Source organism: Nonomuraea sp. NEAU-A123, assembly GCF_018603905.1.
Taxonomy (GTDB): Bacteria; Actinomycetota; Actinomycetes; order Streptosporangiales; family Streptosporangiaceae; genus Nonomuraea.
This window is the reverse complement of record NZ_JAHFZZ010000006.1, coordinates 280,635-336,009: the sequence shown is the minus strand read 5'-3', so window position 1 is coordinate 336,009 and position 55,375 is coordinate 280,635. Positions and strand designations below refer to the sequence as shown.

58 protein-coding genes, 1 tRNA gene and 1 riboswitch (2 of these 60 only partly in view) are annotated in these 55,375 nt (G+C 69.2%); of the genes, 31 read left to right on the top strand and 28 right to left on the bottom strand.

Annotated features, from left to right (window positions below; all coding sequences use genetic code 11):
* From KLK06_RS20715 to KLK06_RS20680, 8 genes are all read left to right on the top strand, one after another.
* Positions 1 to 1,361 carry the 3' portion of a serine/threonine-protein kinase gene (locus KLK06_RS20715; protein ID WP_214637177.1) on the top strand. 1,069 nt of this gene lie to the left of the window's left edge, so only the last 1,361 of its 2,430 coding nucleotides appear in the window; its start codon lies beyond the left edge, outside the window; it ends in the stop codon at positions 1,359 to 1,361.
* A 111-nt stretch (positions 1,362 to 1,472) separates the two neighbouring features.
* Positions 1,473 to 2,960 carry a serine/threonine-protein kinase gene (locus tag KLK06_RS20710; protein ID WP_250905733.1) on the top strand — a complete coding sequence of 496 codons (1,488 nt, stop codon included), beginning with the start codon at positions 1,473 to 1,475 and terminating at the stop codon, positions 2,958 to 2,960.
* Positions 2,961 to 3,121: 161 nt separating this feature from the next.
* The gene (locus KLK06_RS20705; RefSeq protein WP_214637176.1) at positions 3,122 to 4,468 is read left to right on the top strand and encodes a hypothetical protein; all 1,347 of its coding nucleotides are present in this window, start codon (positions 3,122 to 3,124) and stop codon (positions 4,466 to 4,468) included.
* 49 nt (positions 4,469 to 4,517) lie between these two features.
* Entirely contained in the window at positions 4,518 to 5,633 is a 1,116-nt protein-coding gene (locus KLK06_RS20700) for a DUF2510 domain-containing protein (RefSeq protein WP_214637175.1), read from the top strand.
* A 70-nt stretch (positions 5,634 to 5,703) separates the two neighbouring features.
* The gene (gene orn / locus KLK06_RS20695; protein WP_214637174.1) at positions 5,704 to 6,297 is read left to right on the top strand and encodes an oligoribonuclease; all 594 of its coding nucleotides are present in this window, start codon (positions 5,704 to 5,706) and stop codon (positions 6,295 to 6,297) included.
* Between the two features lie 66 nt (positions 6,298 to 6,363).
* Positions 6,364 to 6,439, top strand: a tRNA-His gene (locus KLK06_RS20690).
* A 154-nt stretch (positions 6,440 to 6,593) separates the two neighbouring features.
* Positions 6,594 to 6,821, top strand: a complete 228-nt coding sequence (locus KLK06_RS20685; protein ID WP_214637173.1) for a response regulator transcription factor — start codon at positions 6,594 to 6,596, stop codon at positions 6,819 to 6,821.
* 544 nt (positions 6,822 to 7,365) lie between these two features.
* Entirely contained in the window at positions 7,366 to 8,139 is a 774-nt protein-coding gene (locus tag KLK06_RS20680; protein WP_308168360.1) for a helix-turn-helix transcriptional regulator, read from the top strand.
* 170 nt (positions 8,140 to 8,309) lie between these two features.
* Here the strand turns inward: KLK06_RS20680 and lat are convergent, their stop codons facing one another.
* The 4 genes from lat to KLK06_RS20660 all read right to left on the bottom strand — a co-directional run bounded on the left by lat (position 8,310) and on the right by KLK06_RS20660 (position 12,524).
* Positions 8,310 to 9,581, bottom strand: a complete 1,272-nt coding sequence (gene lat, locus KLK06_RS20675; RefSeq protein ID WP_214637172.1) for an L-lysine 6-transaminase — start codon at positions 9,579 to 9,581, stop codon at positions 8,310 to 8,312.
* A gap of 75 nt (positions 9,582 to 9,656) precedes the next feature.
* Positions 9,657 to 10,190, bottom strand: coding sequence for an HdeD family acid-resistance protein (locus KLK06_RS20670; RefSeq protein WP_214637171.1), 534 nt, complete (start codon positions 10,188 to 10,190; stop codon positions 9,657 to 9,659).
* 156 nt (positions 10,191 to 10,346) lie between these two features.
* Positions 10,347 to 10,994: a hemolysin III family protein gene (locus KLK06_RS20665; protein ID WP_214637170.1), complete on the bottom strand. Its 648-nt coding sequence runs from the start codon at positions 10,992 to 10,994 to the stop codon at positions 10,347 to 10,349.
* Between the two features lie 54 nt (positions 10,995 to 11,048).
* Entirely contained in the window at positions 11,049 to 12,524 is a 1,476-nt protein-coding gene (locus tag KLK06_RS20660) for a penicillin-binding transpeptidase domain-containing protein (RefSeq protein WP_214637169.1), read from the bottom strand.
* 96 nt (positions 12,525 to 12,620) lie between these two features.
* On the opposite strand from KLK06_RS20660, the gene KLK06_RS20655 reads away from it, so the two are divergent.
* From KLK06_RS20655 to KLK06_RS20645, 3 genes are all read left to right on the top strand, one after another.
* Complete coding sequence (locus tag KLK06_RS20655; protein WP_308168359.1) at positions 12,621 to 13,466, top strand: fused MFS/spermidine synthase; 846 nt, start codon at positions 12,621 to 12,623, stop codon at positions 13,464 to 13,466.
* Between the two features lie 143 nt (positions 13,467 to 13,609).
* Positions 13,610 to 15,025 (top strand): serine hydrolase, encoded by a 1,416-nt coding sequence (locus KLK06_RS20650; RefSeq protein ID WP_214637168.1) that lies wholly within the window; start codon positions 13,610 to 13,612, stop codon positions 15,023 to 15,025.
* A gap of 138 nt (positions 15,026 to 15,163) precedes the next feature.
* Complete coding sequence (locus KLK06_RS20645) at positions 15,164 to 16,123, top strand: pirin family protein (RefSeq protein WP_214637167.1); 960 nt, start codon at positions 15,164 to 15,166, stop codon at positions 16,121 to 16,123.
* Between the two features lie 80 nt (positions 16,124 to 16,203).
* On the opposite strand, the gene KLK06_RS20640 is transcribed toward KLK06_RS20645, so the two are convergent.
* Entirely contained in the window at positions 16,204 to 16,443 is a 240-nt protein-coding gene (locus KLK06_RS20640) for a hypothetical protein (RefSeq protein ID WP_214637166.1), read from the bottom strand.
* Between the two features lie 355 nt (positions 16,444 to 16,798).
* Between KLK06_RS20640 and KLK06_RS20635 the strand changes: the two genes are divergently transcribed.
* On the top strand, positions 16,799 to 17,353 hold the full coding sequence (locus tag KLK06_RS20635; protein ID WP_214637165.1) for a MarR family winged helix-turn-helix transcriptional regulator: 555 nt from the start codon (positions 16,799 to 16,801) through the stop codon (positions 17,351 to 17,353).
* Positions 17,350 to 17,907 carry a hypothetical protein gene (locus KLK06_RS20630; protein WP_214637164.1) on the top strand — a complete coding sequence of 186 codons (558 nt, stop codon included), beginning with the start codon at positions 17,350 to 17,352 and terminating at the stop codon, positions 17,905 to 17,907. Before KLK06_RS20635 ends, KLK06_RS20630 begins: the two co-directional genes overlap by 4 nt.
* A gap of 217 nt (positions 17,908 to 18,124) precedes the next feature.
* Here KLK06_RS20630 and KLK06_RS20625 read toward each other — a convergent pair whose 3' ends face one another.
* From KLK06_RS20625 to KLK06_RS20585, 9 genes are all read right to left on the bottom strand, one after another.
* Positions 18,125 to 18,454, bottom strand: a complete 330-nt coding sequence (locus tag KLK06_RS20625; protein ID WP_214637163.1) for a nuclear transport factor 2 family protein — start codon at positions 18,452 to 18,454, stop codon at positions 18,125 to 18,127.
* Positions 18,451 to 19,551 carry a low temperature requirement protein A gene (locus KLK06_RS20620; protein ID WP_214637162.1) on the bottom strand — a complete coding sequence of 367 codons (1,101 nt, stop codon included), beginning with the start codon at positions 19,549 to 19,551 and terminating at the stop codon, positions 18,451 to 18,453. Before KLK06_RS20620 ends, KLK06_RS20625 begins: the two co-directional genes overlap by 4 nt.
* A gap of 530 nt (positions 19,552 to 20,081) precedes the next feature.
* Entirely contained in the window at positions 20,082 to 20,870 is a 789-nt protein-coding gene (locus tag KLK06_RS20615) for a hypothetical protein (RefSeq protein ID WP_214637161.1), read from the bottom strand.
* A gap of 72 nt (positions 20,871 to 20,942) precedes the next feature.
* Positions 20,943 to 21,218, bottom strand: coding sequence for a 4a-hydroxytetrahydrobiopterin dehydratase (locus KLK06_RS20610; RefSeq protein ID WP_214637160.1), 276 nt, complete (start codon positions 21,216 to 21,218; stop codon positions 20,943 to 20,945).
* A gap of 9 nt (positions 21,219 to 21,227) precedes the next feature.
* A complete protein-coding gene (locus KLK06_RS20605) occupies positions 21,228 to 22,082 on the bottom strand; it encodes a carbohydrate ABC transporter permease (RefSeq protein WP_214637159.1) in 855 nt (284 codons plus the stop codon).
* Position 22,083: 1 nt separating this feature from the next.
* The gene (locus tag KLK06_RS20600; protein ID WP_214637158.1) at positions 22,084 to 22,998 is read right to left on the bottom strand and encodes a carbohydrate ABC transporter permease; all 915 of its coding nucleotides are present in this window, start codon (positions 22,996 to 22,998) and stop codon (positions 22,084 to 22,086) included.
* Between the two features lie 3 nt (positions 22,999 to 23,001).
* Positions 23,002 to 24,447 (bottom strand): N-acetylglucosamine/diacetylchitobiose ABC transporter substrate-binding protein, encoded by a 1,446-nt coding sequence (ngcE, locus tag KLK06_RS20595; RefSeq protein WP_214637157.1) that lies wholly within the window; start codon positions 24,445 to 24,447, stop codon positions 23,002 to 23,004.
* Positions 24,448 to 24,678: 231 nt separating this feature from the next.
* Complete coding sequence (locus KLK06_RS20590; protein ID WP_214637156.1) at positions 24,679 to 25,893, bottom strand: aminotransferase class III-fold pyridoxal phosphate-dependent enzyme; 1,215 nt, start codon at positions 25,891 to 25,893, stop codon at positions 24,679 to 24,681.
* Positions 25,894 to 25,982: 89 nt separating this feature from the next.
* Positions 25,983 to 26,984, bottom strand: a complete 1,002-nt coding sequence (locus KLK06_RS20585; RefSeq protein ID WP_214637155.1) for a carbohydrate kinase family protein — start codon at positions 26,982 to 26,984, stop codon at positions 25,983 to 25,985.
* Between the two features lie 70 nt (positions 26,985 to 27,054).
* Here KLK06_RS20585 and KLK06_RS20580 point away from each other — a divergent pair, with 70 nt between their 5' ends.
* Complete coding sequence (locus tag KLK06_RS20580; RefSeq protein ID WP_214637154.1) at positions 27,055 to 27,639, top strand: TetR/AcrR family transcriptional regulator; 585 nt, start codon at positions 27,055 to 27,057, stop codon at positions 27,637 to 27,639.
* Positions 27,640 to 27,912: 273 nt separating this feature from the next.
* Here the strand turns inward: KLK06_RS20580 and KLK06_RS20575 are convergent, their stop codons facing one another.
* Complete coding sequence (locus KLK06_RS20575; RefSeq protein WP_214637153.1) at positions 27,913 to 28,941, bottom strand: saccharopine dehydrogenase NADP-binding domain-containing protein; 1,029 nt, start codon at positions 28,939 to 28,941, stop codon at positions 27,913 to 27,915.
* Positions 28,942 to 29,050: 109 nt separating this feature from the next.
* Between KLK06_RS20575 and KLK06_RS20570 the strand changes: the two genes are divergently transcribed.
* Positions 29,051 to 29,689 carry a class II aldolase/adducin family protein gene (locus KLK06_RS20570; RefSeq protein WP_214637152.1) on the top strand — a complete coding sequence of 213 codons (639 nt, stop codon included), beginning with the start codon at positions 29,051 to 29,053 and terminating at the stop codon, positions 29,687 to 29,689.
* An 18-nt stretch (positions 29,690 to 29,707) separates the two neighbouring features.
* Here KLK06_RS20570 and KLK06_RS20565 read toward each other — a convergent pair whose 3' ends face one another.
* Entirely contained in the window at positions 29,708 to 31,276 is a 1,569-nt protein-coding gene (locus KLK06_RS20565) for a DUF885 domain-containing protein (RefSeq protein ID WP_214637151.1), read from the bottom strand.
* A gap of 23 nt (positions 31,277 to 31,299) precedes the next feature.
* Between KLK06_RS20565 and KLK06_RS20560 the strand changes: the two genes are divergently transcribed.
* On the top strand, positions 31,300 to 32,535 hold the full coding sequence (locus tag KLK06_RS20560; protein WP_214637150.1) for a DUF4032 domain-containing protein: 1,236 nt from the start codon (positions 31,300 to 31,302) through the stop codon (positions 32,533 to 32,535).
* On the opposite strand, the gene KLK06_RS20555 is transcribed toward KLK06_RS20560, so the two are convergent.
* On the bottom strand, positions 32,529 to 33,131 hold the full coding sequence (locus KLK06_RS20555) for an NAD(P)-dependent oxidoreductase (protein WP_214637149.1): 603 nt from the start codon (positions 33,129 to 33,131) through the stop codon (positions 32,529 to 32,531). The genes KLK06_RS20560 and KLK06_RS20555 overlap by 7 nt on opposite strands.
* Before the next feature lie 219 nt (positions 33,132 to 33,350).
* On the opposite strand from KLK06_RS20555, the gene KLK06_RS20550 reads away from it, so the two are divergent.
* From KLK06_RS20550 to KLK06_RS20535, 4 genes are read left to right on the top strand one after another with little or no spacing between them, the layout of a single operon-like run.
* The gene (locus tag KLK06_RS20550) at positions 33,351 to 33,728 is read left to right on the top strand and encodes a roadblock/LC7 domain-containing protein (RefSeq protein ID WP_214637148.1); all 378 of its coding nucleotides are present in this window, start codon (positions 33,351 to 33,353) and stop codon (positions 33,726 to 33,728) included.
* Positions 33,729 to 33,731: 3 nt separating this feature from the next.
* Positions 33,732 to 34,709, top strand: a complete 978-nt coding sequence (locus tag KLK06_RS20545; RefSeq protein ID WP_214637147.1) for a hypothetical protein — start codon at positions 33,732 to 33,734, stop codon at positions 34,707 to 34,709.
* A gap of 29 nt (positions 34,710 to 34,738) precedes the next feature.
* Positions 34,739 to 35,122, top strand: coding sequence for a roadblock/LC7 domain-containing protein (locus KLK06_RS20540; RefSeq protein ID WP_214637146.1), 384 nt, complete (start codon positions 34,739 to 34,741; stop codon positions 35,120 to 35,122).
* An 18-nt stretch (positions 35,123 to 35,140) separates the two neighbouring features.
* Positions 35,141 to 35,512: a hypothetical protein gene (locus tag KLK06_RS20535; RefSeq protein ID WP_214637145.1), complete on the top strand. Its 372-nt coding sequence runs from the start codon at positions 35,141 to 35,143 to the stop codon at positions 35,510 to 35,512.
* A 66-nt stretch (positions 35,513 to 35,578) separates the two neighbouring features.
* Here KLK06_RS20535 and KLK06_RS20530 read toward each other — a convergent pair whose 3' ends face one another.
* The 4 genes from KLK06_RS20530 to KLK06_RS20515 form a co-directional block, all read right to left on the bottom strand.
* The gene (locus KLK06_RS20530; RefSeq protein ID WP_308168358.1) at positions 35,579 to 36,424 is read right to left on the bottom strand and encodes an alpha/beta hydrolase; all 846 of its coding nucleotides are present in this window, start codon (positions 36,422 to 36,424) and stop codon (positions 35,579 to 35,581) included.
* A 49-nt stretch (positions 36,425 to 36,473) separates the two neighbouring features.
* Positions 36,474 to 37,190, bottom strand: a complete 717-nt coding sequence (locus KLK06_RS62375; RefSeq protein WP_308168357.1) for a hypothetical protein — start codon at positions 37,188 to 37,190, stop codon at positions 36,474 to 36,476.
* Positions 37,191 to 37,380: 190 nt separating this feature from the next.
* Positions 37,381 to 37,518: riboswitch (cyclic di-AMP (ydaO/yuaA leader) on the bottom strand.
* 165 nt (positions 37,519 to 37,683) lie between these two features.
* Positions 37,684 to 37,884, bottom strand: coding sequence for a DUF5302 domain-containing protein (locus KLK06_RS20520; protein ID WP_214637144.1), 201 nt, complete (start codon positions 37,882 to 37,884; stop codon positions 37,684 to 37,686).
* A gap of 47 nt (positions 37,885 to 37,931) precedes the next feature.
* Complete coding sequence (locus KLK06_RS20515) at positions 37,932 to 39,380, bottom strand: MDR family MFS transporter (protein ID WP_308168356.1); 1,449 nt, start codon at positions 39,378 to 39,380, stop codon at positions 37,932 to 37,934.
* A 56-nt stretch (positions 39,381 to 39,436) separates the two neighbouring features.
* Between KLK06_RS20515 and KLK06_RS20510 the strand changes: the two genes are divergently transcribed.
* Entirely contained in the window at positions 39,437 to 39,973 is a 537-nt protein-coding gene (locus KLK06_RS20510) for a PadR family transcriptional regulator (RefSeq protein WP_214637142.1), read from the top strand.
* Positions 39,974 to 40,012: 39 nt separating this feature from the next.
* Here the strand turns inward: KLK06_RS20510 and KLK06_RS20505 are convergent, their stop codons facing one another.
* The gene (locus tag KLK06_RS20505; RefSeq protein ID WP_214637141.1) at positions 40,013 to 40,870 is read right to left on the bottom strand and encodes an aldo/keto reductase; all 858 of its coding nucleotides are present in this window, start codon (positions 40,868 to 40,870) and stop codon (positions 40,013 to 40,015) included.
* Between the two features lie 55 nt (positions 40,871 to 40,925).
* Entirely contained in the window at positions 40,926 to 41,582 is a 657-nt protein-coding gene (locus KLK06_RS20500; protein WP_214637140.1) for a CDGSH iron-sulfur domain-containing protein, read from the bottom strand.
* Positions 41,583 to 41,751: 169 nt separating this feature from the next.
* Here KLK06_RS20500 and KLK06_RS20495 point away from each other — a divergent pair, with 169 nt between their 5' ends.
* Complete coding sequence (locus KLK06_RS20495; RefSeq protein ID WP_250905732.1) at positions 41,752 to 42,432, top strand: TetR/AcrR family transcriptional regulator; 681 nt, start codon at positions 41,752 to 41,754, stop codon at positions 42,430 to 42,432.
* A 28-nt stretch (positions 42,433 to 42,460) separates the two neighbouring features.
* Here KLK06_RS20495 and KLK06_RS20490 read toward each other — a convergent pair whose 3' ends face one another.
* Positions 42,461 to 42,889 (bottom strand): MarR family winged helix-turn-helix transcriptional regulator, encoded by a 429-nt coding sequence (locus KLK06_RS20490; RefSeq protein ID WP_214637139.1) that lies wholly within the window; start codon positions 42,887 to 42,889, stop codon positions 42,461 to 42,463.
* A 67-nt stretch (positions 42,890 to 42,956) separates the two neighbouring features.
* On the opposite strand from KLK06_RS20490, the gene KLK06_RS20485 reads away from it, so the two are divergent.
* Entirely contained in the window at positions 42,957 to 43,769 is an 813-nt protein-coding gene (locus tag KLK06_RS20485; protein WP_214637137.1) for an SDR family NAD(P)-dependent oxidoreductase, read from the top strand.
* Between the two features lie 2 nt (positions 43,770 to 43,771).
* Positions 43,772 to 44,158: a nuclear transport factor 2 family protein gene (locus KLK06_RS20480; protein WP_214637136.1), complete on the top strand. Its 387-nt coding sequence runs from the start codon at positions 43,772 to 43,774 to the stop codon at positions 44,156 to 44,158.
* A gap of 3 nt (positions 44,159 to 44,161) precedes the next feature.
* Here the strand turns inward: KLK06_RS20480 and KLK06_RS20475 are convergent, their stop codons facing one another.
* The 4 genes from KLK06_RS20475 to KLK06_RS59985 form a co-directional block, all read right to left on the bottom strand.
* Positions 44,162 to 44,479, bottom strand: a complete 318-nt coding sequence (locus KLK06_RS20475) for a YbaB/EbfC family nucleoid-associated protein (RefSeq protein ID WP_214637135.1) — start codon at positions 44,477 to 44,479, stop codon at positions 44,162 to 44,164.
* Between the two features lie 9 nt (positions 44,480 to 44,488).
* Complete coding sequence (locus KLK06_RS20470) at positions 44,489 to 45,367, bottom strand: hypothetical protein (protein ID WP_214637134.1); 879 nt, start codon at positions 45,365 to 45,367, stop codon at positions 44,489 to 44,491.
* Positions 45,367 to 46,068 carry a hypothetical protein gene (locus tag KLK06_RS20465; protein ID WP_214637133.1) on the bottom strand — a complete coding sequence of 234 codons (702 nt, stop codon included), beginning with the start codon at positions 46,066 to 46,068 and terminating at the stop codon, positions 45,367 to 45,369. The genes KLK06_RS20470 and KLK06_RS20465 overlap by 1 nt, the downstream gene beginning before the upstream one ends.
* A gap of 63 nt (positions 46,069 to 46,131) precedes the next feature.
* Complete coding sequence (locus KLK06_RS59985) at positions 46,132 to 49,434, bottom strand: response regulator (RefSeq protein WP_308168355.1); 3,303 nt, start codon at positions 49,432 to 49,434, stop codon at positions 46,132 to 46,134.
* Positions 49,435 to 49,602: 168 nt separating this feature from the next.
* Between KLK06_RS59985 and KLK06_RS20450 the strand changes: the two genes are divergently transcribed.
* The 7 genes from KLK06_RS20450 to KLK06_RS20420 form a co-directional block, all read left to right on the top strand.
* On the top strand, positions 49,603 to 50,289 hold the full coding sequence (locus KLK06_RS20450; RefSeq protein ID WP_214637132.1) for a response regulator: 687 nt from the start codon (positions 49,603 to 49,605) through the stop codon (positions 50,287 to 50,289).
* Positions 50,286 to 51,122 carry a glutamate ABC transporter substrate-binding protein gene (locus KLK06_RS20445; RefSeq protein WP_308168354.1) on the top strand — a complete coding sequence of 279 codons (837 nt, stop codon included), beginning with the start codon at positions 50,286 to 50,288 and terminating at the stop codon, positions 51,120 to 51,122. The genes KLK06_RS20450 and KLK06_RS20445 overlap by 4 nt, the downstream gene beginning before the upstream one ends.
* 96 nt (positions 51,123 to 51,218) lie before the next feature.
* Positions 51,219 to 51,962: an amino acid ABC transporter ATP-binding protein gene (locus tag KLK06_RS20440; RefSeq protein WP_308168353.1), complete on the top strand. Its 744-nt coding sequence runs from the start codon at positions 51,219 to 51,221 to the stop codon at positions 51,960 to 51,962.
* 9 nt (positions 51,963 to 51,971) lie between these two features.
* Positions 51,972 to 52,808: a glutamate ABC transporter substrate-binding protein gene (locus tag KLK06_RS20435; RefSeq protein ID WP_214637131.1), complete on the top strand. Its 837-nt coding sequence runs from the start codon at positions 51,972 to 51,974 to the stop codon at positions 52,806 to 52,808.
* Positions 52,809 to 52,810: 2 nt separating this feature from the next.
* The gene (locus KLK06_RS20430; RefSeq protein ID WP_214637130.1) at positions 52,811 to 53,479 is read left to right on the top strand and encodes an amino acid ABC transporter permease; all 669 of its coding nucleotides are present in this window, start codon (positions 52,811 to 52,813) and stop codon (positions 53,477 to 53,479) included.
* Positions 53,476 to 54,276 (top strand): amino acid ABC transporter permease, encoded by an 801-nt coding sequence (locus tag KLK06_RS20425; protein ID WP_214637129.1) that lies wholly within the window; start codon positions 53,476 to 53,478, stop codon positions 54,274 to 54,276. Before KLK06_RS20430 ends, KLK06_RS20425 begins: the two co-directional genes overlap by 4 nt.
* A 175-nt stretch (positions 54,277 to 54,451) precedes the next feature.
* On the top strand, positions 54,452 to 55,375 hold the 5' portion of the coding sequence (locus KLK06_RS20420; protein WP_214637127.1) for a PotD/PotF family extracellular solute-binding protein. 165 nt of this gene lie beyond the right edge of the window; the window shows 924 of its 1,089 coding nt (coding positions 1–924); its start codon is at positions 54,452 to 54,454; its stop codon lies beyond the right edge, outside the window.

Sequence of the window (55,375 nt, the reverse complement as noted above, 5' to 3'; positions counted from 1 at the left end):
AGGGACCGGCCGAGCAGGCCCCGCCGGCCACGCCGGTCGCGGTGAGTCAGGAGCCCCCTGCCGAGCTGCCCAGCGGCGGTGATCCGTCCCCGCTGGCCGTGCCGTCCCACAGCCCCGAGCCGGAGACCGCCGAGCCCGTGGCGGCCACCACGCCACCGACCACCAAGCCCGCGCCCACCCCGACGCCCAAGGTCACCAAGAGCGCCAAGCCCACGCCCAAGGTCACCAAGACTGCCAAGCCGACTCCTACCAAAACCCCCAAGCCGCCCAAGACCATCACGCCGACGCCCGTCGTCACCGTGACCACGCCTACGGTGACGCCGGCCCCGGTGACCTCGGTCGCGGGACTCACGCTCGGCGGGCTGACGGTCGACGACGACAACGTGGCCGGCTCCTCGCTCTCCGTCCTCACCACCGGCACGGGACCGGTCACCGCGACCGCCGCCTGGTCCGTGGCCGGCGCCCCCGTCCACAGCCAGACCCTGCGGCTGAACGGCGGCCGGTCCTATGACCGCTCGCTCAGCTACACCATGGACGAGCGCCCGTGCGGCAAGAGCGTCACGCTGACCGTCACCACCTCCCCCGCCGCTCCCGGCGGGGCGCGGACCGCCACGGTGAACGTGCCGCCCTGTCCCACCCGGGTGACGGGCCTGCGGGTGTCGCTCAACCTGGCCACCTCGCCGGGTCGTACGGCTCAGGCCCAGGTCAGGGTGACCACCAGCGGCACCGCCGAGGTCCCCGTGCAGGCCGCGTTCGCGCTGAACGGCGACCAGGTCGCCACCCGCTCGGCCACCCTGTCCGGCCAGACGGCCTACTCGCGGACGTTCACCCACGCCTTCAGGTCGCGCCCGTGCGACTCCACCGTCTCCGTGGTGGTCCGCGCGGGCGACCGGACGGCCACCGCCCGGACCAGGGTGACCTGCCCGCCGAGCGTACGGAAGGTGTCGATCGTGCGGGCCTCGCTCAGCCCACGCGGCACGGCCACCGCCGTCGTCTCGGTGACCACCGGCAACGACCAGCCGGTACGCCTCGGCGTCTCCTTCTCCCTCGGCGGCCGGATCGCGCACACCGAGGCCCTGACCCTGTCCGGCGAGACCTCCTACACCAGGACCGTCAGCTTCACCTTCGACAAGGTGCCGTGCGAGACGTCCTGGCTCGTGACGGCCGCCACCCGGCCCAGGGCGGACAGCGGCGGCGACAGCTCGGGCGGCACGACGGCGGCCTGCGAGGAGGAGGAGCCGCGGAAGGACCCGCCGAAGGACGACACCGAGACCGACGAGCCGAAGACCCCGGACACCCCGGACAGCCCGGCCCCCGACACCAAGTCCCCGCCGTCCGATGATTCCGGAACCATCGGCTGACCTCCAGATTCAGACTTGTCTGGAGATAACCCGTGAGAAAGCGGTTACGTCTGGTTAAGCTACGGTCCGTCTGATGAGCGTGGGGGCCCAGAGGACTTCAGAGGAGACCGCATGTACGACGATGGTCAGTGGGGGGTCCCGGGTTATACCGAGATTCGTGAGCTTGGCGCCGGATCCGCCGGCCGGGTCGTGCTGGCCCGGCGGGACCACGACGGCGTGGAGGTGGCCGTCAAGTACCTCTCCGAGGAGTTGCGGTCCGACGTCGGCTTCGTGGCCCGGTTCAGGCACGAGGCCAGGCTGCTGGGCACCATGCGCAGCCCGCACAACGCCCGCCTGATCGATTACGTCGAGAACGGCGCGGGCGCGGCCATCGTCATGGAGCTCGTCAACGGGGTCTCGCTGCGGGAACTGCTCAGGTCGGAGGGCCCCACGGGCCCGGAGGCCGCGCTGCTGGTGCTCAAGGGCTCGTTACAGGGTCTGGCCGCGGCCCACGCGATCGGCGTCGTGCACCGCGACTTCAAGCCCGAGAACGTCATGGTCCAGGGCGACGGCTCCAGCAAGCTCGTCGACTTCGGCATCGCGGTCAGGAGCGGCGAGGACGCGAGCGCCGCCGGCACCCCGCCCTACATGGCGCCCGAGCAGTGGTCGGGCGCCTCCGCCGCGCCCACGACCGACGTGTACGCCGCCACCGTCGTGTTCTTCGAGTGCCTGACCGGCGCCCGCCCCTTTCGCTCGCCCAACCTCGCGGCGCTGGCCCGTCAGCACCAGAGCTCGCCGCCGCCCATCGAGGAGGTGCCCGGGCCGCTGCGGAACCTGGTCGAGCGCGGCCTGGCCAAGAACCCCGTCGATCGCCCATCGTCGGCCGAGGCGTTCCTGACGGAGCTCGAAGCGGTCGCGGCCCGGGCGTACGGGTCCGACTGGGAGGAGCGCGGCAAGCGCCGCCTGGCGCGGCTGTCCGGCCTGCTGCTGGTGCTGTTCCCCAGCCCGCCGGAGGGTCCCGCGGAGGGGCAGACCTCGCTCGCCGAGAACCATTTCGCCGAGCCGGGCAAGGTGCTCGGCAAGCGCTCCACGAAGGTCCTCATCGGCACCGCCTGCACCGGCCTGCTGATCGGCATCGCGCTCGTCCTGGTGAAGACGACGTCCGGCGAGCCCGCTCTGCAGGCGCAGACCTCGCAGGTGACGCCCTCCGCCACGGAGCCGGCGCCGTCCGCCGCGTCCGAGGAGGAGGAGCCTTCCGAGGAGCCCACTCCGACGGCCGAGGAGACCACGCCGGAGCCGACGACCTCGACGAGTACCGCGCCGCCGCCCGTCACCACCCGCAGACCGACGCCGACGCCGACGCCCACGCCGACCCGGAGGATCACCAGGACTCCGAAGCCCAGACCGTCGAAGACCGCCCCCACGACCGCGCCGCCGACCGAGTCGGATGAGCCCGAGGTCACCAGCAAGGTCGACGACCCGCCGGGGGTGGCCACGTCCGCCACTGTGAAGCCGCCCACGACCGCGCCCGCGACCGTCAGGCCGACGCGTACCCTCAGCACCCCGGAGCCCAGTTCCGCGCCGCCGAGGACCCCTTCGGACGGGGCAAACAGCGGATAGACGGGCACACCGTCGCGGGAGGACGGCGCGGTCCTGGCGCTCGCGCTGGTGACGTCCGGCGCGCTTCCGGTCACACTTGCGATAAAGCGCCGTATGGCGGGACGACACCGGAGCAAGCGCTAGAAAGGCGTCGGGGGCAAACGGCGATGGAGCAAGCGGCGATGGACAACCCGAGACACGGTATCGCCGGCTTCCGGCTCACCGAGAACACCTGGATCACCGAGCTGGGCAACTGGATCGACGCGATCTCTCCCGACGGGCGCAGGGCTGGAGCCCTGCTGTTCGACCCGAAGATCATCGGACTGCCCGGCGTGCGTGAGCGCGTCGTGGCGACGGTGCTGACCGACCAGCGGCTCGTCCTGGGCGGGCTGACCGGGCTGATCCCCGTCGCCGACGTCGTGGCGGCGGGCGACCAGGTCTGGCTGCTCACCGCGCAGGCCGTCAGCCCGACGCTGTCGGACCTGCTGACCGCCGGGCCGATCGACGCGGGCGGCGCGGCGGCCGTACTGGCGGAGACGGCGCAGACCCTCCTGGCGCTGCACGCGGCCGGGGTCACCCACGGTTCGGTGCATCCGGGCACCGTGGTCATCACCGCCGAAGGCGCGGCGCTGCTGTCGGAACGCGGCCTGTCCGACGCCATCCGCGGGCAGATCTCCCTGCCGGAGCGGGACGCGGCGGCGTGGGCGTCGCTGGCGCGGGGGCTGGCCGCCTCGGTCATGCGGAGCGCTCCGCGGGCGGCCGCCCTCTTCGAGCGGGCCGCGGTCATCGCGACCACCCACGGCCTGGGCGCCGCCAAGTCCGTCGTGCTCTCCGAGCCCGCGGCGCTGCCGGGCGGGGCGATCAGGCACGACCGGCTGGCGCAGGCGGCCCGCGGCAGGTCGGCGTTCGCGCATCCGCCCGTGGAGGCGCAGCCGCCGCTCGACGAGGGTGACATCGTCACGTTGCTCGCCGTCCCCAACCCTCATCAGGCGCCGGTGCACTTCGGGCCGGGAGTGAGCACGCAGGCGCCGCAGGCCGGCACCACGGCCGAACGGATCTGGCGGGAGGGCCGGGACCAGGTCGGAACGGTCCAGCGCGGCGCCGGCCGGCCGTCCAGGGCGGCACGGGCGCGGCGGTGGCGGACGATCCTCGCGGCGATAGTGTTCGCGATCATCATGGGCGGGGCGATCGTCGCCTGGCTCAAGCTGAGCTCCGCCCCGGATCTGGCGATCGCGTCGATCGACGTCGTGGCGCCGAAGAAGACGCAGGGCTGCAACAGCGCCGTCCTCGTCACAGGCAAGATCGTCACGAACGGTGAGGCCGGCGAGATCACCTACGAGTGGCGCAAGAACCTGGACAAGGAGGTCGTCAAGCAGACACTCCACACGACCTCCGGCCAGACCGCCTACAGCGTGCCGCTCCGGTGGACGCTCAAGGGCAAGACCACCGTCAAGGCCACGGCCACCCTCCGGGTGCTGTCTCCCGGCCCCCTCAGGACGGACAAGGCGAGCTTCACGTATAAGTGCTGATGCCGAGCCAGCAATGCATATCAAAGCTGTTGTTACTACGCTGACGAACATGACCACGCAGACCCCCGCGGGCTGGTACCCCGACCCGTACGGATCGCCCCAACTCCGTTGGTGGGACGGCGGCCAGTGGACGGACGCCACCCACCCGCTGGAGCAGGGGACGCCACCGCAACAGCAACCGCCTTCCGGACCGCAGCAGCAGTCGAGTCCCGACTGGTCCGCCACGCCGGCGAACCCGACGCAGCAGTTCGGCCAGCCGACATACGGGCAGTCCGCGTACGGGCAACCCGCCCAGAGCCAGCCGGCGTATGCGCAGCCCACCCAGGAGCAGCCGGCGTTCGGCCAGCCCTCCTACAGCCCGCCCGGCCAGAATCGATGGGGCGACACCCCGCTGCCCGGGCCCGGTTACGGTCCGCCGCCGAAGGAGAGCAACCCGTTGCCGTGGGTGTTCGGCGGGCTGGCGGCGCTCGTGGTGGTCGGCCTGATCGTGGTGGCCGGGATCTTCTTCGTGAACCGCAACACCGACGGCACCCTCGCCGCGTCCCCGACGCCCAGTGAGACCGAGCAGTCGCCGGAGCAGGGGCAGACCACCGAGCCGCCGTCGCAGGCCCCCGCAGAGCTGCCACAGCCGCAGGACGGCCGCATCTCCGACCCGCAGGCGGGCCTGTCCTACCAGGTGCCCGACGGCTGGAAGGTGCCCGAGTCCAGCTCCATCAACGGCACCGACCCGCGCCAGCAGGCCTGGTCGAGCGGCGTGGAGGCGATCTCGCAGGAGAAGTACAACGGCAAGGACAACTGGAACGGCAACGTCTTCACCGGCCTGCTCAACCCGCTCTACCCCTACACGGGGACGAAGGGGCTGAGCAACACGGCCAAGTCGGTGTTCGTGGACTTCGCCCAGTACTACCCGATCACGCACACCAACAAGATCATCCAGGACAAGGCGCTCAAGATCGGCGGCAAGGACGCCTGGGTCCTCCAGTTCGAGCTCGACTTCTCGAAGGAGTCGAAGGCCAAAGGTTACAAGTGGAACAAGGAAAACGGCGCGATCGTGCTGATCGATCGCGGCCAGGGCCAGCCTCCGGCCCTCCTATACACGTCAGTTCCGGACAATCTGGGCACCGACGTGGTCAATCAGGTTCTCAGCTCGCTCAAGCCCGCATAACCGGTGGCACTAGGCTGATGGGGTATTCAGGCGGGCGGATGACTCCGAGCCGCTTGGGCGAGGAGATCGAATGAGTGACTTGCTGGTCTGGATCGACTGCGAGATGACCGGGCTCGACCTGGGTCGCGATGCGCTCGTCGAGGTGGCGTGCATCATCACCGACAGCGAGCTCAATCAGCTGGACGAGGGCGTCGACGTGGTCATCAAGCCGCCGCCCGAGTCGCTGGAGCAGATGTCGCAGGTGGTCCGCGAGATGCACACCGCCTCGGGCCTGCTGCCCGAGATGGCGGGCGGGGTGACGCTGGCGGAGGCGGAGTCGCTCGTGCTCGACTACATCCGCCGCCACATCCCCGAGCCGAAGAAGGCGCCGCTCTGCGGCAACTCCATCGGCACCGACCGCACGTTCATCTCGCGCGACATGCCCGCGGTGGACGGCTATCTGCATTACCGGATGATCGACGTGTCATCGATCAAGGAGCTGGTCCGCCGCTGGTACCCCCGGGTCTACTTCGCGGCCCCGGAGAAGCAGGGCGGACACCGCGCGCTGGCCGACATCACGGAGAGCATCAGGGAGCTCCGCTACTACCGGGCAGCCATCTTCGTCGGCCAGCCGGGTCCCGATTCGGCCACCGCCAGAGCGGTGGCCGAGCGTGTCACGGGCTAATTGAGTGGCGTAAAGACTCCCGAAGACCGCTACACTTTTCCTGTGCCGCCACGTCGGCGGTTCATGGTGGGTGTAGCTCAGCTGGTAGAGCGCCAGGTTGTGGTCCTGGATGTCGAGGGTTCAAGTCCCTTCACTCACCCCATGCACGCGGCCGGTCCTTCGGGACCGGCCGTTTGTCGTTTTCTACGACAACGTCCCCAAAACATGACAATGCGAGTTATGCTCGCTGTCTACCGCTTACGCCGGATGCGCGGGGGCCTCGGCGATCTGACCGTCTGCGCGCCCCCGGAGGCCGGATGAGAGTCGAAGACGCAGCGTTCGATAGCGTGTTCACGTCCTTGAGCAAGCGCGAAACCGAGGTCATGGATCTGATCGCGACTGGGCAGTCGAATGGGCAGATCGCGCAACGGCTGTTTCTCAGCGAGAAAACGGTCAAGAACCACGTCAACCGCATCTACGCCAAACTCGGCGTCGACTCGCGCGTCACGGCGATCGGCCTCTGGCAGTCGCGTCCCCCGTCCTGATCCGGCGTTCTGATCGCGGCGGATCACCGCGCACGCGGGCGTTCTCGCGCGCCGAGCCCTCTCGCGCCTCTCGCGCGAGGCCCCAGCGGGTCTCCCTGCGTGCGAGACCCTTCGTGCGGGGCCTTTTCGTGGGCCGGCCATCTTGTGTGCGGGGCACTCACCGGTTTCCCGCGCCTGCCGACCATCTGGCGCGCCGGGCCTCCGCGTGTCGCGTCGTCTCCCGCGCCGGACCATCTCGTATGCCGGGCCTCTCGCGGCCGTTCTCCGCGTGCGCCAGGTCTCTTGTGGGCCGGATCTCCGTGGGTCGGGACCTCGGGCGTGCCGAAGGTTCTCGACGTGTGTTGGGGTGTCCTTCTTTTACGGCCGGCATGGGGCACCCCCACCCGCCACACGGGGCTGGGCTCTCTCCAGGGGGACGCTCCTCCGGTGGAGGTGGTTGGGCGCCGTCACGAGACGGTGAGACCGTCTCGGGGGCATTCGTGAGCCCGCGTCATTCCCTGCGGGGAATCGTGCTCCGTCACGCGGGTGGGCTAGAAAGGGAGGCGTGGAACGATTCGCGAGCGAGCTGCGGCGGTGGCGTAGCAGCCGGAGGGTGAGCCAGTTGGAGCTCGCCAACCGGGCCGGCACCACCCAACGCCATCTGAGCTTCATGGAGCGCGGCCGATCCCGCCCCGGTCGGGCCATCGTCGTACGCCTGGCCGAGTCGCTCGACCTGTCGCTCCGCGAACGCAACGGTCTGCTGCTGGCGGCCGGTTACGCTCCCCTGTTCCCCGAGTCAGGTCTGGACGACGCCATGCTGCGCCCGGTACGCGAGGCTCTGGACAGCATCCTCGACGGCCACCTGCCCTACCCGGCGGTCGTGGTGCGGCCCTACGGCGAGCTGGTGGCGGCCAACGCGGCCTTCGATGTGCTCACCGAGGGGGCCGCGGCCGAGCTGCTCGAGCCGCCGATCAACGTGTTGCGGCTGGCCCTGCACCCCAAGGGCATGGCTCAACGGGTCGTCAACCTCGCAGACTGGGGCCGGCACATCACCGAGAGCCTGCGGGCTGATCTCCTCCGCAGCCAGGATCCGCGGCTCGACGCGTTCATCACCGAGCTGGAGTCCTACGTGCCCAAGGCGGTGCCGGGGAGCGACCATCTGGGGTTCGCGGTGCCGCTGCGGTTGCGTACCGGCGATGCCGAGCTGCGGTTGCTGACCACGCTCACCTCGTTCGCCACCGCGGTGGACGTCACGCTGGCCGAGCTCAAGCTGGAGGCCTTCCTGCCCGCCGACGCGGCCACAGCGGCATTCCTCCAGTCCCGCCACCACCGTGACTAGACGCCGCGGGCACCCGCCCATCTCCATCGCCTCGCCGTATCAACACTTGCACAGCGCCGGGTCAGGTGGCGGGTGGCCGCGTGGACGTCATCGCGGTCAGGGGCTGGGCGTACGCGGTCAGGAGGACGTGTCCCCCAGAGTGCGAAAACCGTCCGCTTGAGCCCGTGCCGTCAGCGGAGGGCCGCCGAGATGGCCATGAGGCCGTGGTCGAGGTCGGATTCGGGGATGTTGAGCGCGGGCCTGAGCCGGACCGAGCGCGGGCCGCAGGCCAGGACCAGCACGCCCGCCTCGTCCCGCAGCCGCGCGACCAGCGCGTCGCGCGCGGCTCTGTCGGGCAGGTCGAACGCGCACATCAAGCCGCGGCCCCGGGGGTTGGAGACCAGGTCCGGGTGCTCCGCCTGCAGTTTGGTGAGGCGCTCGACGAGGAGTGTGCCGAGGGTGGCGGCGCGCGGGATGAGGCCGTCGCGTTCGACGATCTCCAGGATGCCGCGTGAGCGGACCATGTCCACCAGGCCGCCGCCCCAGGTCGAGTTGATCCGGCCGCTGACCTGGAAGACGTTGTCGGGGACCAGGTCCACGCGGCGGCCGGCCATGATGCCGCCCACCTGGACCTTCTTCGCGAAGGCCACGATGTCCGGCGCCAGGCCGAGCTGCTGGTAGGCCCAGGCGGTGCCCGTGGTGCCGCCGCCCGTCTGCACCTCGTCCAGGATGAACAGCGCGTCGTACTCGTGACACAGATGCTGCATGGCCTGCAGGAACTGCGGGCGCATGTGGTTGTCGCCGCCCTCGCCCTGGATGGGCTCGGCGATGAAGCAGGCGATGTCGTGCGGGTGCGCCTCGAAGGCGGCGCGTGCCTGGGCGAGCGCGTGCTGCTCGGCGGCCTCGACCTCTCCGAGGTGTATGGCGGGTACGTCGATGCGCGGCCAGCGGAACTGGGGGAAACGGTCGGTCTTGCCCGGTTCGGTATTGGTCAGGCTCAACGTGTAGCCGGTGCGGCCGTGGAATGCCTTGGTCAGGTGCATGACCTGGGTGCCGAGGTCGCGGGAGCGGCCCGCCGCCTCGTTGCGGCGGCTCTTCCAGTCGAAGGCGGTCTTGAGCGCGTTCTCGACGGCCAGTGCACCACCCTCGACGAAGAACAGGTGGGGCAGCTCGGGGTCGCCGAGGACACGGGCGAAGGTGTCGACGAAGTCCGCGAGGTGTGCGGTGTACATGTCGGGATTGGCGGGCTTGTTGCGGGCGACCTCGCCAAGGAGCCGGACGAACTCCGGCTCGAAGGGCGGGTTCACGCCGAGGGGCGCACTCGCGAAGAACGTGTAGAAGTCAAGGTATCGGCGGCCGTTTCGGGCGTCGACGAGCCAGGAGCCTTGGCTGCGCTCCAGATCGAGCACAAGCCGGTAACCGTCGACGAGCAGATGGCGGGCAAGGCGGTCGTGTACGTCCATGTCTCCTCCACGTTGAACCAGACATGGCATACGTTTCCCTGCCCAAGCCCGTTATATGCGGAAAATTTCCGGGCTTCAGGCTGTAGGCGCAAGCTTCTTCACCCGGAACGACAGCACGATCATCGTGATGCCGTACAGGATGGCGAAGATGCCGACCAGCCAGACCAAGGTGAGCGCGCCCGCGCCGGGCCAGATGAGCAGCAGGACGCCGAAGATCACGGACAGGATGCCGCCGATGATGAGCATCCATTCGTCTTCGATCACCTTGCGCATCTGGATGCCGGCGAAGATCTCCGACACTCCACCGAAGATCGCCCAGAAGGCGATCACGAAGAGCAGTGCCAGCGACGTGATCCCTGGCCAGACGAACGCCACGATTCCCGCGAGGATCCCGATGATTCCGGAGATGACGAGCCAGGCACGGGACTTGACGTCGTGCCGGAACGCGGCGAACAGCGAGAAGATCCCGCTGACGATCGCGTACGCCCCGAAGAAGATCACGAGTACGTACAGCGTGATCGCGGGCCAGATCAGCGCCAGGATGCCGAAGATCACCGCGAGAATGCCGCGAATGAGGACGAGCCACCAGGTGTGTGCGATTTGCTCCATGTTGGTCTGTTCTCCCGATCGATCACGAAAGCAGACCACCGCGCGGTCAAAAGTCGGTAACCTGCCGCCGACCATTCCGTGCCGCTCGGGCGAAATCAGCCACCTGAGCAGCCTTTATCCATCATTACTCCTGAACCCCGCCGCACACCAGGGCCCCTACACCTGCGAGTAGACCACGATCGACACCGCGATGTACTGCACCACATAGGCGGCCACCGTGAACGCGTGGAACACCTCGTGGTAGCCGAACCAGCCGGGTGACGGATCCGGGCGGCGCAGCCCGTACACGATGGCTCCGGCGGTGTAGAAGGCGCCGCCGACGGCGACCAGCACGACGGCCACCACGCCCGCGCCTTCGAGCAACTGCGGCATCACGAAGATCGCGGTCCAGCCGAGCGCCAGGTAGAGGAGCGTGTAGAGCCAGCGCGGCGCGCCCATCCAGAACACCCGGAAGAGCACCCCGGACAGCGCGCCACCCCAGATGATCGCCAGGACGGCCACACGGGCGGCCCCGTCGAGCGCGAGCAGCGCGAAGGGGGTGTAGGTGCCGGCGATGATCAGGTAGATGTTCGCGTGGTCGAAGCGGCGCAGCACCTCGGCCAGGCGCGGGCCGAGCGTGCCACGGTGGTAGGTGGCCGAGATGCCGAAGAGCAGGCCCGAGGTGATCGCGTAGATCGCGGAGGCGAGACGGGCCTGCAGGGTGGGACCGAGCGCCACGAGCGCGAACCCGGCGACCAGTGTCACGGGCAACGCTCCTGCGTGCAACCAGCCTCTCAGCCTCGGCTTCGCGGAGATGGTCGTCATGTAACTTACGGTACCGTAGGTTACGGTGAACCGCTCAACGCGGCCTACCGGAGGTTATAGCCCGTTCAGGAAGCGGGCCGCGACCGGCAGCGCGGCGCTCCGGCCCGAGCCGCCGTCCCGTACGAAGACGCTGAAGGCCAGGTCATCGCGGTATCCGATGAACCAGCCGTGCTCCCGTGCCGCCTCGCCCGTCCCCGCCTCGGCCGTCCCCGTCTTGCCGGACACGCCCGCCGGAAGCCCGGCGGCAGCGGCCGTACCGTGGTCGACGACGGCGGCCATCATGTCGCGCAGCGCCGTGACCGTCCCCTCGTCGAGTTCGACCGGTTTGGCGGGCGGGCCGTCGATCCGTTCCACGGCGGCCTTCGACAGGATGCGCGGCACGCGCAGTGAGCCGCTCTCGACCGCCGCCGCGACCATCGCCATGCACAGCGGGGTCGCCTCCACCGAGCCCTGGCCGAAGGAGTCTGCCGCCAGCTCGTCCACGCTGTCGGGCGGATCCAGCCGGCCGCAGTGACCACCCAGGCCCGTGTCCAGCTCGGCGCCGTTGAACCCCCACTTCGCGGCGGTCTCGACCAGATTGTCAGCCGATAATCGGTCGATGGCCTCACGCACGAACGTGGTGTTGCAGGAGTACGCGAACGCGTCGGCGAACGTCACGGTGTCGTGCCCCTGCTCGCCCGCGTTCTTGACCGTCCTGGAGTTCGGGATCGTGTACGTGCCGGGGCAGTCCACCTCCGCCGCCGGATCCAGGCCCGCCTCCAGCAGCGCCGCCGCCGTGACCGTCTTGAACGTGGACCCGGGCGGGAAGAAGTCGCGGAACGCGCTGTAGTTGTCCTCCAGCCGGTCGGCCACCGCGAGCACCTCGCCGGTGCTGGGCCGGATCGCGACGATCGAGGCGTTCCGCACCCCGTCGAGCGCCCGCGCGGCCGCCGCCTGCACCGAGCGCGACAGCGTCGTGCGCTCCAGGCTCACCTTGGGCTCGACGGTCATGAGCCGCCGCGCCTGCTGTCCCGGCAGCGCCGCCTCCAGCGCCCACCCCTTTCCCACCTCGTCGAACTCCGGCTTGAGCTCGGCGAGGTAGGACTCGGCGTAGCTGTCGTTGGGGATCTTCTCCCCCTCGCTGGTCACCAGTTGGACCGCGGGCCCGTCGAACTCGGTCAGCCGCACCGTCCCGCCGTCCTTGAGCAGGGGATCCAGCGTCTCCGGCGCCCAGAGCACCTTCCAGGTCCTGTCGCGTACGGCCAGCCGCAACGTACTGCTGAACGGCCACGCCCCGAACTCGCTCAGCCTCCTGCTCCCGGTGAACGGCACCTCGGCGGACGTCTCCCCCGTGCCCTTCACGGCCCCGGGCCGCAACTGGATGTCCTCGACGTGCAGATCCTCCGAGAACGACCGGTGCCGGGCGATGAAGTCCGCCGGCGGCTGGTAGACCAGGGCCGCCATGCCCTGCAGGTCCCCCCGCTTCCACGCCGCGAAATAGGCGGCCGAGGTCTGCGCGGCACTGCCCTTGACCCTGGTGGACGCCACCATCGCGAAGGCACCTGCGCCGACTACCGCAATAACGGCGATAAACAGCACAATCAGCCTTCGTCGTCGCATACGGTTTACTCCCAGGAGGGGATCAGCGTGGCACGAGGACAGCGGGAGCCGATGCCCGGCCTCTACCCGGTGACGTTCGGCGAGATAGAACTGCTCCGGGACCTGGACAGGCAGGACGGCTGGGTGCTGTCCAAGGATGGCGTACCTCAGTCGTACGTTGACTTACAAGACCCTACTTATCTGGAATTCGAGTACGTACGTCTTATGGCAGACGTCATCGATCTTCTTCCGGAAGGCGCGCTCGCCTGCGTCCACGTGGGCGGCGGGGCGTGCACGATCCCGCGTTACGTCGCGGCCACCCGCCCCGGCTCCCGGCACATCGTCCTCGAACCCGACGGGCTGCTGGTCAACCTGATCCGCGAGCAGCTCGACCTGCGGTCCGTGCCACGGCTGAAGGTGATCGTGCAGGGCGGCCGCGAGGGCACCGCCAAGGTCTGGGACGACTCGGCCGACCTGCTGGTCCTCGACGCCTTCTCCGGCGCCACCATGCCGGTCGAGCTGGCCACGACGGAGTACATGGGCGACATCGCCAGAGTGCTGCGCCCGTCGGGCACGCTGCTGATCAACATGGCCGACGGCAAGGGGCTGGCCTTCGCCAGGCGGCTCGTGGCGACGGTGCAGAGCACGTTCCGGCACGTCGCGCTGCTGGCCGAGCCGGGCGTCATGCGCGGGCGCCGCTTCGGCAACCTCATCGTCGCCGCCTCGCGGGCGGAGCTGCCGATCGGCCTGCTGACCCGCCGCGCGGCCGGTGGCCTCACCCAGGCCAGGTGCGTGCACGGGGAGGCGCTGACGAACTTCGTCGCGGGCGCCTACCCGATCAAGGACGGCGACGCGGTGCTGGCCCCGGTGCCGCCCCCCGCCGTCTTCGGCTGAGCCCCGCGCTCGGCCAACGGCAACTCCGCGGATGCGAGGACGACGACTCACCGGGTGCGGTATGTAGGACGGGGCCGGTTGGCCGGGGGCACGTGTTCCGCCGAGTCCGGGCCCGCGCCTGAGTCCGAGTCGAAGGAGCTGCCATGTTCTCCCCGTCGAAACCGGCCCTTGCCGTCGCGGCGGCCGCCATGACCGTGTCGCTCACCGCGTGCGCGGGAGTGGCCACCACGAACAGTGCCACAACGAGGCCGCTCACCATGTCTCTTGCCGGCTCCTTCGATTGGAACGTTCCACAATCACTTCCGGTGCCCACCGCGTCGCCCGTGGAGATTCCCGGCACGCCCGTCGGGCAGCAGTTGCGCTGGCTGCTCGACGCCCCTGCCAGGGCGCCGATCGGGCAGGGCGAGCTGGCCGAGCACCTCGCCCCGGTGTTCCTGGAGCAGGTGCCGGCGGCCAAGTTCAATGAGATCCTGGCCTCGCTACGCGGGATCCGGCTGGAGAAGATCCTCGGAGCCGCGCCCACCGCTCTGATCGCCCACGTGCTGGTCGGCACCCAGACGCTCAAGCTGACGCTCTCGGTGGACGCCACCGGCAAGATCAACTCCGCGCTGTTCACCGTACCGGCGGCTCCTCAGCCCTCGCCCACGAGCTGGGACGAGCTGGACCGGCGGGCACGCAAGGCGGCGGCCCAGGCGGGCTTCCTCGCCGCCGAGGTGAAGGCCGACGGCACCTGCCGCCCGGCCCACGCCGTCGCCGGCGGCCAGGCGCGCCCGCTCGGCTCGATGTTCAAGCTGTACGTCCTGGGGGCCGTCGCCAAGAAGATCGAGCAGGGCAGGTTCTCCTGGGACACCGCGATGACGATCACACCCGAGCTGAAGAGCCTGCCGAGCGGCCGGCTCCAGGACCGTCCCGACAACAGCCAGGTGCCGGTGCTGGAGGCGGCCAAGCTGATGATCGCCATCAGCGACAACACGGGCGCGGACCTGCTGCTCCACCAGGCCGGCCGGACGTCGGTCGAGCACACCGTACGTTCCTGGCACGGCCAGGTGAAGCGGAACACCCCGTTCCTGAGCACCAGGGAGCTGTTCGTGCTCAAGGGCGCCGATTACCCGCGGCACGCCAAGGAGTACCTGTCACGCGACACGGCCGGGCGGCGGGCCTACCTGTCGGAGGTCGTCGACAAGCTCCCGCTGTCCAGCGTCACCCCGTGGGCCGTGCCGCGCGAGCTGGACTCGGTGGAGTGGTTCGGCTCCCCCGCCGACATCTGCCGCGCGTACGCGGAGCTGGCGAAGAGCCGTGACAGGCGGATCGGCGAGGTGATGTCGCAGAACACGGGCGGGATCAAGCTGCCCGCCAAGGAGTGGCCGACGGTCTGGTACAAGGGCGGCTCCGAACCGGGCGTGCTCGACCTGAGTTACCTGGCCCGCACGCCGTCCGGACGCACCTTCGTGGTCACGGCCATGGCCTCCGACCCGTCCGCCGCTCTCAACGAGGACCAGGTCTACGAGGAGCTCGTCGCGCTGGCGCGGGGTGCGTTCACGCTGCTCAAGACGTCCTGACCCGGCCCCTGCGGCTGTGGCGGATCCACCCGCAGCCGGTTGTGATCACGTCGCCGGCTGCGCGGGAGAGGCGGATCCTGGAATAGTTGAAATCTAAACTTGGTTGAGCAGAGCAGATTCCGCCGAAGGGAGCCCGACATGCCCGCCGTCACCGTAGAGAACCCGCTCACCCTCCCGCGCCTGCCAGAGCCGGTCGCCGGGACGCAGGGCCGCAAGGTGCTCGCCGTCGAGACCGCGCCGAGCGGCTTCGAGGGTGAGGGCTTCCCGGTCCGCCGCGCCCTCGCCGCGATCAAGCCGGAGTACCTCGACCCGTTCGTGATGATGGATCAGATGGGAGAGGTCGATTACGCGGCCGGCGAGCCCAAGGGCACCCCGTGGCACCCGCATCGCGGCTTCGAGACCGTCACCTACATGATCGACGGTGTGATGGAGCACCTCGACTCCAACGGGGGCGGTGGCACGATCACGAACGGTGACACCCAGTGGATGACCGCCGGCGCCGGCATCCTGCACAAGGAAGCGCCGCCGGAGTGGCTGGTGCAGAAGGGCGGCCTGTTCCACGGCATCCAGCTATGGGTGAACCTGCCGGGCGCCAAGAAGATGATCGCGCCGAGATACCAGGACATCGGAAGCTCCAGCGTCGCACTGCTCAGCAGCCACGACGGCGGCGCCCTGGTTCGCCTCATCGCGGGCGACCTGGCCGGGAACGCCGGCCCCGGCAGCACCCAGACACCCATCACCCTGCTGCACGCCACGATCAGCCCGGGCGCGCGGCTGACGATGCCGTGGCGCAGCGACTTCAACGCGCTCGCCTACGTCCTGTCGGGACGCGGCACGGTCGGCGCCGAGCGGCGCCCGCTGGCCAGCGGGCAGTTGGCCGTGTTCGACGGCTTCGGCGACCGTCCCGGCCTGGCCACGGCGGGCGAGACGATCACCCTGTCGGCGAAGGACACGATGGAGGTCATCGTCCTGGGCGGCCGGCCGATCGGCGAGCCGGTGGCCCATTACGGTCCGTTCGTCATGAACACCCGCGCCGAGCTGGCCCAGGCTTTCGAGGACTATCAGGCGGGGCGCCTGGGATCCATTCCCGCCGCCTGATTGTCCGGCAGCGGAAATGACAGCACAATGGTGGGCCGCCGTAATTAACGGCGGCCCATCGTGCTGAATGGGCAATTCCTTTACGGGCGGACTACTGTCTTCTTCGCCCCGCAGTAGTCGAATTTCACCTTGTACGGCTTGCTCACGCAGGCCCATAGTTCGATCTTGCCGTGCGGCATGCGCCTGGTCGTCTGCTCGACGCAGTCCTGGTTCTTGTAGGCGTTGACGTACTGGTAGGTGTGCCCTTGGTACCTGACCTTGGCCATCGCGTAGCGGTGGTCGGTGCTGCGGTCACAGACGATGATCTTGTTGCGGCCCACCAATTCGGCGTCGGCGAGCGCATTCCCGTGCCTATCGGGTCAGATACGCACGGGGATTCGCCTGGACGGCCGCCGAAGCGGCAGCGGTGCCCATGGTGGCGAGCGCGAGTCCGGCGATGGCGGTGACGAGTAGCAGCTTTCTCACTATGCCCCCTGTCGCTGTCATTTCCGTAGGAAAAGACGACGGCATTCGCGGCAAAGTTCATGAAAAGTCCGAGCCGATTCTCGCCGCGCCACTGACGGCCGGCCTCATGATCAACGGCCTGGCCCGGGCGCGGACCACCTCAGAGCCTCGCGATCCGTGGCTCCGCTTGGTCGACAAGTCGTGAAGTACGTACTAATGTACTAACTCATCATGAAGGACGTACATAAATCAGAGTTCGACAGTGATCCCGACGGAAGCCTCTTCGATCCCGAGACCAGGGCCGCCATGCGGCAGTTCACCGGCGGAGGCGACACCGCCGCGTTGGAGGCCGCGGCCGCCGTCCGCACCGCCTTCCACGCCATCGAACGGATGCGCGCCCACGGCAGCCAGGGCAGGGGGTTGAGCTCCGGGGCGATGGACCTGCTGATGCGGCTCGGCGCCTCCGACGAGGACGGGGTGAGCATCGGGGATCTGGCCCAGTCCGCCGGTGTCAGCTCGCGGAACGTGACCGGTTTGGTCGACACCCTGGAGCGGGAGGGGCTGGTGCGGCGGGTCCCTGACCAGCGGGATCGGCGTTCCGTGCTGGCCCAGATCACTGCCGAGGGACGGGAATGGATCAAGGCGTTCAGCGAGCCGTCGCAGCGGGCGATGGCGGCGATGTTCCGGGATTTCACCACCGATGAATTGACCCGGTTCCGGCACCTCTGCCTCCGGGTGGCCGACAACCAGCACCGGCTGGCCCAGTACTTGGAAGGTGCCTCTTGACCAGCGAGAGCCAGGCGCGTGACGACCTGCACGACGAAAGCCTGACGCGTGATGCCGCGCAGACCGAGAACCGGGCGCACGGCGAACTGCAGGGCCGAAGTCGGACGCACGACGAGAGCCGGACACGTGATGCCGTGCCGGGCGAGAACCCGGCGTACGGCGAGCTGCGGGGCGAAAGTCTGACGCATGGCGAGCGGCGGACGCGTGACGTCGTGCGGGGTTACCACGAGGCGCGGTTCCGGGGCGATGTGACCACCGCCGCCGCCCTCATCGGCGACGGGTTCAGCTTCCGGAGCCCGCTCATGACCTCTGACGACGCCGCCGGCCACCTGGCCGGGATCGTCGGCTTCGTCCAGGTGGTCACCGGGGTCGACCTCATCAGCGAACTGTACGGCGAGTCGGAGGCGACGCTCGTCTACGACGTCCACACCGCCACACCGGTGGGCACCCAGCGCACGGCCGAGCATTTCAAGCTCGTCGACGGCCGGATCGTCTCAATCCTACTGATCTTCGACGCCACACCTTGGCAGCCGATGAGACAACTGATGGGCTGAGGCCGAGCTGACGGCCTGTGCGCGGTCAGCTGCCCATAGTGGGCTGGCTGTGCGCGGTCGGCCACCCATCGTGGGCTGTGCACGGTCAGCCCGCTACGGACGTAGCCGGGCCTGAGCGGTCGGCCGCCCGTGGCCGACTGTGCGCGGCCGACTGCCCGTAGTCGGATGTGCGCGGCCGGCTGCGGGTGGCCGGCCACAGGTGGTCAGCGGCGGGTGGTCACGTCGATGGCAGGGCGGCGGCGGTCTGGCGCCAGATCTTGCCGTCCCTGATCACCAGCGTGCCGAACGTGGTGACCTTGTTGCCGGCGATGGTCATGAGGGCGCAGTAGAAGACGACGTCGTCCACCACCTGGAGCGACGTGACCTCGACCACCTCCGGCTTGGCGGCCAGGTACCCGGTGAACAGCTCGCGGATCTCGGCGGGTCCCCTGGCCACACGGTCCAAGCGGACGACCATGGCGTCGTCGTGATACTGCGCCAGCAGGGCCTCCAGGTCTCGGTCCGCGATCGCGGCCAGCTGGCGGTCGAACAAGTCCATGAGAGTCATGCCTCTCCTCCGGGCAGGGGCCGGCGAAGGTCGTAGGCGACCTGCGCCGCGCCGTACAAGAGAATCAAGGGGAGCGCCAGCGCGGCCGGGAGCGCGGACGTGACCAGCGTGAGCGCGCCGGCCGCCAAGCGGACGCCGGCGGCGAGCCGGTCGTTGGAGCACAGGTGCTGGAGCCCGAGGGTGACGAACACCACCGCGGCGGGTACGCCGACGGCCCAGCCCGTGCCGGGATGGGCGATCGCGTGCTCGATCCCGATGCCGAACGCGATCAACCCCAGCGACAGCGGCAGATGGGAGTAGACCCAGACCTGACCCGCCATCTGAGTACGCAATACCACGGACTCGTCGATGTGGCCGAAGTACAGCCACCAGAAGGCCATGGCGATCGCGATGCCCGCGAGGGCGATCAGCAGCGTGACCGGCGTGACCGCCTGCCCCTTCAACCCGACCACCACCGCGGCGACGACCTCGCCCAGCACGATTACCACGAACAGCCCGAACCGCTCAGGCAGGTGTTCACTCTGCGGCGGCAGTGCGCCCTGGTGCCGCCGCGCCAGCAGCGGTGTGGCGAGATCGATCACCATGGCGACGCCCCACAGCACATAGCGCTGTGGCGGCTCGACGGCCAGCGACGCCACCCAGATGACCGCCGACACCGTGAACCCGGCCACATAACGGCTGGTCAGCGGCCGCCCTTCGGGCACGTGCCGCCCCGCCCGCAGGTAGGCCACGATCAGCAAAACCCGCACGGCCACGTAGGAGAGCGCGAACAACGCGGACCGCTCCCCGATTTCGCCCACGCTCGCGGCCATCGTCGCGATGGCCAGGATTTGGGGCAGTACGAGTAGGCGATGGCTCACGTCGTCGGTGTCAAATCGGTTCGCGTAGAACACATATCCCGCCCAGGCCCACCAGACGGGAACGAACAACCCGACGAACGCTAAAACCTGCCCGACCTCGGTCCCTTCGGCCAGCACATCGGCCAACTCGGCCACGGCCACGACGAACACCAGGTCATACAGCAACTCCAGCCAGGTGGCCCGCCGCTGCACCCCCTCGAACAGCCGTAACCGAGGCGGCTGCCAGCTCCTACCCACCCGTACCTCCCACGTGTAATCGTGTAATTATGCCGCCCTGGAGGTCTGTTGTGTACGGGTTAATGGGCCCAGCTGGGGATGGGGAACGCTGTGGCCACAGGTCGATGATCACCGACCGCGCTCGGGCTGGGCGAATGGGCAAGCCACTTCCTGCGGATGACCCCGAAACGGCCGACGAACGGCGACGCTATCGTCCCACGAAACGACCTACGGAACCGGGCCGCAGAACCGGGCCTCAAACACCCACGGCATCGGCCAACGAAGTGTGGTGGAAGCGGGCTACGAACCACGACGGATGTGGCTTACGAACCACCACGGAAGCGGCCTACAAACCGCCCCGGATGTGGCCTACGAACCACCACGGAAGTGGCCTACGAATGACCACGGGATCGGCCAAGAGTGCGCACGTCACGGCGCCCAGCCACGTAAACCGGAGGAGCGTGCCCCTGGAGGGAGCCCGGCCACGTGTGGCGGGTGGGGCTGGCCCATGCCGGCCGTAAAGGAAAACTGCTCTTCAAAGCAACGAGCACTTAGCTAAGGGTGAGGCAGGCGATGCGCGGGGCGGGCGGGTCGGATGGGGCGGTGGCGGTGGCGTGGAGGACCAGGGATCGGGGCATGGCGCCCGTCAGCGGCCAGTCGTGGTGGGCGGTGGCGCGCCCGGCGCCGGAGTCGTCCGTCTTCAGGTCCAGCCACACCTCGCTTGAGGCGTCAGCCCGACCGGCTATGTGCTGGAAGTGCGCGCCCGCGTCACCGGGACGGGTCCCGCAGGGCGCGACGTGGAGGTGGGCGCCATACCGATGGTCGGGCAGCAGCCCTTCCACCACCAGCGAGGTCACCGTCTTGCCGCCGGTGGACTCGGCGGTCAGGCTCGCCTGGGCACCCTTGGGCACCAACTTGCGGTTGTAGACGATGGCCGCCGTGGCGTGTCGCTTGAACTCCCCCGCGCCCGTGAGCGAGGTGGGCGCCGAAACGACGCTGGGGCTGGCGCTGTGGGCGGCATCCTTGTCAGCCGCTGGATCGGACGGGCTCTGCGCGCACCCCGCGACCGCGAGGACCAGCATCAACGCTGACACGCGCGCCCTCAGCCGACCGGGCCCCCGGACGGACTCACGCGCGGCGCCGCCCAGATCGGCGGACTTCTCTACGACGACGAAGCCGGGATATCCGGCGCGAAGCGGCTGACCGGGAACGCGGACGGGCCCGTGTGCGGCCGACTTCTCTTCGACGACGAAGCCAGGGTATCCGGGGCGCGGTGACCGGCCGGGCAGGCGGACGGATGCGGGCATCCTCGGTGCGGTGGCGGGTGTGGGCAGGCGCATGGGAACCCCCGGAAGCGGTGACGAGCCTGGGCCAGGCTCACGGGGCCACCACTCTAGCGAGTAACCGACTAGCTACGCACCGTGTTTGGCGGCGATCCCGTCGATCAGGCCGGCCAGGGTGAAGTCGTTCTCCGTGAGGCCCCCTTTGTCGTGGGTGGTCAGCGCGAGGTGGAGTTTGCGCCACCGGATGTCGATGTCGGGATGGTGGTTCAGCTCTTCGGCCTGGACCGCGATCTCGTCGACGATCCGGATGGCCGTGGGGAAGTCGGGCGCGGTGATCGTGCGCCGGATCTCGTTGCCTTCTCTACGCCATTCGGGCAGGTCGTTGAGCTTGCTGTCGACGTCCATACGCTCACGTTACTTCAGCGTCCCCGCGCCGAGCCCGGACTGGATCTGGCGTTGGAAGATGATGTAGACGATCATCACGGGGATGATCGCCATGCAGAGGGCGGCGAACAGGCTCGGCCAGTCGGCCTCGTAGCCGGCGATGGTGGAGATGTCGGCGATGCCCTGGGTGATGACCCACTTGTCCTTGTCGTCGGTGAGGAGGACCAGGGGCAGCAGGTACTGGTTCCACTGGCCGAGCACGTTGAAGATGGTGATGCTGATCAGGCCGGGCTTGGCCATGGGGAGCATGATCTGGAAGAACGTGCGCGTGTGGGAGGCGCCGTCGATCGCTGCCGCCTCGGCCACGGCATCCGGCAATGTACGGAAAAATGCGGCCAAGAAGAAGACCGTGAACGGCAGCGAGTACGCGATGTAGACCAGGATGAGCCCGACGTGAGAGTTCAGCAGGCCGAGCTGGAGGACGACGAAGAACAGCGGCCCCAGCGCCAGGAAGATCGGAAACGCCATCCCGGCCACAAAGAGGTAATAAATCACCTTATTGCCGAAAAACTGGTAGCGCGCCAGGACATACGCCGCCATCGAGCCGAACAGCATCGTCCCCAACGTGCTGAAAAATACGACGATGACGGTGTTGAGCATGTACTGCCCCACGTGGGCCTTGTCCCAGGCCCGCCCCCAGGCGTCGAGCCGCAACTGGCCGGGCAGTTGAAGCGCGTCCCCGAAGATCTCCGTGTTGTTCTTGAAGGACGCGAGGAACGTCCAGAGCAGCGGCAGGATGATCAGCAGCGCCCAGATGAAGAGCGCCACATGCGAAAGGCCGCCGAGCATGCTGGGCCGCGGTCTGGCCGGACGAGGCATGGCCATGTCAGAGCTCGATCCTCTCCCGCCGCGTGGTGCGCAGGGTCAGCACCGCGAACGTCACGGTGAGAAAGAACAGCACGACCCCCATAGCCGAGGCGTAGCCGACCTTGGAATAGGTGAACGCGGTCTTCCAGATTTCCACCGGCAACACGGTCGTGGCCCCGTCGGGCTCTCCTTTGTCCCCGGCGAGCACCAGGATCAGCGCGAACCCGTCGAACGCCGCGATCCCCAAATACACCCAGCCCACCTGGATGGTGTCGCGCAGCAGCGGCAGCGTTATCGAGAAGAACAGCCGCACCCGGCCCGCTCCGTCGAGCGCCGCCGCCTCGAAGTAGTCCTTCGGGATGGCGGCCATTCCGGCCGAGAAGAGCACCACGTAGAAACCGACGGCCTGCCAGATCATCACCGCGAGTATCGCCCAGAGGGCCAGGTTCGGTTCGATGAGCCAGCCGACGGGATCGAAACCCAGCTTGATCAGGGCTCCGTTGATCACACCGCTCTCGTCGGGCCGGTAAACGGCCTTGAACAGCACTCCGACCACGGCCACGGCGAGCACCTGGGGGAAGAAGAACACCACCCGATAGAACTTCGACCCCCAAATACCCTTCATTCCCGCGCCCCGCGACCCACCACCCAGGTTCAGCAGGAACGCGAAGAACAACGCGATGACCACCGTCACGAGCGGCAGCACGAGCAGCAGGATTCCGTGATTGCGCAGGGCCCGCCAGAAGACCTCGTCCCCGAACAGCCGGGTGAAGTTGTCGAACCCGACGTAGTGCAGCCTCGACTTGTAGCCGTTCCAGTCCGTCAGGGAGATCTGGAACGCCTGGATGTAAGGGCTGATCACGAACACCGAGTAGAGCGCGACCGGAACGGCGAGAAACCCGGCGACGAACCCGTACTTGCGCAACCGCTGCATGGGTTACTGGCCCCGCGTCTGCTTGGAGACGGACGGGTCCTTCTTGATGGCGTCCGCCTTCTTCTGCATGTTCTGGCAGAACTTCTCGGGAGTGATGCGCCCGGCCATGACCACGTTGATCTGCTGGGTGCCGTAGTCGAACAGTTCCTTGTACCAGCCCTCGAAACGGGCGTCGGTGATGATGTTCTGCCCGGCGGTGTCCTGCGCCTTGGCCGCGCTTTTGAGGCCCGGAGTGAGGTCCAGCCCTTCGGCCGCGCCGTTGACCACGGTGAGGTTCAGCGTCTTCTCGGTGAAGCCTTTGGCGCCTTCCTTCGACAGCATGATGCGGAGATATTCCAGGCCGCCCTGCGGGTTCTTGCCTTTGGCGGAGACGAAGAAGTTCTCGCCGACGCCCACCTGGATGGCCCCGTACGGCATCTTGTCGGCGGCGGTGACGTCGGGAACCGGGGCGATGGCGTACTCGAAGTCCTTGGGCTTGTCCTTGGCCATCTCGTTCTCGATCCACGAGCCGACCGGGTAGAAGAGCAGCTTGTTCTGGAGCTGCTTGACCTGGGTCTGGGTGTGATCGAGACCGAAGTACGCTTTATCGCCATACAGCGTCTGGATCTCCACCCAGGCGGTCACCGACTGCTTCATCGGCTCGGCGTTCCAGGCGTTGTCGACCAGGTTGTCGATGTCGATGATGACCTGGTTGCCGCCGATCTTGGCGGCCGTGTAGAGAGCGTTCCAGAGCTGGTAGTACGGACCCTTCTGCCCGGGATAGGCGAACAGCAGGATGCCCTCCTGCTTCGCCGTCTCGCCGAGCGCCTTGAACTCCGCCCACGTCTTCGGGAGCGTCCACCCCTTGTCGGCGAAGAGCTTCGCGTTGTACCAGAGCGCGCGGTGGGAGACGGTGTAGTTCAGGACGAGGTTCTTGTCGTCGATCTTCGCGTTGTCCAGTACGGCCGGCGTCACGGTGTCGCGGACCTTCTTGGCCGGATCGTCGAGCGAAGGCGCGTCGAACAGCGCGGTCAGGTCGGCAAGCTGGCCCTCGGTGGCCATGGCGGCCAGGTCGAGCGCCTCAGGGCCCGAGTTGTTGACCACATCGGGCACATCGCCGCTGACGAAGCGCGGGCGAAGCTGGGTGCCGATCTGCTGGGTCGCGTTGTGCTTGACCGTCGCTCCGGGGAACCGCTTCTTGTACATCTCCTCGTGCAGGTCTTTGGCGTACGCGTCGCCGTACCCGCCGCTGAAGATCGTGACCTCCAGCGGCTTCTTGGCGTCGACGCCGAACGGGTTCTTGGGGTCGGCGGAGACGCCGATCGAGCCGGTCGGCGTCGCGGCGGGCTCGTCGCCGGCGCCGCTGGTGGCGCAGGCGCTCAGCAGGCCCGCGCCGGGACCGGCGACGAACGCGGTCAGGCCGATTCGGCGCAGCAGCTGACGACGAGTGATCTCTCCCGGGTGGGTCATGGGGGCTCCTGAAGAGGACGGATTAGGAAAGTTTCCTAACCGTTTGCCCGAAGGTACGAACGGCCGCCCGCGCACGTCAAGGGGCGCAATCGAGACGTAACTTTTGCCGCGATCGTCCTACATGAAGGACAGTAGAGGGCCGCCGCCCAAACGGCCACCCGTAGCCGCGCCTGTACTCGTACTCAGCTACTCGTGCCCGCCTCGCTCATCTGCTCGTACTCACCTCGTACTTCAGCCGAAGTGGGCTCGGGTCTCGGCGAAGGCCAGGTCGGTTCCCTCCAGGGCCCGTGCCACGTCCTCCTCCGTGTGCGCCGCCGACATGAACCAGTTGTGCCACGGGTGGATGTACACGCCGTGCCGCAGGCAGGCGTCACTCCAGTACAGGGCGGTCGACAGGTCGGCGTCGCCGTCGAAGCTCAGCCACGGGATGGTCACGGGCCCGGTCTGGTTCACCACGAACCCGTGCGCCTTGGCCTGCCCATACAGCCCCTCACGTAGCTGCGTCCCGGCCCGCTCCATGGTCGCGATGCCCTCGGTGTCGCGCAGCGTCTCGATCGTCGCCTTCGCCGCCGCCATCGCCACGGCCGAGAACCAGAACGATCCCGTCGAATACAGCGACTGCGCCGGCCCGCGCAACGCGTCCGTGCCGGTCACGGCGGCTATCGGGTAACCGTTCGCCATGGCCTTGGACCACGCCGTCAGGTCCGGCCGTACGCCATAGGGCTCCCACGAGCCCCGCAAGTCGATCCTGAACCCCGCCCGCACGTCGTCGATCACCAGCGCGGCCCCGATCCGGTCGGCCAGCGCCCGGGCGGCCCGCGCGAAAGCAGGCTCTACCAGTTCCTGATCCTCGAAGGAGTCGTGTTTGAACGGCGTCACGATGATCGCCGCGACATCCCCCTCGACCGTGGCCGCCGCGGCCTCCAGCGACTCGATCGAGTTGTAGTCGAACTCCACCAGGTCGGCCCGCTCGTTCGGCGTCGTCCCGGCGAGCGACGGGGTGCACCAGGGGTCGGCTCCGTGGTAGGCGCCGTGGGCCATCAGCACCTTCGTGCGGCCGGTGGCGGCTCGGGCGACCATGAGCGCCTGCGTGGTGGCGTCGGTGCCGTTCTTGGAGAACATCGCCCAGTCGGCGCTGGGCACGGTGTCGACCAGCAGCTCGGCCAGCTCGACCATGACCGCGCCCGGCCCGTTGAGGCAGTCGCCGAGAGCGAGCTGCCGCGCGGCCGCCTCCTCCACACGCGGATGCCGGTGCCCGAGCACGACCGGGCCCCAACTACACATGAAGTCGATGTACTCCCGGCCGTCCACATCCCACTGCCGGCAGCCTTCGCCCCGCTCGAAGAACTGCGGGTATCCGGGGGCGAAGATCGCCGCGTTGAGGTGCCCGTACATACCGCCGGGCACGACCTTCAACGCCCGCTGACGAAGTTCAGCGTCTGTCATCTGAAATCCCTCTTTCCAAGTTCAATACGCCGGGACTGAGTGCGGCCGGAGTCCGGTACGACCGGGGTTCAGCGCGGTCGGCATTGTGGTCACGTCAGGAGGGCGAGGGTGGATTCGAGGTCGGTGAGGCCGGCGTCCGAACCGAGCCCGGTGGCGACTCGGGCGGCGGCGGCCGTGCCCCAGCGGGCGGCGACCAGTACGTCCTGCCCGTGCAGCAGACCGGTGATGAACCCGGCACAGTACGCGTCCCCGCACCCGGTCGTGTCGCTGACCTCGACCTTGAGCGCGGGCACCTGCTCGATCCCCGCCTCGGTCACCACCAGGCTCCCCGCACCTCCCATGGTGACGAGCACCCCTCGCGGCCCTTCCGCCAGCAACGCCACCGCCGCCGCCGACACCTCCGCGAGCGATCCGCCAGCGGAGTCTCCGGTTGGCGAATCGGTGCCAGAAGCGTCCCCCGCCGGCACACCGGTGGTGAGGCCGGCTGCCATGAGGAGGGCCTGGGAGTCGTTCGGGAGGACATAGTCCACATGCGGGAGGAATGCCCGTGCCATCCCCAGCAGGTCCGGCATCTCGGACAGCAGGTCCATCGTCACGATCACCCCGTCCGCCCGGAGCGAGTCCAGCAGCGCGAAGAACGCCGGATCCCCCAGCCCGAACGTCACGTCCATCCCACCCAGGTGGACGGCCCGAACCTCACGCAGCCGCGCCACGTCCAGGTCCGACGGCGTGACTCCGAGGTTCGCGCCGGGGACGTGGAAGCTGGGGCGGCCGCCGTCGGGGCGGATCGGGAGGATCGACGCCGCCGTCTGTTCTCCGGTCTTGCGGGTGAGCCGGGAGACGTCCACGCCGCGCTTGGTCATCACCGCCACCAGGAAGTCGCCGAGTTCGTCGTCCCCGATCGCGCCCATGGAGACGACCTCGTTGCCCAGTTTGACCAGGTCGACCGCTGTCCCGGCCGCGGACCCGGCGGCGGTCAGCCGGATCTGGTCCACCAGGGCGGTGTCCTGCCCTTCCGGGATGTACGAGACGGGCCTGGCGAGGATATCGACGATGTGTACGCCGACAGTGGCGACGGTTGGCACGGTCATGGGTCTAAATAGACAGACGTCCGAATAAAAAGTCAATATGCTCGGAACACCACCAGAAGGGGGCCGCCGGATGCCGAAGATCGTTGACCATGACGAACGCAGGCGCGAGGTGCTCTCAGCCGCCCGCCGGGTGATCGTCAGGGACGGCATCGACGCCGCCACGACCCGCGCCATCGCCAAGGAGGCGGGCTACTCCAACGGCGTGCTGGCGCACTACTTCGCCGACAAGGACGAGATCCTGCTGTCGGCACTGCGCCAGTCGCACCAGCGCATCCGCGAGCGGCTGACGCGCAAGATCGAGGGCGCCACCGGCCTGGCCGCACTGCGCGAACTGCTGCTGGACAACCTCCCCCTCGACGCGGAACGTACTCAGGAGACGCGCCTGGAGGTCAGCTTCTGGAGCCGCAGCCTGGCCTCGGAGCACCTCGCCGAGGTCCAGCGGGCCGAGGCCGCCGAGCTCCGCACCGCCGTGCGGCGGCTGCTCGGCGAGGCGCGGGCGGCGGGAGAGCTCGCCACCGACGAGAATCTCGACGACGTCGCCGAGCGCCTCCTGGCGCTGGTCGACGGGCTCAGCCTGCACTTGCTGCTCTATCCCGACCGCCTGGCCCGCGTGGACCTGGAGCGCCTGATGCTCTCCGCCCTCGACCGGCTGTGACCTCTTTCAAAAGATCTTCCATCCTGTACGGCAAGCCGCCCCACCCGCCAACCGCCGCAAGTGGCGGGCGTCTGTCCAGGGAGACGCCCGCTGACCGGGCGCAACGTCCCGCCACAACGGCGCTTGGTTACCCGATTCGTCCCTCATCCTCGGCCAGAGGCGTCCCGGTCACCCGATTCAGCCCTCGCCCTCCGCCAGAGACACCCCGCCACCTATACGCCCCTTGCCCTCCATCAGAGGCGCCCCGGTCACCCGGTTCCCCCTCGTCCTCGGTCAGAGGCGCAACGTGAATGCCCCCAGTTCCTCCATTCGCCGGAGGAATGGTTCGGCCGGGAATGCCTCCGCCGTGCTGAGGACGCCGGTCTTCTGTGGGCCTTCGCCCCTTGTCAGGCGGATCGCCGCCTCCACCGAGGCCAGGGCGCCGACCCACCAGATGTCGCTCCCCCGCACGTGACCGTTGCGCCCGCCGCCGCCCGGTGAGGTGATCTGGACCGCGATCATGAAATTGGTCCTGGCCCGGTCGGCGGGTGTGGCGTCCTGGCTGGTGAAGATCTGCTCCTCCTCGAACGTGCTGGCCGTGAGCTGCGACTCCACCATCCTGGCGGGGACGTGCCGCGGGATCGTGACCACCTCGCCCGAGGGGAAGGGGGCGATCATCGTGCGCGGTCCGAGCGGCGGCGGGAACGGGAAGACCGTGTTGCGGATCTCCACGGGGCCGACCCGCTGGGCGCCGTCGGCGTACGTCACGCGGTCGATCTCGCCGATCAGCAGTTCGGCGGTCTTCACGGCCGCGGGGGTCATCCGCCAGCCTGTCACCGAGTAGCCGACCGTCACCCGGTCGACGCCGGGCAGCCCGTCGGCCACGGCGGCGGCGAGCAGGTCGGCGAGGCCGCCGTAGAAGCTCAGCTGCGGGATCATCACGATCCCGGCCTGCTGGGCCGGGGCCTGCATGCTGTCGAACAGGTACTTCACCGGATGCGGCTCGATGGCGTGGTCGATGTAGTGGCAGCCTGCCGCTACGGCCGCGGTGGCGATCGGCTCGCAGGTCCGGGTGAACGGCCCGGCGCAGTGGATCAGCACGGCGGCGCTCTCGGCCAGCTCGCGCAGGGCCGGCGGGTCGTCGAGGGCGGCCGGATGGGTCCGTACCTGATCTGGTGCGTTCAGTTCGTCCGCGAGCGAGCGCAGGGCCTCCGCGTTGCGCCCGGCCAGCACGATCTCCTGGCCTCGCGAGAGGAGCTCGGTGGCGACCAGGCGGCCGGTGTGCCCGTTTGCTCCGTAGACGGCGATGAGCGGTGCCTTCATGACCAGCTCTCTTCCATACCGGGGGTATGCAACATTTCGAACATAGGTTCAGGGCTCGCTGCCGTCAATGGCATTGCCGCAATTCGGACGACCGACTACATTGCCCGCCATGAGCCCCCGCGAGCAGCTGTGCGAGTACGGACGGAGAGCCGTCGAGCAAGGCCTGGTCATCGGCACGTCGGGCAACCTGAGCGTCCGTCAGGGCGAACTGGTCGCGGTCACGCCGTCCGGAGTCGCGCTCGACCGGCTGACGCCGGAGATGTGCCCGATCGTGGACATCGAGGGCTACCTGATCGAAGGCGACCTGCAGCCGTCCTCGGAGACGCCGATGCACCTGGCCGTCTACGAGACCACCGCCGCGCAGGCCATCGTCCACACGCACTCGGTGTTCGGGACGGTGGTGGCCACCACGATGACCGAGCTGCCGGCGGTCCACTACAACGCGCTGCTGCTGGGCGGGGTGGTGCGGGTGGCCGAGTACGCGACGTACGGGACGCCGGAGCTGGCGGCCAACGTACGGGCGGCGCTGGAGGGCAGGCAGGCGGCGCTCATGGCCAACCACGGCGGCGTCACCATCGGCGCCACGCTGGAACAGGCCTTCGAGGCCACCCGCCTGCTGGAATGGCTGTGTGAGGTGTATGTGCGGGGGCTGAGCGTCGGCAAGCCCACGATCCTGACCGACGAGCAGCTCGCGGCCGTGGTAGACCGCGCGCTCAACCCCCCGGCCTTCCCCCGCCGCACGCCCTGACGAGCCGGCCGCAATGAACTACAGGTGTGCCGCCTGTTCAGCCAGTCCCAGTGGCAGCCCGCCCGAGCCCGCGATCTTGTCGTGGAACGACTTCAGCGGCCCCTCGTACGACTCCCTGATCCGGTCGATCTCGATCGCCCCCGTCAGGTACGACGGCGCCTGCGTGGGCCAGGCGCAGTACCGGCTGACCTCCCCCTGGGCCGTCCCGGGAGACAGCGACGCCTTCGTCGCCATGAACGTCTCCGCCTCCTCGATCGACATGTCCTCGCAGTGCAGCGCCGTGTCCACCACGATGCGGGCCGCGCGGAAGATGCGGCAGTCCAGGTGCGCCAGCTCGGTGGCGAGCGTGTCGAAGTAGCCCTGCTCGTGCAGCAGCTTCTCGACGTAGAGGGCCCAGCCCTCGGTGAAGTACGGGGTGCGGAACACGTTGCGCACGGTCCGGGTGTTGCTCGCCATGTGCGACAGGTGCCAGTGGTGGCCGGGGTAGGCCTCGTGGACGGCGATCGACGGCATCTGGGCCCGCGAGTTCGTCCGCAGGCGCTGGCGTACCTGCTCCTCGGTGAAGTCGTCGGGCGTGTACGGCACGAAGAACACGCCGGTGCGCGAGCTGCTCAGCGGCGGCGGCGCCAGGTAGTGGGCGACGGCGAGGATCGGCCTGGTGTATTCGGCCGAGGGCAGCACGAGGCACTCCTCCCCCTCGGCGAAGGTGACCAGGTCGCGCTCCCTGACGAACTCGCGGGCCCGCCGGGTCTCGGCCTCGTACTCGGCCCGCATGTCGGCCAGCGTGGCGGGATGGTCGTCCATCAGGGACTCCATCGCGGCCCGCCAGTCCTCGGTGCCGTTGAGCCTCATGGTGACCTCGCGCATCCGCGTGTCCAGCGACGCCCAGGCCGCCTCGCCCTTGCGGTGCAGCTCGGCGGCGCCGTACCCGAGCAGCTCGCGCTCGCGCAGCAGCGTGGAGTAGAGCGGCTCACCCATCCGCCAGGTGCCGCCGCACTCGAATCCCTCGAGGAAGGTGACGAACGCGTCGAACGCGGCGGCGGCCGGTTCGGCGGCGTCCGCGAGCTTCGTGCGCAGGTCGGGGTCCGTCACCATCGACGGGACGGTTCTGGTGAGGAAGTTGCGTCCGGTGCGCGCCTGTCCGAGCCCGCGCTGGACCAGCAGCGGCGCGGCGAGATCGGCGTCGAGGTTGGTACGGCAGGCGGCCAGCACGTCCGGCACCTCGGCCAGGCGGGAGACGGCGGCGGACACCAGCTCGGGCTCGGGCTTGAGCCGCTGCTGGAACGGCGTGAACATGGAGGTGAAGATCGCCGACAGGTAGGCGGCCGGGTCGCGCCGCCAGTCCGGCCAGGATGCCAGGGCGATGGAGCCCCTCAGCTGCGACAGGACGAGATCCCTGTCGATGGCGTCGTCCGGCGTGGCGGTCTCCAGCCTGGAGAGCCGGTCCAGCCAGAGGACCTCTTCCCGCTCGCGGGCGGCGAAGGCGGCGGCGGTGAAGTCGCCGAGCGTGTGATCGTAGCCGTCGGCTCCCAGGTAGCTGGCGACGACGGGACGGCCGGAAAAGTACCACTTGAGAAACTCGTCCACGTTCGCACAATATCCTGGGCTTTATGCCCCTTCAGATCACCGGCGCGCTCGGTGACCCCGACCTGATCCGCCTGCCATGGGATGTCCCTCTCGCCGACTGGCCGTCGCATCATCTGGTCGATCTCCCGCGCGGTATCTCGCGGCACGTGGTGCGGTTCGTCAGGCTGTCCGGCAAGGTGTACGCGATCAAGGAGATCAGCGAGCGGTACGCCAAGCGGGAGTACCAACTGCTGTGGGACCTGGCCAGGCTCGATGCGCCGTCGGTCGAGCCGATCGCCTACGTCACCGGCCGGGACGAGGACCTCGACGCGGCGCTGATCACCCGGCACCTGCAGTTCTCGCTCCCGTACCGCGCGGTCATGTCGGGGACGCTGCGGCCCGACACGCTCACCCGGCTGCTGGACGCGCTGGCCGTGCTGCTGGTGCGGCTGCACCTGACCGGCTTCTTCTGGGGCGACTGCTCGCTGTCGAACACGCTGTTCCGCAGGGACGCGGGCGCGTTCGCCGCCTACCTCGTGGACGCGGAGACCGGCGAGATGCACCCGATGATCAGTGAGGGCCAGCGACTCGCCGACATCGACGCCGCGCACACGAACATCTTCGGCGAGATGCTCGACCTGGAGGCCGGCGAGCTGCTGCACCCGTCGATCGACCCGATGGACACCGCCGAAGACATCGTGACCCGTTACCACCGGCTGTGGAACGAGATCACGCAGGACGAGATCATCGAGGAGGTCGACTGGCACCGGGTGGAGCAGCGGATCAGGCGGCTCAACCTGCTGGGCTTCGACGTGGCCGAGATGATGGTCCGCCGCAAGGTCGGCACCGGGCGGCTCATCGTGCGGCCCAAGGTCGTCGACTCGGGACACCACCAGCGGCGGCTGCTCCGGCTCACCGGGCTCGACGTCGAGGAGAACCAGGCCAGGCGGCTGCTGAACGACCTCGACGGGTTCCGGGTCGCCAAGGGCCTGCGGCACGAGGACGAGGCCATCGTGGCGCACCGGTGGCTGGCCGAGGTGTTCCAGCCGACGGTGGAGGGCATTCCGGCCCGGCTGCGCGGGAAGCTGGAGCCCGCGCAGCTGTTCCACGAGGTGCTGGACCACCGGTGGTACCTGTCGGAGGCGGCCGGGGCCGATGTCGGCATCGCGGCCGCGGTGAAGTCGTACGTGGACAAGGTGCTCGTCCACAAACCCGATGAGAAGGCGCTCCTGCCCGAGGAGCCGGGCGGCCTCTCCGAGGAGTCCGCCGAGCTTCAGTAGGCGACCGTGATCCGCCGGCGCGGGTGCTCACCCTTGTCCACCTCGTCGGCGATCGCGACCGCGTAGTCCTCGGCGGAGATGCGGCTGTTGCCCTCGGCGTCCGCGAGGAGCTGGTCGCCGCCGACCCGGTAGTGGCCGGTACGCTCACCGGGCGCGATCTCGGCGGCCGGGGAGACGTACGTCCAGTCGAGGTCGTCGACCTCGCGGTAGAGACGCAGGGCGGCCCGCTGCGCCAGCGCCTCCTTCTTGTAGATCTCCGGGAACCCGGGCGCGTCGACCAGGTCGAGATCGGGCGCCACCTGAAGGCTGCCAGCGCCGCCGACGACGATGAGCCGCCGGACCCCGGCGGCGCGGACGCCGTCGATGAGGGCGCGGTGGACGTCGAGGAACGGCTCCTCGGGCTCGCTCCCGTCGCGGGGCGGAGCGATCGCGGAGATCACCACGTCGTGGCCGCGGGCGAGGGTGGCGGTGTCGCGCACGTCTCCCTTGACCGGCCCCGACCTGCTGACACCGGTCACCTCGTGGCCATGGTTCGCGAGTTCGGCGGCGATGCGCTGACCGACCATGCCGGTCGCGCCAAAAAGAAGAATCTTCATGTCTCCAAGAGTATCCGGCCGCAGATAATGTGAACGAAATTCTTCAATGTCGCGAGCAATACCCGTGAATTCGGAAAATCTCCGTCGCGGTTAGGTTTTTCTCCACCCTGGCCATAGACATCTTCAACTTCATACATATCCCGCTTTTATGCGATCACCACGCTGCCATCCATCGCTCCTACGCTGGCTCAGTCCTCACGACGGCGTGGGAGGGTGCACGTGCTGGGACTGGACGACTGCCTGACCGAGGTCATGGCGATACCAGGGGCATTGGACGCGATGCTCCTCGACCAGACGAGCGGCATGGCCGTGGCCATCAGCGGCCCGCCGCAGGGTGTGGACGCAGAGAGCTCCGCCGCCGCCCTGACCGAGACGCTGCGCGCGACGATGGACGGCCTGGCCCGCTCCTGCCCCGGCGAGACGGTCCGCATTGACGACATGCTGGTCACTACCGACAAAGGCCACCATTTACTCAGAATGCTGGAAACAGTATTCGAGGGGCCTCTCATCATTTACCTGCGCCTCGACTTGGAACGGTCGAACCTCGCCCTGGCGCGCTATCGCCTGCAAGCCATCTCCAGCCAGTTGCTGACCTGAACCATGGCACCGCTGGACACACTCCTGGCCGGTCTCGCCCGTGAACGCTCCACGGGCGCCCTCCGTGTGGGCCGGGCCGGGACGATCTTCCTCAGCGAGGGCCGCGTCACGTACATGGAGTGCGCCCACACGCCCGGCGTCGAGCGCGTGCTGGCGGCGCGGGGGCGGCTGCCGGAGGCCGCGCTGCGCCGGTTGCAGGCCGACGGGGGCTGCCGGCGGCTGCTGGAAGAAGGGCCCGTCACGCTGGGCGAACTGCAGTACTGCGTGCTCGGGGCGGTCCTGGACGCCGCGTTCTTCCTGCTGCCGGTCGGCGGGAACCGGCCGAAGTTCCGGCCCGGCGAGCAGCACTGGCTGGGCGGGCAGTGGTACTTCGACGTGGCGGGGCTGATGCGCGAGTGCGCGCGCCGCCGGGCCTATCTCGCGCAGATCTGGCCGTCCGCCCTGCTGGACACGGCTCCGGTACGGCCGCTGCCGCGGCTGCCGGGGAACGGGGTGATGCTGGACTCGGTCCAGTGGGAGGTCGTCACCGGGGCCGATGCCGAGGCGACACCGCTTGACCTGGCCAAACGGCTCGGCCGGTCCGGCTATTCGGTGCTGCTGGCCGTACGGCGGATGGCCGCGGCCGGGCTGCTGGCACCCCCCGCAGAGACCGCCCCCACCCACGCCAAGGGCGCGACCACCACGCGGGCCACCAAGGAAGGCACGGCACGGCACGCGGCAGGCGGCCCGGCGCCCACCGCCACGGACGACGCGACAGAAGCCACCAAAGACGGCGCGCCGCAGGCCGCAGGAGAGGGCGCGGGGCAAGCCGTCGGGGACCGGCAGGGCGTGCTGCCGCGGCGGGTGCCTGGCGCGGCCGACCAGCGGCCGGCACACGATTCCGCCGCCCGGGGCCTGCCGCTCGGCCCGCCGATCTCGGCGGACCCCACGGACCTGGCCCTGCTGATGCGCCTGAAGAAGGCACTGGAGGAGCTGTCATGAGGTTCCTCCGCCCGCAAAGGAGGCCACCGGTGAAGCTGTGTGAACAGGTGCTGAGGGAGATGGTTCTCCTGCGCGAGCGCACCCCGGACATCAGCGGGAGCGTCGCCTGCACGGTCGACGGCCTGACCATCGCCTGCGACAGCGGCGGCAAAGCCAACGGCAGCAGCGAGCAGACCGCCGCGCTGTCGGCGGCGTTGCTCGCGCTGAGCAGGCGAATGACGATCATGACGTGCCAGGGCGTACTGGAGGAGACGCTCATCTCCGGCACCGCCGGCTTCGCCGCCTTCTACGCGGCGGGCCCCACCATCGTCCTCACAGTCCTGGCTGAGCCCGGCACCAATCTCGGGCTGCTCCGGCTGGAGGGGCGCAAGACGGCGGCCAGTGTGGCCGCCATCGCAGCACGGATTCACTGACCTTGAACGGAGGAAGGCATGGCCAGCATGGACGTCTCTCTCAAGGAGATGATGACGATCGACGGCTCGATCGGAGCGGCGATCGTCGACCACGGCAGCGGCATGGCGCTGGGCGCGCTCGGCGGTTCGAAGGACCTGGATCTCCAGGTCGCGGCGGCGGGTAACACGGAAGTGGTCAAGGCCAAGCTGCGCACGATGGACTCGCTGGGGCTCAAGGAATCCATCGAGGACATCCTGATCACGCTCGGCGGCCAGTACCACATCATCCGGCCGATCACCGGTCGCGGCGGCAAGGGGCTGTTCCTCTATCTCGCCCTGGACCGGGCACGGGCCAACCTCGCGATGGCCAGGCACCAGCTACGCGGCATCGAGGAGAAGCTGGAGGTCTGAGAGACCCGGTGGCTCGCGTACGGGCGCGGCGGACGCGAGCCACCGCCTCCGGCGATCTCCGGCACGTCACCCGGTGGTGAGCTTGGTGATGGCGTCGACGATCTCCGGCCAGAGCGGTTTGGGCAGGTCGTGGCCCATGCCGGGGAACGTCAGCAGCCTGGCGCCCGGGATCGCCGCCGCCGTGGCCAGGCCGCCGGCGACCGGGACGAGCAGGTCGGCCTCGCCGTGGATGACCAGGGCGGGCACGCCCAGCCTGCCGAGTTGTTCCGTGCGGTCACCGGAGGCCAGGATCGCGGCCAGTTGCCGGGTCGTGCCCGGCGGGTCGAAGCTCCGGTCGTACGCCTGGCCGGACATCCGGACGATGCGTTCCCGGTCCAGGTCGAAGCCGGGCGAGCCGATCACGGACCAGGTCTCCACCGCCTGGGCGAGGACGCTCGCCCGATCGGGCGCGGGCGGTGCGAGCAGCACCGCGCTGGCCTCAGGTGTGGGCGGGGCCACGTTCGGGCCGGGGGTCGACATGATCGAGGTGAGGGTCAGCACGCGTTCGGGGTGCCGGATGGCGAGCGTCTGAGCGATCATCCCGCCCATCGAGGCGCCCACCACATGGGCGGCGATCCAGCCGAGAGCGTCCATCAGCCCGGCGGCGTCGTCGGCCATGTCGTCCAGCAAATACGACGAGGACGTCCCCAATGCGGGAACGCCCTCGTCGTGCAGATGCGTGGAGAGTCCGGAGTCACGGTTGTCGAATCTGACGACGTGATGGCCCTGCTCCGCCAGGAGCTCGCAGAGCTCGTCGTCCCAGTGGATGAGCTGGGCGCCGAGCCCCATGATGAGGAGCAGGGGACGTCCGTCGGATGAGCCGAAGCTCTCGTAGGCGATCTGGATGCCGTTGGCGACTGCATGCTTGGTCACGGGATCAGAATGACATTCTGTTTCCCTCGAAGCAAAGACCGACAGACCGTCAGCGCTGGAGGAGGAGCTTGCGACCGACCGTCACGCCGCCACCGATGATCGCCAGCCCGGCCCCCACTGCGGCGCCGTTGAGAGCGTCGCTCGACTCGGCGACCTTCTTGCCGGCCACCGGCACCGCGGGCACGTTGGCGCCCGGAGCGGGCTTGGGGGCCGCCTTCGGCGCCGCGACCTGCGGGGGCTTGGCGGGGTTGTGGTCCACGCGGGCGTAGGCGCCGGTCGAGTAAGCGACCGGGTAGTTCTTCTTGCCCGGGCCCTTGCCCCACTTGGTGATGATGTAGTCGACCTTGATGTGGCCCTCGCCACCGTTGCCGTCCACACCCAGCGTGCTGGAGTTGAAGCGGCCACCGGTCAGGTCGGCGAAGGTCTTGGCGTCGAGGTCGAGCATGACGCCGCTGGAGGACGGCGTGCCCGGACCGCGGTCACCGACGAAGAAGGGCATCTTCTTGCCCTTGTAGACAACGTAGCCCTCTGTCATGAGCGGCCAGCTCGGGCTCGCGGCGAGACGCTTCTGCATGGGCTTGCCGCTGGCCGGCAAGCCGGTGTCCCCGGCGCGGCCGGAGGAGTCGTCCCAGAAGTAGGACGCCGTGGTCGAGCCCTTGAGCAGGACCTTCTTGTCAGTGCCGGTGTCGGCGTGCGCGGCCGTTGCGGCACCGATGGACAGAGCGCCGACGAGGGCGGCAGTGAACATGGCAGAGCGAACAGTCATGAAGTAGCGAAGTCCTTTATACGGGTACAGGGGGAGGAGAGCGCTCGCCAAAGGAGGGGCGTAGCCGGGCGGAATGCCAAACGGTCGCTACGCGGAGCGCGCTAAGAGCTTGGGGGAAGGTGCCGGTCAGTCGTCGGCGGATGACAACACGCGGGCGGGCGGCACGGCACGGGGGTTACGCATGCGGTAGGTGTCCTCTCCATCTCGCCTACCGGGTTAGCTGACGGGTTCGGGCGTGGAGATGCCCTACCGACCGATGGTCGGATTCACCCCTAAGGAACGGTGGTTCCCCGGTTCTCGCCTGAGCGGGATTCGGCGCCTGCCGGTCGACACCTCTCGGCTGAAGTGCCAGGTCACCGGCTGGTAACTTCCATGGACTATATGGAGATAATCGGACAAAGGCAAACTTAAGCCCATGAATCGGGCGAAGATCTACCTAGGAGGGTCAAGAAAAAGGGGGGTACGGCATGCCGTACCCCCCGAAAAGCCCTTGTCAACCGCCGCTCTTCCGCCTGAAAGAACGCTTGCTGGCGGCGGGCCCGTGAGCGCCGTGAATCTTGGAAGGGTCATTGCCCCTGCCACCCGCGCTCGAGTCGGCGTGCTGCCCGCGCTTGCGCTCGAGCGCCTCGCGGAACTTGCGCTTCATCTCGTCCTCGGGAGTTTCGTCGACTTCCGGCTCCGGTGTTTCCGCCATGAGGACCTCCTGGTGTTGGGGACAAGGACAGCTTCGCATGACGGCGCTCAGGACGCGAAACCAGCCTCGACCTTGGCCTGTGGAGTCTCCCGGTCGAGGCGCGCGCCGGGCATGGCGATCAGGGCGACCAGCGCCACGAGGGCGCCCGCGACGCCCAGCGAGGGAATGACCAGGGCCGCGGCCGAAGCGTGCGCGGCGGCCAGCCCGTGCAGCGGCGCCTCGCTGGTGATCTCGGAGGTGTAGGCGGTGCCGGCCAGCGCCAGCGCGACCGAGCCGCCGATCTGGCGGAAGAACGTCAGGTTGGCCGAGGCCGTGCCGATGTACTGGGGCGGCACCGAGGACTGCACCGCCACGGTCAGGCCGGAGAGCATCGGGCCCATGCCGAGGCCGATCAGCGCCATCCACCCGACGAGCACCCAGGGCGGCGTGTCCAGCGTCAGGCCGGAGCACAGCAGCGCGCCCACGGCCAGCAGGAACGGCGCCCCCACCAGCCACGGCTTGTAGACGCGCGTCCGGCTCATCAGCGCGCCCATGAGGATGCTGCCCACCACCATGGCCAGGGTCAGCGGGTAGATCCGCAGCCCCGACTCGGTCGCGGAGGCGCCGAGCGCCTCCTGGAAGTAGCGCGGCAGGAACACCACTCCGGCGAACATGCAGAAGGCGGTGAAGAACGACGTCACATTGACCAGCGTGTACGTACGGTTGCGGAACAGGTGCAACGGCATGATGGGCGCCTCGGCCCGCCTCTCCACCAACACGAACACCACCAGCAACGCCAGAGCCAGCACGATCGGCCCGACCACCGGCACGCTGGTCCAGGTGTGGGCGTCGAGCCCCTTCTCGGTCAGGCCGATGAGCAGCGCGCTGATGGCCACCGTGAACACCCCGATGCCCAGGTAGTCCGGCCGCCCGCCACCATGCCCCGGCTGCCGCGGCAGGCGCAGCACGATGATCCCGATCAGCACCAGGCCGATCGGCACGTTCACGTAGAAGGCCCAGCGCCAGCTCGCGTGGTCGGTGAAAAGCCCGCCCAGGAACGGCCCGGCGAGGTAGCTGAGCGCCATCACCCCGCCCATCGCCCCCTGCACCCGGGCCCCGCCCTTGTCCGGCGGGAACAGCTCGATCACCAGGGCAATGGACAGCGGCAGCAGCGCGCCCGCCCCCAGGCCCTGCAGCGCGCGGAACAGGATGAGCTGGGTCATGTCCTGGGCCACCCCGCACAGCGCGGACCCCACGAGGAACACGGTCATGCCGGTGAGCAGCAGCGGCTTCCTGCCGTGCTGGTCCGACAGCCTTCCATAGAGGGGCACGGTCACGGTCGAGGTCAGCAGGTACGCCGTGACCACCCACGTGTAGAGATTGGTGCCGCCCAGCTCCGTGGTGATCCGGGGCAGGGCCGTGCCGACGATGGTCTGGTCGAGCATCGCCAGGAACATGCCGCCGAGCACGGCGACCAACAGGAGGCCATCGCCTCCGCGCTTCGTGTCAGTATTCACATGTGGAGATTGACATGTAAGGAGTGACATGTCAAGACTTCGCTATGCTCACTTACATGTCCCTACGGATCGCGCTGCTCGGGCTCCTCGACGCCACGGGGCCGGCCAGCGGCTACGACCTGGCGAAATCATTCGAGCGGTCGCTCAATCACGTCTGGCAGGCCGGGCACACACAGATCTACCCGGAGCTGGTGAAGATGGCCGCCGACGGGCTGGTGGCGGTCGAGTCGGAGGGGGCACGCGGGCGGAAGCTCTACGCGATCACGCCTGAGGGCGCGAGCCGGCTCCGCTCCTGGCTGGTCGAGCGCGAGCCGACCTCCGCGCCGCGCAGCGAGGCGGCGCTCCAGGCGTTCCTGCTGCCGCTGCTCGACCGGGAGTCGGCGATCGTGGTGGTCGAGCGGATCCGGGCGCAGTTCGCGGAGCGGCTGGCCGTCCTGGAGTGCAAACCCAGGGACACCTCGAGGTTCGGCAGGTACGCGCTCCGCCTGGGTCTCGCCCAGGGCCATGCGTCGCTCGCCTGGGCCGACGAGACCCTGGCCGAGCTACGCGGGCCGGACGCGGCCGCGGTTGACGATGCCGTCGGACGCGACTGATCGCCGCACCGGGGCGCGTCCGACGTCTATCAGCGGTGGTCAGGCGAGAAGGGCCAGCTCGTCGGCGGTGAGGACGAGGTCGGTCGCGGCGGCCGAGTTCACGATGGTCTCCGGCCTGCTGGCGCCGGGGATGGGGATCACCACCGGGCTGCGCGCCAGCTCCCAGGCGAGGCAGACCTGCTGCGGAGACACGCCCCGCTCCGCCGCCACCCTGGCGAACCCCGCATGCTGCCCGCCGAGCTCCGACGCCGAGCTGATGCCGCCCAGCGGCGACCACGGCAGGAACGCCAGCCCCAGCTCCTCACACACGTCGATCTCCGGCTCGCTGGACCGGAACCGCGGCGAGTACTGGTTCTGCACACTGGCCAGCCGCCCGCCGAGGATCTCGTGGGCGAGCCGGATCTGCTCCGGGTTCGCGTTGGAGATGCCCGCCATCAGGATCTTCCCGGCGTCGAGCAGGTCGCGCAGGCCGCCGATCGTCTCCTCGTACGGCACGGCGGGGTCGGGCCGGTGGTGCTGATAGAGCCCGATCGCCTCCACCCCCAGCGCCTTCAAGGAGCGGTCGCACGCCTCGGCCAGGTAGTCGGGCCGGCCGTTGACCTGCCAGCCGCCGTCCGCCGTACGGGTGTGGCCCCCCTTGGTGGCCACGAGCACCCCGCTGGTGTCGCCGGTCCAGCTCGCCAGGGCCTTGGCCACGATCCGCTCGTTGTGACCCACCTGGTCGGACGACGGCGTGTAGGCGTCGGCCGTGTCGATGAGGGTGACTCCGGCGTCGAGCGCCGCGTGGATGGTCCTGATCGACTGTGCTTCGTCGGGCATGTGCCCGTGTACGGACATGGGCATGGCGCCGAGCCCGATGGCGCCGACATGGGTCTGACCGATAAGTCGCGTATTCATGCCCCTATCCTCCTCAAGTGCGGAGATGACGTCCCAGCGGGGGCACTCTCCCCCGTCAGGTGCCGGTGAAACGGATGGTCACGTGCGAGCCATCGCAGAACGGCTTGTTACGCGAACGGCCGCACCTGCAGAGCGTGACCCGGTTGCGTACCTCGTAGTCGCGGCCGTCGGCCGAGGTCACCGAAATCCCCCCGCGTACCCAGATCGGCCCGCCGACGCCCGCCACCGGGTCCTCGACGATGCCGATGGACGGCGGCAGCTCTGGCTCGATCGGCGAGCGGGACTCCCAGGCGACGAGCCGTCCCGACGGGCAGCGCGCGGCCTCGCGCGCGACCACGTCGGCCTGTCCGGGGATCTCGACGAGCTTCCACACCTGTCCGTCGGCATCGCAGAACCGGGCGAACGCACAGAAGGCGGGCGCGTCGGTGAGCGTCAGTTCAGGCCCGGCCTGCTCCTCCGCCTGTCCCTGGTACGACCGCCGCGACGCGGTCTCCGTGCCGTCGAACCGTACGCGCTCGTGGCTGCCGTCGCAGTAGGGCTTGTTCGCCGAGTGGCCGCAACGGCACAGTTTGTACGACTCCGCAGCCGGATAATCCTCACCCTGGTCCCAGTCCATCGACTGGCCCCTGGCGTCGGCGCCGATGGACTGCCTGGCCATGGGGACCGACCCGGTCACCACGTAGGGACCGTCGGGCGTTACCTCGATGCGCATACCTCTCCACCTCATGCGGGCGGGGGGCCGTGACCAGTGTTTCCCGACGGGGATCAGCCGAAACCCGCCGGATACGCTTGGCCTGTGACGCTGACCTGGCCATTCACCCCGGGCGTCGCCTCGATCGGCCGAGGCGGACTCCCGGCCCGCCGCCTGCTCGACGCTGGAGTTGAGCTCCCGTGACCCGGGTCGGGCCAGAGCCGTGATCGGGGTCAGGCGGGACGGCAAGCGCTCCCAGAAGGCCCAGGAGACGCGCCGCCGCATCCTTGAGGCCGCCAGGGAGCTGTTCGTCGCGCAGGGCTACGGCCCGACGAGCCTCCAGGACGTGGCCGCCCGGGCCGGGGTGGCCACGCGGACCGTCTGCTTCTCCTTCGGCAACAAGCATTCGCTGCTCAAGGCCCTGGTCGAGGCGACGATCACCGGCGACGAACAGTCTTCGGCGGTCATGGACCTGCCCTGGTTCCGCGAGGCGATGGCCACCGAGACCGCCGCTGCCCACCTGCGGGCGCATGTCCACGGGTTGCGACTGATCCTCGACCGCGTCGCGTCCATCATCAAGGTGCTGAACGCCGCCGCCGCGATGGACCCCGAGGTGGCCATGCTCTGGCCGCGGGACAGCGACCCCCAGTACACCGTCCAGTGGACGGCGGCCGAGTCGATGATGGCCAAGCCGGGCGCGCGGCCGGGCGTCTCACCCGAGTACGCGGCGGATCTGCTCTACAGCCTGCTCAGCCCCGAGCTCTACCTGCAGTTCGTACAGGAACGCGGCTGGTCGCCCGATCGCTGGGAGCGGTGGAGCCAGGACACCCTGCGCGCCCAGCTCTGCGAAGACGGCGCCCTGCCCGCCTAGTCGCGGATGTTCTCCGGGGCCCTACCCCTCAGTCGCGGACGTTCTTCGCCAACTGGGTCAGGACCTGTTCGAACGCGGCGATCTGCTCCTCGCTGAGCCCGGCCCGCAGGCGCGCGTCGAAGGCGACCGCCACCTCGCGCAACCGGTGGAACAGCCGCTCCCCTTCCTCGGTCAGCTCCACGACGTGGACGCGCCGGTTGGCGGGGTCCCGGCGGCGGGTCAGCAGCCCGCCGCTCTCCATCGCGTTGAGGTGGTGGGTCAGCGTCGCCCCCTGGATGCCCACCGCCTCGGCGAGCTCGCGCTGGTTGCCCAGTTGCCGGGACTTGATCGAGATGAGGATCTGCCAGATCGGCGCCGACCCGCCGACGGCGGCGAGCGCGTCGTCGAAGGCTCGGCTCGCTGCCCTGGCGGTATTGGTGAGCAGCAGGCCGATCGGTGTCCGAAAGGGTGGCGTCATGCCGCCGAGTTTAGCAGTGCCATCTAATCGTTTGACATCTAATGCTTCGATATCTATCGTCGGTGGCATGCAACCAAACTCTTGGCTCAATGGCAAGGTCGCGGTCGTGGCGGGAGCCAGCCGCGGCATCGGCGCCGTCACGGCTCAGGCTCTGGCCCGGGCGGGCGCCGCCGTGGTGCTCGGGGCCCGCGACAAGCAGGCAGTGGAGCAGGTCGCCGCGGACATACGCTTCGACGGCGGGCAGGCGATCGGCGTACCCCTCGATGTCGGTGACGTGGCGTCGAACGAGCGGTTCGTGCGGCAGGCGCTGGACACCTTCGGCCGGCTGGACGCGGCCTTCAACAACGCCACCGACGGGCCGATGCCCGCGCCGCTGGCCGACATCGATCCGGACGAGTTCGACCAGGGCATCCGCACGAACGTGCGCGGCACCTTTCTCGGCATGAAGTACCAGATTCCCGCCATGCTCGCCTCAGGCGGCGGCTCGATCGTCAACATGGCCTCGCTCGCCGGGATCCAGGGCCACTCCGGCCTGTCCGCGTATGTGGCGGGCAAGGCCGGGATCATCGGGCTGACGAAGGTGGCCGCGCTCGACTACGCCGACCAGGGCATCCGCGTCAACGTGGTCGCCCCCGGGCCGATCCTCACCCACCACCTGGAGGCGGCGGGCGCGGAGGCGCAGCGCCTGGCGGGGCTGTCGACGCCCATGCGGCGCATCGGCCGCTCCGACGAGGTGGCCGCCGCCGTCGTGTGGCTCTGCTCCGACCAGTCGTCGTTCATCACCGGAGTGACACTGCCCAGCGACGGCGGGCAGGCGGCGGGCAGCAAGCCGCCGCGCGTGTACCGCCCGGGCCAACCCATGGAACGGCAGGAGGCCTGATCATGACCATCGACCAGCAGCTCGACGAACTCGGCAGGCAGTGGATGGAGGCGGAGCGCCGCGGCGACGCCGCAGCCCTCGACGCGCTCGCCGTTCCCGACTTCACGCTCGTGGGGCCGCTCGGCTTCGTACTCGTCAAGGACCAGTGGGTGTCGCGCTACCGCGAGGGCGCCATGGTCACGCACGAGATGAGCTGGACGGACGTCACCGTGCGGGAATACGGCGAGACGGCCGTGGCGATCGGCGTGCTGACGCAGCGGGCCTCCTACCAGGGCACACCGGCCGACGGGCGCTTCCGCGTCACGCAGATCACGGTCAGGGACGGGGATCGGCGCCTGCTGGCGGGCCTCCACTACAGCCCGATCGCCGCCCCACCAGCACGCCCCTGAGAGTCAGCGGCTGGGGTCCTCGAAGAGGGTCTGGGTGGCGGCGAAGGTCTGGGCGCTCACGTCTTCCTCGGCCTGCCGGGCCGCCTCCATGAGGGCGTCGGACAGCGCCTCGGAGCCCAGCCGCATCGCGCGCGGCGCGATGCGCACGCTCGCCAGCCCTCCGCTCGGCAGGACCTCGACCGTCACCTGCCCGTCCGCCGCCACGCCGCGCCCCCTGGCCGACTCCAGACGGCGCCCCACCTCCTCGAACTGCGCCGTCTGCGCGGCGAGCTGTGCCAGCGCCCGGTCGATCTCCGGATCGCCGCTCCTGGGTATGGTCATGCCGGCTCCTTATCGGTGGAGGATGAACGCCCGGGGGGCGTGCGCCATGGCGGATCGGAGCGACCCTTGGACGGACATGTTCCCGTTGGCGACCAGGGCGTAGAGCGTGGCCGCCGACGTGGTCCGCCGGAAGAAGTTGCCCATCGGACCGGTGCCGAGCATGGTCTCGGTGAACCTGGTGGCCGGGATGAACTTGCGTACGTCGCGCAGGGCCTTGATGCCGCCGTCGTAGGCCAGCTCGGCGACGAAGTGCTTGCCCGCGTACTCCCACAGGTTGCCCATCGGCTGGCCGGTGGCGGCGGAGCTCGCCGCGTGCACGCCGGTCTTCACCGTGGCCCACATGACCGAGTCGGCCACGGCGTCGAGCCCCTCGCGCACCGCGTACGTGCCCACGTTGAACTTGCCCACCTTCGCGGCCAGGATGGTCTTCATCAGCTTCTGGAAGATCGTCTTCTCCAGCTTGGCCCGCGCCACGAGCCACTTGAACACGCCCTCGGCCGCGACCCTGGCCCCCGGGTAGAGGTAGCCGAACATCATGGTGAACGCCATGGCGGCGAGCTGAGTGCCGATGATCATGAGCTGTTCCCGGTGTTCCTCCACCGCGTGGGCGTAGTCGTCGCAGCCGTCGGCCATCTCGTTCAGCGCCGCCACCATGGCGGCGTAGCGGGGGGCGAGCTGGTCGGGCCACACGTCCGCGAAGCGGTCGACCGACCGGCTGTCGTTCGTCTCGCGCACGGCCGCGACCCCGCTCGCCGTGTGCTGCGCGAGCGTGCCGATCGCCTTGGCGAACTCGCGCAGCTCCGTCGCGCGGGCCCGCAGGTTGGACACATCTGCCACAGGCACGTGTACCTGGGCGAAATAGGCGAGCGCCTGGAACGGATCGAACATCAGGCGCCTTCCCTTGCCGGTGGGGTCACGGGGATCGGGGCGTCGGGAAGGTCCAGGACCGCGGGCAGGGTCGCGATGATGTCCTGCTCCAGGTAATCCCAGAGTTTCGCGAAATCGCGGAGGTTGCCGGCGGTCGTGAAGTTCTTGTCGGCGATGGCGTTCATGTGGTGGGTCAGGGCGGTGTAACCGGCGTGGTACCACTCGGCGAAATCGCGGCCCTCGTCGTCGCCGCCGACGAGGCCGGAGGTGTCTCCCAGCTTCCAGGAGTTCAGGCGGCGCTCCACGACGTCGTCGCCCAGCTTGTCGAAGAGTCCGGCCAGCTCGCGGATGGACGCCCAGTCGATCTGTACCCGGTCCGACGCGCCCGGCTGGTGGGAGGGGGTTGGGGTCGGGGTCGGGGTGTATGTCGGGGAGGGCCTCGGCGTGGGGGGCGGCGTGTACGGAGGGGCGCTTGACGTCGGGCTCGACGGCGTGGGGGTGCTCGGCGGAGTGGGCGTGGAGGTGTCCGACGGAGTCGGGGTGGGGGTTGGGGTCGCCGTGTCCGACGGGGTCGGAGTCGGGGTCTGCGTGTCCGACGGGGTCGGAGTCGGGGTGTCCGTCGGAGTGGGTGTTGGCGTGTCCGTCGGCGTGGGTGTTGGGGTGTCCGACGCGGTGGGGCTGGGAGTGCCCGTGGGACTGGGCTCCTCGGTCGGATCCGCCATTACGCTCCCCCATTACAAAAACCTTAATTTACGGACATAAGCACCCTAGTGATATAAAATTACTCACACGTTAATAAATCCGTCATCGCGGTTAATTTGTGCGCGCAGTAAACTGCCCAGCCGCTCCACCAATTCCCGTTCGGCGACCCCGCGCATGGCCGATGCCTCGACCCGCTCGCACACCTCGGCTGCCTCGGTGAGCCCGACGGTCGCGCAACTGCCTCTCAACCGGTGCGCGAGCGAGGCGGCTCGGGCCAGGTCTTCCCCGTGTACGGCCTGGAGGAGCTCGTCATAGACCCCCATGGCCGTCGAGCGGAACGCTTCGGCGATCGCCCTGATCTCCTCCCGCGACAGTCCCGCCAGCTCCGGCGGGAGCCCCGGCGCGGCGGCCCACAGCGGGACCCGGGTCAGGACGTACTGCCAGTCCACGGGCTTGGCGAGGTGGTCGTCCATGCCCGCCTCCAGGCATCGGAGCCGGTCGTCCGGCATCGCCGCCGCGGTCATCGCGATGATCGGCGTACGCGGCTCCTCACGCCGCCTGATCTCGGCGGTCGCGGCCAGGCCGTCGAGCACCGGCAACTGGCAGTCCATGAAGACCAGGTCGTACCCGCCCGAGAGCACCGCCGCCACGGCCTGCCTCCCGTCGGCGACGGAGTCGACGTGGTGGCCGGCCTTCCGCAGAACGAGCGCCGCCACCTGACGACTCACCTCGTCATCCTCAGCCACCAGGATCCGGACCGGCACCACACCGGCAACCGGCGCCCCTGGCGACTCGGCCGAACCGGTCGCGGCCCCCAGCGTGAGGGCCGACGCGGAACCCAGCGCGACGCCCGGCGCGGGGTTCCGCGCGAGGGCCGAACCCGGCGCCAGCGCCGCGCCCTGGGCGAGGTCCAGCGTGAGGGCCGAACCCGGCGCCAGCGCCGCGCCCTGGGCGAGGTCCAGCGTGAGGGCCGAACCCGGCGCCAGCGCCGCGCCCTGGGCGAGGTCCAGCGTGAGGGCCGAACCCGGCGCCAGCGCCGCGCCCTGGGCGGGGGCCAGCGCGTTTTCCACGGCGGCGAGCAGCCGGCGGCGGCTGAGTGGCCGGGTCATCGACTGCACGGTCCGCTCGGCCACCGAGATCGGCCAGGCTCGCCCCGGCCGCCCTGGCGTGACGAGCACGACGACGCTGGCGTCACGGAGGAGCGGATCGGCCAGCACCACGTCGGCCAGCACCCCCGCAGTCAGCACCCCGACGGTCAGCGCGGAATCGGCCGGCGCCGACTCGGTCCGCAAAGGGTCAACCAGCGCAGCGTCGGTCCGCAAAGGGGCAATCCGCACAGAATCAATCGGCGCAGCGTCCGTCCGGACAGAGTCAATCGGCGCAGCGTCGGTCCGGACAGAGTCAATCAGCGCGGCCTCGGTCCGGACAGAGTCAATCAGCGCGGCGTCGGCATTCGTAGCCCCGAGGTCGAGGTCGATGACCGCCAGGTCGAACGGCCGACCAGCCTTCGCGGCGGCCCGCAGAGCGGTCAACGCGGCCGGGCCGTCGGATGCCGTCTCCACCACCAGCCCGGAGTCGTCCAGGATGCGGCCGGCCAGCGCGAGGTCCTCCGGCCGGGCGTCGGCGACGAGCACCCGACGTCCGCGCAGCGCGGGCGCGGGCGGGGCCGACCAGGTCAGGACGTCCACCGGCAGCGTGACCCAGAACCGGCTGCCCACCCCCTCGACGCTGTCCAGCCCGATCTCGCCGCCCATCAGCTCGGTGAGCTGCCTGCTGATGGCCAGGCCGAGACCGCTGCCGCCGGTCCGACGGGTGATCGGGGAGTCGACCTGGCGGAAGATGCCGAAGACCCGCTCGAGGTCGCCCGGCCCGACGCCCACACCGGTGTCGGTCACCGTGAACCGCAGCGTGACCCGGTCGTCGCCGGGACCGCCTTCGTCGAGGGTCACCTCCAGGTCGACGCCGCCCTGGACGGTGAACTTCAGCGCGTTGCCGACGACGTTGGTGAGCACCTGCCCGAGCCGTACCGGATCGCCGATCACCTGTTGGGGCAGGCTGTCGCCGAGCCGCGAGGTGAGCCAGAGTCCCTGCTGGTAGGCGTGCGGCGCGAACGGGGCCACCACCTCGTCGCAGAGCCGGGGCAGGTCGAACGGCACCGACTCCACCTGCAGATGCCCCGCCTCGATCTTCGACAGGTCGAGGAAGTCGTCGAGCAGCCGGAGCAGGCTCCGCGCGGACTCCTGGGCCGTGCTCGCGTAGTGGCGTTGCTCGCCGTCGAGCCGGGTCTCCAGCAGCAGGGAGTTCATGCCGAGCACGCCGTTGATCGGGGTGCGGATCTCATGGCTGATCTTGGCGAGGAACTCGGACTTGGCGCCGGACGCGCTCACCGCCTCGTCCCGGGCGACGGCCAGCTCGGCCGCGTACCGGGCGAGTGTCCGCTGCGCCCGGCGCCGGCCGCGCGTGGTGTGGATCTGCAGGCCCAGTCCGATGAGGATCAGCAGCGCCAGGACGGCGGCGATCGACAGCACCCGCACCCGGAGCTGCTCGGCCGAGGCGAGTGCCGCGTCGGCGGGGACCTCGGCGGTGACCGTCCAGCCGACGTCGGGGATGGGCTCCGACGCCGACAGCACCTTGCCGTCGGGGCCCTGGTGGGTGGTGAAGAGGGTGCGGCCGGCCAGCGCCGCGTCCACCCTGGGATCCTCGCGCAGGGAGGTGAGGGCGTAGAGCTTCCTGCCGGGGTCGGCGACGAGCACGCCCGACTGGTCGGTGATCAGCAGCCGGATCCCCTGCGCCTCGGCGGCCTGCGACGCGAAGTCCTGGATGGCGTCCAGGCTGTAGACGACGGCCAGGACGCCCAGCACGCTCTTGCCGTCGGCGCTCGGGATCGCCGCGGCCGCCGCGACGGCCCTGGACACGCCGCGCATCGTGGGCGTGTAGGCCTGGGAGACGTACGGCTGCAGGCGGTCGCGGACGGAGACGTACCAGTCGGTACTGCTCACGTCCTGCGGCAGCACGCTCGTCGGCTCGGCGCCGGCGATGTCGCCCCGCGGCCCGATCACGATCACGCCGCCGACTCCGGCGCGCATCCTGGCCAGCTCCTCGCGGAACTCGACCATGGTGGCGCGGCTCGCCGACTTCCCGGAGGTCACCGCGGCGCGTACCGCGGGCTGCTGGGCGAACGCGCTGACGAGCTGCTTGAGCGAGCCAAGCTGCTGCTCCACCACGACCCGGCTGACCGAGGCGGTGGTCCGTACCCGGTCGCCGACCTCGTCGCCGACGGCGTCCGCCGACAGCGTGATGCTCGACGACGTCAGCAGCGCCAGCGGGAGCAGGCCGAGCAGAATCCACAGTGCCGTCACTGCCAGGAGCCATCCACGGTCTCTCACGGGCGTCACCTCCCCCCTGCGGCTCGTCGGCCGTCGCCGCAGAACACAGTAGGAGGCGGGAGCTTCGCGCGAAGCCCCGCGCTGAGCAAAAGGAGCAGAATGCGATTTGTTGTAACACAACGTCCCTAAGATGCCCGCGTCGATCACAGTCGAGCTAGGAGTGTGGCGATGCCTGGAGCGGCGGACATCACCGTTCTCATCGTGGACGACGACCCGGTCGTGACCGCCGCGCTGCACGCCCAGGTGAACCGCGTCTCCGGGTTCAAGGTGGTGGGAATCGCGCACACCGGCCAGGTGGCGCTGGCCGCCGCCCACCGGTTCGCGCCGCGGCTGGTGCTGCTCGACCTCCATCTGCCCGACCTGCCCGGGCTTGAGGTCGCGCACCGGCTGCGGCGTCCGGACCAGCCGCCCACCGACGTGATCGTGATCTCCGGCCACAAGGAGTCGGCCGCGGTGCGCGCGGCCATGCAGCGCGGCGCCCTGTACTACCTGGTCAAGCCGACCAGGGCCGGGATTCTGGAGCAGACGCTGCTGCGGTACGCGGCGACGGTCGAGCAGCTCGGCTCGGACGGCAGGTTCGTCGAACAGCAGGAGATCGACCGGATCTTCCGCTCGCTGCATCTGGACGCCTCTCCCCGGGCCAAGAGCATCTCGGCGGCGACCGAGCAGGCGGTGCTCGACGGGCTGGCCGCGGTCGAGGACGACCTGTCGGCGCACGAGCTGGCCGAGGCCATCGGCGTCAGCAGGGCGACCGCCCGCCGCTATCTGGAGCACCTGGTCGAGCGAGGGCAGGTCGAGGCCCGGCTGAGGTACGGGCCGACGGGCCGCCCGCAGCACCGGTACTGGGTGCGGTGAAGCCGGTCCGGGCGCTGCTCGCCGTACTCGCCTGCCTGGCACTGGCGGCCTGCGGCTCCTCCGGGGAGCCCGCGTTCCCCGAGGGCTCCACGATGGCCCGCGTCCAGCGGAGCGGCATGCTCACGGTGGGGATCAAGTTCGACTATCCGCTGTTCGGGTTCAAGGACCCGGACAGCGGGCGGATCACCGGGTTCGACGCGGAGATGGCCAGACTGGTCGCCAAGGACCTGACCGGCAGCGAGCGCAATGTCCGGTTCGTCGAGACCCTGCCGGTGCAGCGCGAGGACTTCCTGCGGCAGGGGGTGGTGGACATCGTCGTCGCGACGTACTCCATCACGCCGGCCAGGAGCCGGATCGTCGGCTTCACCGACCCCTATTACTACGCCGGGCAGGACGTGCTGGTCAGGGCTGGGGACAAGCGCATCGACGGCGTGGCGGACCTCGACGGCCGGACGGTGTGCACGACCACCGGCTCCACCTCCCTGGACCGGCTGCGCGAACGTGTGCCCGGCGCCCGGCTGGTGATCGTCGACAACTCCAGCGAATGCGTGCCCGCGCTCACGGCCGGGCGCATCGACGCGATCAGCACCGACGACACGATCCTGCTCGGCCTGGTGAAGCGGCGCCCGGGGGCGCTCCGGCTGGTCGGTAAGCCGTTCGGCCGCGAGCCGTACGGCATGGGCGTCCGCAAGGAGGACGTCGCCTTCCGCGACTACCTCAGCGGGCTGATCGGGCGCTATCTGCGCGACGGGCAGTGGGATCGGGCGTTCCGGGACACCATCGGCCTGTCCGGCGCGACCGCCACACAGGCCAAGCCGCCGGTCGATCGCTAACCGGCCCGTCGATCACTGAGCAGAACGCGCACAACCCTCTGTGTGACATATGCCGCTCCTACCGTTGCGCCAACGCGGACGGAAGGAGCGTTACCCGTGTCCGAGCAGGGGCTGGTCGTCCTCGACCAAGTCAACAAACGCTTTGGCGATCATCACGTACTCAGGGACGTCGATCTGAGCGTACGGCGGGGCGAGGTCGTGGTGATCATCGGCCCGTCGGGCGCCGGCAAGTCCACCCTGTGCCGCGCGATCAACCGGCTGGAGACCATCGACTCCGGCACCATCATGATCGACGGCACCCCGTTGCCTGAAGAGGGGCGGCAACTGGCCAGGCTGCGGGCCGAGGTCGGCATGGTGTTCCAGTCGTTCAACCTGTTCGCGCACAAGACGGTTCTGGAGAACGTCGTGCTCGGGCAGGTCCACGTGCTGAAGAAGAGCAGGGCGGACGCCGAGAAGAAGGCGTACGAGCTGCTGGAGCGCGTCGGCATCGGCGGCCAGGCGGCCAAGTTCCCCGCGCAGCTTTCCGGTGGCCAGCAGCAACGCGTCGCGATCGCCCGCGCGCTGGCCATGGAGCCGAAGGTGCTCCTGTTCGACGAGCCGACCTCGGCCCTCGACCCGGAGATGGTCAACGAGGTGCTGGAGGTGATGACGGCGCTGGCCCGCGAGGGCATGACCATGGTCGTCGTCACCCATGAGATGGGCTTCGCCCGCCGGGCCGCGGACCGCGTGGTGTTCATGGCCGACGGCGAGATCGTCGAGCAGAACGCCCCCGACGACTTCTTCGGCACCCCGCGCAGTGAGCGCGCCAAGTCGTTCCTCGCCAAGATTCTCACTCACTAAGGACGCGTCATGTTTGGAAGATCCCTTTACGCGGTGTTCGCCGTCGTCGCCCTCACCGCCACCGCCACCGCGTGCGGCGGCGGCCAGGCCAGCTACGACTCGGTCGTGGACAAGGCCAAGAACGACAAGAAGCTGGTCATCGGGGTGAAGGCCGACCAGCCGGGGCTCGGGCTGCGGACGCCGGACGGCAGCTTCACCGGGTTCGACATCGAGATCGCCAAGTACGTGGCCAAGTCGCTGGGCGTCGAGGCCAAGGACATCACGTTCAAGGAGACGGTGTCGGCCAACCGGGAGGCGTTCCTGCAGCAGGGCCAGGTGGACATGGTGGTGGCGACGTACTCCATCAACGACGCGCGCAAGCAGAAGGTCTCCTTCGCCGGGCCGTACTTCGTGGCCGGTCAGGACCTGCTGGTCAGGGCGGACGACGGGACGCTGACCGGGCCCGACGCGCTGAACGGCAAGAAGCTGTGCTCGGTCGCCGGGTCGACGTCGGCGCAGAAGGTCAAGGACAGCTACGCCAAGGAGGTGCAGCTGCAGGAGGAGCGGACCTACTCCGCGTGCGTGGACCGGGTGCTCGGCGGGCAGCTCGACGCGATCACCACGGACAACGTGATCCTCGCCGGGTACGCCGCGCAGCACACCGGCAAGCTCAAGGTGGTCGGCAAGCCGTTCAGCACGGAGAAGTACGGCATCGGGCTCAAGAAGGACGACTCGGCGGGCCGCAAGGCCGTCAATGAGGCGCTGACCAAGATGTTCGCCGACGGTAGCTGGAAGAAGGCGCTGGAGACCAGCTTCGGCGGCGCCGGCTTCACCGTGCCGGAGGCCCCGAAGCTGGAGCAGTACTGATCATGGACGCGCTGCTCCTGGAGTGGGACACCGTCGTCGCGGCCTTCTGGATGACCGTGCGGCTGGCGGCGGTGAGCGCGCTCGGCTCGCTGGTGCTCGGCACGCTGCTGACGGCCATGCGCGTCGCGCCGCTGGCGACCCTGCGCCGTACCGCCACCGTCTACGTGGCCGTGGCCCGCAACACCCCGCTGACGCTGGTGCTGCTGTTCACCGGCCTCGGCGTCGGCGCGAACCTGGGCGTGGAGCTCTCGTCCGACATCGCGACCAACAACTTCTGGCTGGCCTGCATCGGCCTGACCGCCTACACCGCGGCCTTCGTCTGCGAGGCGCTGCGCTCGGGCATCAACACCGTGCCGGTCGGCCAGGCCGAGGCCGCCCGCTCGCTCGGGCTCGGCTTCCTCCAGACGCTGCGGCTGATCACGCTGCCGCAGGCGTTCCGCGCGGTGGTCGCGCCGCTGGGCAGCATCCTGATCGCGCTGACCAAGAACACCACGATCGCGCTCGTGGTGGGCGTGAGCGAGGCGTCGGTGCGGATGCGGGAGATGATCGAGACGTACGGGGATCAGGTGATGCAGATCTTCCTCGGGTTCGCGGCCGGGTTCGTGCTGCTGTGCCTGCCCATGGGCCTGCTGTTCGGCTGGCTGTCGCGGCGGCTGGCGGTGGCCCGGTGAGCTACGCCAACCTCTACGAGACGCCGGGGCCGCGCGGCGAGCGCCGCAACCGGGTGCTGGCCGGGGTCATCGCGCTGGTGCTGCTGGCGCTGGCCTATGTGATCTATGTACGGTTCGACGCCAAGGAGCAGTGGTCGGCCGCCAAGTGGACGCCGTTCCTGCGGCCGGAGGTGTGGACCACCTTCATCCTGCCGGGACTGGCCGGCACGCTGGCCGCGGCGGTGGCGGGCGTCGTGCTGGCGGGCCTGTTCGGGCTCGTCTTCGCGACGGCCCGCCTCTCGGACCACCGGTGGATCCGGTGGCCGGCGGCGGCCGTGGTCGAGTTCTTCCGGGCCGTACCTCTGCTGCTGCTCATCTTCTTCGCCTTCTTCGGCTCCTACGTTCTCATCGGAGTGAACGTCTCGGCCTTCACGGCCGTGGTGTTCGGGCTGACCTTCTACAACGGGTCGGTGATCGCCGAGATCATCCGGGCCGGGGTGCTGAGCCTGCCCCGCGGCCAGGCGGAGGCGGCCCACGCGATCGGGCTGCGCAAGGGGCAGGTCATGCGGCTGGTGCTGCTGCCGCAGGCGTTCCGGGCCATGATGCCGGCGGTCATCAGCCAGTTCGTGGTGCTGCTGAAGGACTCGGCGCTCGGGCTGATCGTGGGGTACGACGAGCTGGTGGACCGGGGGCTGAACGGGATCGCGGCCAACTTCTCGAACATCATCCCGGCGGCCATCCTCATCGCGGCCATCTTCATCGGCATCAACCTGTCGCTGGACCGGCTCGCCCACCGGCTCAGCCGGACCAAGCGGTGACCCGCGAATCCGTCATCTGACCCACACTGCCAGTCAGGCCGCTATACATCCCAAAAAGCGGGGTATAGGGCGCACCAGGCTAAACTCGACAGGCGATAAATTATCCCATCATTCCGACTGGTATAGTCGGTTTTTGTCTTCGAGCCTGACTGGCAGCTCAGACAGAGAGGGATTGATGAGGGGCGGAACAACTCGCCTTGCGGCAACGGGCACGGCGATCGTGCTGGCGCTCGCGGCGTGCGGCGGAGTGGACACGGGCGGCGGCTCGACGGATGCGGCGAAGCAGGAGATCACGGTCACCGCGTTCGCGGGGGCCTGGGGTGAGCTGTTCAAGAAGTCGTTCGTCGAGCCGTTCCAGCGCGACACCGGCGTCAAGGTGAACCTCGTCTACGGCGCGAACGCCGAATGGCTCACCAAGCTGCGCGCGGCCGCTGGCAAGAACCCGCCGTTCGACGTCATCGCCTTCACCCCGGACGCCTCACGCCCGGCCGCCGCCGCGGGCCTGCTCCAGCCGCTCCAGACCGATCGGCTGGCGCACTGGAAGGAACTGGACCCCGTGCTCGCCGAGAAGTCCGCCCACGACGGCAAGCAGTACGGCGTGCCGCTGACCACGGGCTCGACCGGGCTGATGTACCGGACCGACAAGATCAAGAACCCGCCCGCCGACTGGTCGGACATCTTCGACAAGCAGTACTGCGGCCATGTCGCGCTGCCGCCCCTGACCTACAACCCGGGCCTGGAGTTCTTCTCCGCCCTGGTCACCTCCCAGGGCGGCAAGCTGTCCGACCCGGCCGCGGTGGACAAGGCGTTCGACCAGCTCGCGAAGCTGAAGGGCTGCGTGTCGTCGTTCCCGGCCAACGCCGGCAACGCGGCCACGGTCATGGAGAACGGCGACGCCTGGATCATGCCCTTCTGGGACGGCCGCGCCTTCGCCATGGCCCAGGCCGGCTCCCCGATCGGCTTCGCCTATCCCAAGTCCGGGCCGGTGGGCGCGCTGACCTCGTACTTCGTCGCCGCCGGCACGACGAAGAGCGAGCTGGCCACCAAGTTCCTCGACTACCTGACAGCGGCGCCCAACCAGAAGCCGTTCGCCGAGGGC

Coding starts and splice junctions, on each gene's coding strand:
- KLK06_RS20465 (WP_214637133.1), bottom strand. CDS start 46,068: ATGGCGGATCCGACCGAGGAGCCCAGTCCCACGGGCACTCCCAGCCCC.
- KLK06_RS20700 (WP_214637175.1), top strand. CDS start 4,518: ATGACCACGCAGACCCCCGCGGGCTGGTACCCCGACCCGTACGGATCG.
- KLK06_RS20580 (WP_214637154.1), top strand. CDS start 27,055: ATGCCGAAGATCGTTGACCATGACGAACGCAGGCGCGAGGTGCTCTCA.
- KLK06_RS20510 (WP_214637142.1), top strand. CDS start 39,437: ATGTCCCTACGGATCGCGCTGCTCGGGCTCCTCGACGCCACGGGGCCG.
- KLK06_RS20435 (WP_214637131.1), top strand. CDS start 51,972: ATGTTTGGAAGATCCCTTTACGCGGTGTTCGCCGTCGTCGCCCTCACC.
- KLK06_RS20430 (WP_214637130.1), top strand. CDS start 52,811: ATGGACGCGCTGCTCCTGGAGTGGGACACCGTCGTCGCGGCCTTCTGG.
- KLK06_RS20635 (WP_214637165.1), top strand. CDS start 16,799: ATGAAGGACGTACATAAATCAGAGTTCGACAGTGATCCCGACGGAAGC.
- KLK06_RS20485 (WP_214637137.1), top strand. CDS start 42,957: ATGCAACCAAACTCTTGGCTCAATGGCAAGGTCGCGGTCGTGGCGGGA.
- KLK06_RS20470 (WP_214637134.1), bottom strand. CDS start 45,367: ATGTTCGATCCGTTCCAGGCGCTCGCCTATTTCGCCCAGGTACACGTG.
- KLK06_RS20670 (WP_214637171.1), bottom strand. CDS start 10,190: ATGGAGCAAATCGCACACACCTGGTGGCTCGTCCTCATTCGCGGCATT.
- KLK06_RS20660 (WP_214637169.1), bottom strand. CDS start 12,524: ATGGTGGCGTCCACCAGGGTCAAGGGCAGTGCCGCGCAGACCTCGGCC.
- orn (WP_214637174.1), top strand. CDS start 5,704: ATGAGTGACTTGCTGGTCTGGATCGACTGCGAGATGACCGGGCTCGAC.
- KLK06_RS20710 (WP_250905733.1), top strand. CDS start 1,473: ATGTACGACGATGGTCAGTGGGGGGTCCCGGGTTATACCGAGATTCGT.
- KLK06_RS20705 (WP_214637176.1), top strand. CDS start 3,122: ATGGACAACCCGAGACACGGTATCGCCGGCTTCCGGCTCACCGAGAAC.
- KLK06_RS20590 (WP_214637156.1), bottom strand. CDS start 25,893: ATGACAGACGCTGAACTTCGTCAGCGGGCGTTGAAGGTCGTGCCCGGC.
- KLK06_RS20505 (WP_214637141.1), bottom strand. CDS start 40,870: ATGAATACGCGACTTATCGGTCAGACCCATGTCGGCGCCATCGGGCTC.
- KLK06_RS20500 (WP_214637140.1), bottom strand. CDS start 41,582: ATGCGCATCGAGGTAACGCCCGACGGTCCCTACGTGGTGACCGGGTCG.
- ngcE (WP_214637157.1), bottom strand. CDS start 24,447: ATGACCCACCCGGGAGAGATCACTCGTCGTCAGCTGCTGCGCCGAATC.
- KLK06_RS20615 (WP_214637161.1), bottom strand. CDS start 20,870: ATGCGCCTGCCCACACCCGCCACCGCACCGAGGATGCCCGCATCCGTC.
- KLK06_RS20575 (WP_214637153.1), bottom strand. CDS start 28,941: ATGAAGGCACCGCTCATCGCCGTCTACGGAGCAAACGGGCACACCGGC.
- KLK06_RS20665 (WP_214637170.1), bottom strand. CDS start 10,994: ATGACGACCATCTCCGCGAAGCCGAGGCTGAGAGGCTGGTTGCACGCA.
- KLK06_RS20555 (WP_214637149.1), bottom strand. CDS start 33,131: ATGAAGATTCTTCTTTTTGGCGCGACCGGCATGGTCGGTCAGCGCATC.
- KLK06_RS20610 (WP_214637160.1), bottom strand. CDS start 21,218: ATGGACGTCGACAGCAAGCTCAACGACCTGCCCGAATGGCGTAGAGAA.
- KLK06_RS20520 (WP_214637144.1), bottom strand. CDS start 37,884: ATGGCGGAAACACCGGAGCCGGAAGTCGACGAAACTCCCGAGGACGAG.
- KLK06_RS20645 (WP_214637167.1), top strand. CDS start 15,164: ATGCCCGCCGTCACCGTAGAGAACCCGCTCACCCTCCCGCGCCTGCCA.
- KLK06_RS20570 (WP_214637152.1), top strand. CDS start 29,051: ATGAGCCCCCGCGAGCAGCTGTGCGAGTACGGACGGAGAGCCGTCGAG.
- lat (WP_214637172.1), bottom strand. CDS start 9,581: ATGGACGTACACGACCGCCTTGCCCGCCATCTGCTCGTCGACGGTTAC.
- KLK06_RS20480 (WP_214637136.1), top strand. CDS start 43,772: ATGACCATCGACCAGCAGCTCGACGAACTCGGCAGGCAGTGGATGGAG.
- KLK06_RS20450 (WP_214637132.1), top strand. CDS start 49,603: ATGCCTGGAGCGGCGGACATCACCGTTCTCATCGTGGACGACGACCCG.
- KLK06_RS20475 (WP_214637135.1), bottom strand. CDS start 44,479: ATGACCATACCCAGGAGCGGCGATCCGGAGATCGACCGGGCGCTGGCA.
- KLK06_RS20560 (WP_214637150.1), top strand. CDS start 31,300: ATGCCCCTTCAGATCACCGGCGCGCTCGGTGACCCCGACCTGATCCGC.
- KLK06_RS20605 (WP_214637159.1), bottom strand. CDS start 22,082: ATGGCCATGCCTCGTCCGGCCAGACCGCGGCCCAGCATGCTCGGCGGC.
- KLK06_RS20685 (WP_214637173.1), top strand. CDS start 6,594: ATGAGAGTCGAAGACGCAGCGTTCGATAGCGTGTTCACGTCCTTGAGC.
- KLK06_RS20545 (WP_214637147.1), top strand. CDS start 33,732: ATGGCACCGCTGGACACACTCCTGGCCGGTCTCGCCCGTGAACGCTCC.
- KLK06_RS20490 (WP_214637139.1), bottom strand. CDS start 42,889: ATGACGCCACCCTTTCGGACACCGATCGGCCTGCTGCTCACCAATACC.
- KLK06_RS20585 (WP_214637155.1), bottom strand. CDS start 26,984: ATGACCGTGCCAACCGTCGCCACTGTCGGCGTACACATCGTCGATATC.
- KLK06_RS62375 (WP_308168357.1), bottom strand. CDS start 37,190: ATGACTGTTCGCTCTGCCATGTTCACTGCCGCCCTCGTCGGCGCTCTG.
- KLK06_RS20650 (WP_214637168.1), top strand. CDS start 13,610: ATGTTCTCCCCGTCGAAACCGGCCCTTGCCGTCGCGGCGGCCGCCATG.
- KLK06_RS20600 (WP_214637158.1), bottom strand. CDS start 22,998: ATGCAGCGGTTGCGCAAGTACGGGTTCGTCGCCGGGTTTCTCGCCGTT.
- KLK06_RS20535 (WP_214637145.1), top strand. CDS start 35,141: ATGGCCAGCATGGACGTCTCTCTCAAGGAGATGATGACGATCGACGGC.
- KLK06_RS20625 (WP_214637163.1), bottom strand. CDS start 18,454: ATGACTCTCATGGACTTGTTCGACCGCCAGCTGGCCGCGATCGCGGAC.